The following is a 57,233-nucleotide window of genomic DNA, read 5'->3' on the forward strand; positions in this document are numbered from 1 at the left end:
ATCGGGCTACCTCACAAAGTCCATACAGTGCCGGTCGTGTCCGTCCGGCTTCGGGTAGCTCTCTATTTTGTGAATATTTTCCTTCAGGGCAACAAGTCATTTTGTATTACTCCACCACACAACAGAGCGATTTTTATACAGTGGCAAACAGTGACAATTGTTGACAATCTCTGATAACAAAATGGCAAACCGATAATTACTTTTATTTATATATTTATTATTTTTAATTGCTAAAAAGTCTAAGTAGCTGGCTGGCTGAACAAACTGAAGGGTGAACAGTGGTGAACAGACGGTGAACAGTCAGACCTTCAACTGTTCACCTCTTAACTAACTGTATTACTTATCTTTTTATTTAAGGTGAACAGTGGTGAATAGTTATAAGTAAAAAAACAAACGGTGAGTAAGGTTTTCCTGCGACCTTTCTCTGGCCAGCCTGATTTTAAGGTCTGTTTGTGCCAGCACTCTGACAACGGCAATGAATCGTGTTGTTGTGCAGGAGGCGTCAGAATCATTTCAGGTTGAACACACGGAGAGCCTGAACATGAAACCCGAACTCATTATCAAAGCCATGCAGACCGTTATCAGTAAACAGGATGAAGGCGCGGAACAACGTATTGCCGGTGCGCTGGCCGCACTTAATGAAGCAAAAGACGCACACACGGCCAGCATGGGTAAACTCAGCGACATTGAGGCTTCCATTCAGCGTTGTGAGCAGGAACGACAGACTGCCCTCAGTGAAAGCGCACAGGCCGAACAGGACTGGCGCAGCCGCTTTCGAACCCTGCGCGGCAACCTCACTCCTGAACTGAAAGCTGAACACAGTAAACGTATCGCCAGCCGAGAACTGGCTGATGAGTTCACCGGTCTGATTACCGAGCTGGAGAAAGACAAAGGCCTCGCCATGCTTGGCGCATGCTCCTCCGGTACGGCTTATATCAGCGCCCACGAAAAAGCATTCACCACTTACGCCAACAGCGAATGGAAGAAAGTGCTGGCCGGTATCAGCCCTGCACTGTTACGTGCCTTCCTGTTACGTATACGGTCGCTGGAAATGAGCGGAGAAACCTCGCCGCGTGCGACCGTGACCCGCGAGCTGGGCGATGCCCTGAATCTGCAGTCAGCCCTGTATCATTTCGATATGGAGCAGGAGCCGGTTCTGTCCGTAACGGGCATGAATCGCCCGGTCATAACCGGGGTTGATATGGCGCTGTTAAGAAGCCCGGCCAGACGGATGAAGCTTGCCGCTGAACTGGCCGCAAAAGACCACGAACAGGCAGAGGGCTGAATTATGTTTCACTGTCCGTTCTGCAAAAAGACCGCGCACGTCCGTACCAGCCGTTATCTGTCGGAAAACGTCAAACAACGTTATCACCAGTGTACCAATATCGAATGTTCGGCCACTTTCCGCACCATCGAGTCGGTTGACGGTGTGATACGTGCCGCCCCGGAGAAACCCGACCCCGCGCCGGTGGCGCCACCACCGCCGCGTAAGGTGCAGGGCTGCTACAGTTCGCCGTTCCGGCATTAATCAGGAGAGAAACACGTGACCACTGTGACCATACAGCAGGCCTTTGAGGCCTGTCAGACGAACAAAAACACCTGGCTGAAACGTAAAGCTGAACTGGCCGATCTTGAACGGGAATACCGTGAACAGCTCCTTGCCGGTGACGAACAAATCCCGCGCAGAATGCAGGATTTGCGCGACAATATCGACGTGAAAAGGTGGGAGATTAATCAGGCCGCCGGTCGCTATATCCGCTCACATGAGGAGGTGCAGCACATCAGCATCCGCAACCGGCTCCATGACTTTATGCAGCAGCACGGCGCGGAGCTGGCCGCCACGCTGGCACCTGAGCTGATGGGATATCACGAACAGCTTCCCGCAGTAAAACAGAGCGCCATGCAGCACTCGGTCGATTATCTGCGTGAAGCCCTGTCGGTGTGGCTGGCCGCAGGTGAAAAAATTAATTATTCCGTGCAGGACAACGATATTTTAACGGCCATCGGATTCAGGCCTGATGCGGCTTCGCGGGATGATAATCGCGAGAAATTCACCCCGGCACAGAACCTGATTTACACCCGCCGACGTGCAGAACTGGCCGCACGGTAGCACGCAAAAAAATCCCCGAAAATTCCGCTATTTTTCCCGAAAAAAGCCATGCATCCATAAGGTGCATGGTTTTGCATGCAAATCCCCGTATTTTTTATCCCACGCAACACCAGTACCGGCGCGGCCTGAGGCCGTTCATGCACCTGCATTAAAAGCGACCTCTTAAGCGGGCAGGCGTGGCGGGGAGAGCATTGCGCGCAAGATGCCACGCATTAAAAAGACACTTTAAAGCGATAAAAGCTATTGCGATGAAACATATCCATAAGATAGATATGGCATTACTGCTAAATATGTGTAAAAAATAGTGATACCGATGCAACCCTTTTCTCTGCTCTTTCAAGGACAAATCTCAGGTCAAGAGAGTCATAAGATGCTAAATCATATTTATGGAATTGTTGGTATAGTTGGCACACTAGTTACAATTGTGACGAGCTACATCAGAAATCAAGAATTGTCGCAATGGCTACTTGTATGTTCTGGTTGGCTTGCGGCTCTATTGATAGGTTGGTTCACGCATAGAACTATTAAAGTTCTAAGCAAAAATCACAAAGAAACCATCATTAGTAACGATGGTGTTAAGCAAACGCTCATAGAACGGAATGAAACATTAACCACACAACTTACACATGCATTAGAACAAAAAGAAAAAATGGAAGGAATCGCGGCTTATTTAGCCACTCAGAACCCACAAATTAACGCCATGCCTAGAGCCATCGCGCGACAAGAGAATACTGAGCCAGGAGGTAATTAAGATGAAAGTAAATTTTGATAGTTATTCATATTATCCTGCATTAAGGACTCGTGCTGCTGAAATTCTTGGGTTGAGTCAACTTGCTCATGATAAGAAAGAGAAAATACTTCCACTTATAACTTTAGGAAAATGGCCCCGCTCAGATGAAATTCAAGTTTCTCTTGATAAGAGTCTGGAAGCAATGAATAACTTGCCTTTTATACTGGATGTTACTCAAGAGAACAAGCATCATTGCGCATCAAGCTTTGACCTTCTATCTTCAGAAAATAATTTTTCAAACTGGATAGCTTTTTGCTCTAAAAATGAAAATATTATCCCGATAGTTCAAATGCCTGAATCTGCAAGATTAAGGGATATAGTACAGCAGGCAAGAACACTTGAAGAGAATAAAGGCTCCATTGCATTCCGCATAAAGAATCTTAACTCTGATATAAATAAAACAATAGCATCACTCGTGTCTCTCGACTCCCCTGAAAATGCAGTTATATTCATAGACTTAGGCTACATTCGCGGCCACGTCTCAGCAATGACGTCTGCTGCCATAAGTGCAATAAACCAAATAAGGACAGAAATTCCTGAGGCTATAATAAGTGTACTGTCGACTAGTTTCCCAAGTTCAGTCGCAAACTTTGCAGGAGAAAATGGTCAATCTGGTTATATTGATATTATGGAAAGAGAATTCCACCAAACTATCGGAGGGCGAGGAGTTTCTATATACGGAGATCATAGTTCAATTCACTCTGTTGTATATGATGATGTTGGTGGGCGTTATGTTCCAAGAATTGATATTGCATTAGATGATGCTTGGTTTTTTGAGAGAAGGCCAGGGCTTGATAGTAAAGGCTATATCGAAGCGGCAAGAGCGATTCTTAAAAGATACCCTAATTATCTTGAAGAGGAATCTTGGGGGGCGCAGATGATTAAAAACGCAGCATCAGGCGATATTGCTGGTATGGGGAGTCCTGCTAAATGGATTTCTGTGCGCGTGAACCTTCACATAACAAAGCAAATTGAGCTATCAGAAGCACTTAAAACAGATTACGATCCTGAAGAGGATTTCTTCTAAAAAATAAGGGAGGACTCCCTCCCTTATCGCACGACCCTTTTCAAAACCTTGATAGGAGTGATGCTCCCAACTTCGCCGTGCTTTCTCATAAACCCCTCAATATCAACCGTATAAAAATCATTTAATCTTTCTTCAGTATTATCTTCGAAATCTTTAAAGTGGTTATGTTCCCGCTTCTTTTTTGATTTACTTAACAAAGTCAAATCATTAGCACTCGATAATTCACTCCCTGCTAATTTCTTCATATAATCATCAGAAGTTTCTTTATAGCGCTGCTTAATTGCATTAAGGGCGAATTCTCTAATTCTAGATAAGGGGATTTGCTCAGCTATCCGCTCTAAAGCCTCACGACCAGACTCAAATAAAAACTTTTTCCCGTTTTCAACAAGAAGTAACTGCAACTCTTTTTTTAATAAGAAATTAATATATACCTTCTTATTCCCGAGAACTGCCGTACGCCCACGCTGAACTATTTTAAAACGAATGCCTTTACTAGTATTTAGGTATTCAATAACACCAACATCTGATGTTACTTTCTTCGCTATTTCATAGGTAAATTTTGGGGCACAAACAACCGTTACCTTTTCAAAACGAGATGTAAAGGTTTCTAACTGACCGTCCAATCTTTTAAGAGAATCAAAATCACTTTTTATTTCAAAAGCTTGCAAGTGACCATTAGCCACGGCCAAATCAGCGCGGCGACTCCAATTCGCCACAACCATTTCATTAATAATAGTTGCGTTATCCAACAAGCCCTTTCTAAAAAGCCAGTCAATAAATGCGACTTTTACATCTTGCTCTCTTAATAAAACTGACATAATCTCGCCACACTCTTAAAAATTATTAAATATTATAGCAAAAAAAACAAATTCTATCCATCAATCTATTTGAAATGATTTTTTTGATAAAGATCTAGATCTCATTTACTTTATTCCCACAGTCATAGGGCGATATATACTCCTTGTTATTCAATTCTAAATAATCAGCCCACCACTGAACCATTTTGCGCCTTTCATCTAAATGTTCTGATGTATGAATATAAGCAGCCCTAACGCCATTACGTTCTGTGTGACTCAACTGACGTTCTATCGCATCATCACTCCACAATCCTGACTCACCCAATGCACCACGCGCCATCGTCCTAAATCCATGCCCGCAGACCTCGGTTTTCGTGTCATATCCCATCGCACGCAATGCGCTGTTTACCGTGTTTTCACTCATAACCTTAGTTGAGTCATGATCACCCGGAAAAAGCAGCTCTTTATCACCACTAATCCGCTTTAACTGTTCTAACAAATTCATCGCCTGACGACTAAGCGGAACGATATGCTCCTCTTTCATTTTCATGCCGCGATACGAGTAACGCACCCCTTTGATTTCTTCTCGTTTAGCAGGCACGCGCCAAAGAGATTTATCGAAGTCGAACTCATCCCAGCGCGCGAAACGTAACTCACTGGAACGCACAAAAGTGAGTAAGGAAAGCTCGACCGCGATCCGTGTCATTACGCGGCCACGATATGCAGCAAGACGTGCAAGAAACTCAGGGAACCGGCTGGAGGGTAAGGCGGGGTAATGTCGCGCTTTGGTTGTTGATAGCGCACCGGCCATGTCACTGGCTGGATTAGAGTCAATGTAATCGTTCTGTACAGCATAACGCATAATAGCCGTGACACGCTGCTGAAGACGCTGCGCAACATCATGCTTACCACTGGCATCAACTTTTTTAATCGGGGCTAACAGGTGGCTAGTTTTGAGCTGGCGAATGTCGGACGAACCGATATGAGGGAAGATATAAAGCTCAAGATAGCGAAGAACGCGCGATCGATGGTCTTCACTCCAGCGCTTGTTACTGGCATGCCATTCACGAGCAATGGTTTCGAAAGTATATGCCCCCGAATTCTCGGCCTGAGCTTCTTTCTGTTCGGCTTTTGGATCAATGCCCTGCACTAACAGCTTTTTAGCTTCGTCGCGCTTCGCTCTTGCCTGAGCAAGCGTCACAGTCGGCCAAACGCCAAAAGCGAGGCGATCCTCTTTTTTGTCAGAGGGGCGTCGGTATTTCATGCGCCAGTATTTAGAACCCTTGGCCGAAACCTCGAGATACAAACCGCCGCCATCGGCCATTTTGTAAGTTTTGTCTTTTGGCTTTGCGGTCTCGACCTGTCTAGCGTTGAGCTTCATTTTGGGGGCACATTTCTAATCGAAGTTAAGATGCCCCCAATTATGCCCCCAATGACATCCGGATTTCAACGGACAACCTCGGACGACTCAGGACGTAAAAATCGCTGCAAGCATTGATTTTTAAGGGATAATTGGACTTTCTCGGATGGTCTTGGAAGTACTAATGGTGCCGAAGGCCGGACTCGAACCGGCACGTATTTCTACGGTTGATTTTGAATCAACTGCGTCTACCGATTTCGCCACTCCGGCACGGAAGGGATGCGGAAAACGTTGTGGATTATACCTGTCATGCGCCACCATGCAAGCGCCAGCGTGTGTCTGGCTCGCTAAGTGTTGAAAATTTCAGCATTACCTTTCTTACCTGTAACCATCATCACAGTTTGCCCCCTCCTTAATCCCCCCTTCTGCGAAGCGTCCCGTTTCCCCATGCTCTACACTTCCAGTTCAACACCATACTGAGGGAAACACGATGTCGATGATAAAAAGCTACGCTGCAAAAGCGGCGGGCAGCGAACTCGAACTCTATGAATATGATGCGGGCGAGCTTAAGCCGGAAGATGTCGAAGTCCAGGTCGATTACTGCGGTATCTGCCATTCCGATTTGTCGATGATAGACAACGAATGGGGATTCTCTCAGTATCCGCTGGTTGCCGGGCATGAGGTGATTGGTCGCGTGGCGGCGCTCGGCAGCGCGGCGCAGGATAAAGGTCTGAAGGTTGGTCAGCGCGTCGGCGTTGGCTGGACAGCGCGCAGCTGCGGGCACTGCGATGCCTGTATCAGCGGTAATCAGATTAACTGTCTGGAAGGGTCTGTTCCCACAATTCTTAATCGCGGCGGCTTTGCCGAGAAGCTGCGGGCCGACTGGCAGTGGGTGATCCCGCTGCCGGAGAGTATCGATCTGGCGGCCGCTGGCCCATTACTGTGCGGCGGCATCACGGTGTTCAAACCGCTGCTGATGCACCATATCACCGCCACCAGCCGCGTCGGGGTGATCGGCATCGGCGGCCTGGGGCATATCGCCATTAAGCTGTTACACGCGATGGGCTGCGAAGTGACCGCGTTCAGCTCCAATCCGGCGAAAGAGCAGGAAGTGCTGGCAATGGGGGCGGATAAAGTGGTCAATAGCCGCGATCCGGATGCGCTAAAAGCGCTGGCGGGCCAGTTCGATCTCATTATTAATACGGTTAACGTCGATCTCGACTGGCAGCCCTATTTTGAAGCGCTGGCCTACGGCGGTAACTTCCATACCGTCGGCGCGGTGCTGAAGCCGCTGCCGGTTCCGGCGTTCACCTTAATAGCCGGCGATCGCAGTATCTCCGGTTCGGCAACCGGTACGCCGTTCGAACTGCGCAAGCTGATGAAATTTGCCGGGCGCAGCAAGGTGTCGCCCACCACCGAACTGTACCCGATGTCGCAAATTAACGAAGCCATCCAGCACGTGCGTGACGGTAAGGCCCGCTACCGCGTAGTGCTTAAAGCAGACTTCTGATCGTCTTTGCCGGGTGGCGTAAGCTTCCCGGCTATTCTCCCCGCTATTCCAGACAGGTTAAATTCGCCTCACAATCTCCGCAATTTAGCGGTGAAGAGTGCGTCACGGTTGCCTATACTCCAGGCAGGATAAATGGAGGAAATCTCAATGAGCGCACCCCTGCTAATTGCCCGCACGCCGGACACCGAACTGTTTTTACTGCCAGGTATGGCCAACCGTCACGGGCTGATTACCGGCGCGACCGGGACCGGTAAAACCGTCACGCTACAGAAGCTGGCCGAATCGCTGTCCGAGATTGGCGTTCCGGTATTTATGGCCGATGTGAAAGGTGACTTAACCGGCGTGGCCGAGGAAGGACAAGCCTCTGAAAAGCTGCTCGCCCGCCTGAAAAATATCGGCATTACTGACTGGCAACCGCATGCTAATCCGGTCACGGTGTGGGATATCTTCGGCGAAAAAGGTCATCCCGTGCGGGCCACGGTATCAGACCTCGGGCCGCTGCTGCTGGCCCGTCTGCTGAACCTCAACGACGTGCAGTCCGGCGTGCTGGATATAATCTTCCGCATTGCCGATGACCAGGGTCTGTTGCTGCTCGATTTCAAAGACCTGCGGGCCATCACCCAGTACATTGGCGATAACGCTAAATCCTTCCAGAATCAGTACGGCAATATCAGTAGCGCCTCGGTCGGGGCTATCCAGCGCGGACTGCTGTCGCTGGAGCAGCAGGGAGCGGCACACTTCTTTGGCGAACCGATGCTGGACATCAAAGACTGGATGCGTACCGACGCCAGCGGCAAAGGGATGATTAATATCCTCAGCGCCGAGAAGCTCTACCAGATGCCCAAACTGTACGCCGCCAGCCTGCTGTGGATGCTCTCCGAGCTGTATGAACAGTTGCCGGAAGCGGGCGATCTGGAGAAACCAAAACTGGTTTTCTTCTTCGATGAAGCGCACCTGCTGTTCAACGATGCTCCGCAGGTGCTGCTGGATAAAATCGAACAGGTGATCCGCCTGATCCGCTCGAAAGGGATCGGCGTGTGGTTCGTCTCGCAAAACCCGTCGGATATTCCGGACAACGTGCTTGGTCAGTTGGGAAACCGCGTGCAGCACGCCTTGCGCGCGTTCACGCCGAAAGACCAGAAAGCGGTGAAAAGCGCGGCGCAAACCATGCGCGCCAACCCGGCATTTGATACCGAAAAAGCCATTCAGGAGCTGGGAACCGGTGAGGCGCTGGTGTCGTTTCTGGACGCCAAAGGCAGCCCGTCGGTGGTTGAACGAGCAATGGTGATTGCGCCATGCTCACGGATGGGACCGGTGACGGACGACGAGCGCAACGGGCTGATTAATCACTCTTCGTTGTACGGTAAATATGAAGAAGAGATCGACCGCGAGTCCGCCTATGAACGTTTACAGCAAGGCGTGCAGGCCAGTACCGAGCAGCAAAATACGCCTCCCGCCAACGGTAAAGCTGTCGATGTGGATGGCGGTATTCTCGGTGGGTTGAAGGATATTCTGTTTGGCAGCACCGGACCGCGCGGCGGTAAGCGCGATGGCGTAGTGCAGAGCGTGGCGAAAAGCGCGGCGCGACAGGTTACCAATCAGATAATTCGCGGCATGTTGGGGAGTTTGATGGGCGGGAGAAAACGCTAGCCCCGTGTTACGTTGCCGGATGGCGGCGGAAACGCCTTATCCGGCCTACGGGTCCGGAGTAGGCCTGAAAAGCACAATGCCATCAGGCCTACGATTACTGTGATTACGATTTACGCAGCATCAGCCACAGGCTTATCAGGAAGAAGCTGGCGCTTGGCAGCAGCGCACCGATAATCGGCGGAATGCCGTACACCAGCGTCAGCGGGCCAAAAATTTGGTCCAGCACATAGAACACAAAGCCAAAGCTAATCCCTGTCACCACGCGCACGCCCATCGGGACGCTACGCAGCGGACCAAAGATAAACGACAGCGCCATCAGCATCATGACCGCTACAGACAGCGGCTGGAAGACTTTGCTCCACATATTGAGCTGGTAGCGTCCGGCATCCTGGCCGCTCGACTTCAGGTACTTCACGTAGTTATGCAGACCGCTAATCGACAGCGCATCAGGATCCAACGCCACAACGCCGAGCTTGTCGGGTGTCAGGTTGGTTTTCCAGGTGCCGCTCACCGTTTGCGAGCCGGTGATTTGCTTCGGATCGGTCAGGTTGGATTCATCCACCTGCGACAAACGCCAGACCTTCTGCTCCGGGTCAAACGTCGCGCTCGCAGCGTAGCGTACAGACTGCAGACGGCGCTTGTCGTTAAACGAGTAGATGCTAATCCCGCCTAACTCGGCGTCGCCTTTCACCCGCTCGATGTAGACAAAGCTGTCACCGTCTTTCGCCCACAACCCCTGCTGGGTAGAGAGCAACGAGCCGCCGTACATCTGCTGCGCACGGTAGTTACGCGCCATCTGTTCGCCTTGTGGCGCGACCCATTCGCCGATAGCCATCGTCAGCAGCACCAGCGGAATCGCGGTTTTCATCACCGACAACGCCACCTGCATACGGGTAAAGCCAGAAGCCTGCATCACCACCAGTTCACTGCGCTGGGCCAGCATGCCCAACCCCAGCAATGCCCCCAGCAGTGCCGCCATCGGGAAGAAGATCTGGATATCTTTCGGCGCACTGAGCAGGGTATACAGCCCGGCGCCCATCGCATCGTAGCTCCCCTGCCCGGCTTTTTTCAGCTGGTCAACGAACTTGATGATCCCGGAGAGCGACACCAGCATGAACAGCGTCATCATGATGGTGGTGAAAATGGTTTTACCGATATAGCGGTCAAGTACACCAAAAGGCTGCATTATACCGCTCCTTTACGCATAAAACGGGCACGCAAGCGGCGCATCGGCACCGTATCCCAGAGGTTAAGCACAATCGCGAGCGCCAGATACGCCAGGTTAACCGTCCACATCCAGAACACCGGATCCAGCTTACCTTTACCGCCGTTCGACTTCAGCGACGTCTGAACCAGGAAGAACAGCAAATAGAGCAGCATTGCTGGCAGCATCGACAGCACGCGCCCCTGACGCGGGTTCACCACGCTCAGCGGTACGACCATCAGCGCCATCATAAATACGGTGAATACTAACGTGATACGCCAGGTTAGCTCCGCGCGGGCACGATCGGTGTCGGTCGTCCACAGCGTACGCATGTTCATCTGGTCGGTATCGTTTGGATCCAGTGCCACGGCCTGATGACCGATAATCGCCTGATAATCCTGGAAGTCGGTAATGCGGAAATCGCGCAGCAGCGCGGTACCTTCGAAGCGCGTCCCCTGGTTCAGCGTCACGACCTGAGAGCCATCACGCATCTGGGTAAGATGTCCGGAATCGGCTACGACGACCGAAGGACGAGCGTTGCCTTTCGGGCGGATTTGCGCGAGGAACACGTCTTTGAAGTTGCTGCCGTCAACGCTTTCTATAAACAGCACCGAACTGCCGTTGGTCGCCTGCTGGAATTGCCCCTGAGCAAGCGCCGCCATACCGGGGTTCGCTTTCGCCTCCGCCAGGACTTCGTCCTGATGTCTGGAGGACCACGGCCCGGCCCACATCACGTTGACCGCCGCAATAATACTGGTAAACAGCGCCAGCACCATCGCCGCTTTCACGAGCACTGCCTTGCTCAGCCCGCAGGCGTGCATGACCGTAATTTCACTTTCGGTATACAGTTTGCCCAGCGTCATCAACAGCCCGAGGAACAGGCTTAAGGGCAAGATAAGTTGCGCCATTTCTGGCACGCCCAGCCCCAGCAGCGAGAGCACCAGATTTGCCGGGATATCACCGTCAACCGCCGCACCAAGGATCCTGACCAACTTTTGACAAAAGAAGATCAAAAGCAGGATGAATAGGATCGCAAGTTGGCTTTTGAGCGTTTCCCGAACCAGATATCTTATGATTATCACTTTAAATACGCCCGTAAAAACCCGTCTTTTGCCGGAATTTAGCTTGTTTCATGGCTTAAACGTCATTTATTCTCTTGAGTCGTCGAAATCGTCGCTAAGATCATTATACTCAACGGATCCACCTCTCAGAAATTGTTCTGACGTGCCAATGCCGTAATAACGTTAAGATTAACACGAAGTCACCGCAACAGCGGGTATGAGTTACGAAAGCTTGCAATTCTATCCGTAGCCACCGCCGTTGTCTTTAAGATTCAGGAGCGTAGTGCATGGAGTTCAGTGTAAAAAGCGGTAGCCCGGAGAAACAGCGGAGTGCGTGCATCGTCGTGGGTGTCTTTGAACCACGCCGCCTCTCTCCGATTGCAGAGCAGCTCGACAAGATCAGCGACGGGTACATCAGCGCACTGCTGCGTCGCGGCGAACTGGAAGGCAAACCGGGTCAAACCCTGTTGCTGCACCATGTTCCTAACGTTCTGTCTGAGCGAATTCTCCTTATTGGGTGTGGCAAAGAGCGCGAACTTGATGAGCGCCAGTACAAGCAAGTCATTCAGAAAACCATCAATACCCTGAATGATACAGGCTCAATGGAAGCCGTCTGCTTTCTGACTGAGCTGCACGTCAAAGGGCGCAATAACTACTGGAAAGTGCGTCAGGCCGTTGAGACGGCACAGGAAACGCTGTACAGCTTTGATCAACTGAAGACCAACAAAAGCGAGCCACGTCGCCCGCTGCGTAAAATGGTCTTTAACGTGCCGACCCGCCGCGAACTGACCAGCGGTGAGCGTGCGATCCAACACGGTCTGGCGATCGCCGCCGGCATTAAAGCGGCAAAAGATCTTGGCAACATGCCGCCGAACATCTGTAACGCCGCCTATCTGGCCTCTCAGGCGCGCCAGCTGGCAGACAGCTACAGCAAAAATGTTGTGACCCGCGTAATCGGCGAGCAGCAGATGAAAGAGCTGGGCATGCACTCTTATCTGGCCGTCGGTCACGGCTCGCAGAACGAGTCGCTGATGTCGGTCATTGAGTACAAAGGCAATCCGTCCGAAGACGCGCGTCCGATTGTGCTGGTCGGTAAAGGGTTAACCTTTGACTCCGGCGGTATCTCCATCAAACCAGCCGAAGGCATGGATGAGATGAAGTACGACATGTGCGGCGCAGCAGCGGTATACGGCGTGATGCGCATGGTGGCCGAGCTTCAGCTCCCCATCAACGTTGTCGGCGTGCTGGCGGGCTGTGAAAACATGCCGGGTGGCCGCGCGTATCGCCCAGGCGACGTGCTGACCACGATGTCTGGACAGACCGTTGAAGTGCTCAATACGGATGCCGAAGGCCGTCTGGTGCTGTGCGACGTGTTAACCTACGTCGAGCGCTTTGAGCCAGAAGCGGTGATTGACGTCGCGACCCTGACCGGCGCGTGCGTGATTGCGCTGGGCCATCACATCACCGGCCTGATGTCGAACCACAACCCGCTGGCGCATGAGCTGATCGGTGCGTCCGAGCAGGCTGGTGACCGCGCGTGGCGTTTGCCGCTGGGTGATGAATACCAGGAGCAGTTAGAGTCCAACTTTGCGGATATGGCGAACATCGGCGGACGTCCTGGCGGTGCCATTACCGCGGGCTGCTTCTTGTCACGCTTTACCCGTAAGTACAACTGGGCGCACCTGGATATCGCCGGTACCGCATGGCGTTCAGGGAAAGCCAAAGGCGCAACCGGTCGTCCGGTCGCGTTGCTGTCGCAGTTCCTGCTCAATCGTGCCGGTTTTAACGGCGAAGAGTGATGTAAAACGCCGGGTGGCGGCTTCGCCTTACCCGGCCTACAACATCACTCAACCGTAGGCCGGGTAAGCGTAGCGCCACCCGGCTTTGCATTTAAATCCACAACAAGAAGCCCCATATCATGAGAAACGCAACGTTCTATATTCTGGACAATGACAACACCGTCGATGGCTTAAGCGCCGTTGAACAACTGGTGTGTGAAATTGCCGCAGAACGTTGGCGTGCTGGCAAGCGCGTGCTGATCGCCTGTGAAAACGAAAAGCAGGCTCTTCGACTGGATGAAGCTCTGTGGGCGAGACCGGCAGAAAGTTTTGTTCCGCATAATCTGGCGGGAGAAGGCCCCAGAGGTGGCGCGCCGGTAGAGATTGCCTGGCCGGAGAAACGCAATAGCAGCCCGCGCGACCTGCTCATCAGTTTGCGCGTTGGCTTTGCAGATTTTGCCACCGCTTTCACAGAAGTGATAGACTTCGTTCCTTACGAAGATTCTTTGAAACAATCGGCACGCGATCGCTACAAAGCTTACCGCGTGGCTGGTTTTAACCTGAATACGGCAACCTGGAAATAATGGAAAAGACATACAACCCACAAGATATCGAACAGCCGCTTTACGAGCACTGGGAAAAGCAGGGCTATTTCAAACCTAACGGCGATGAAAGCAAAGAGTCCTTCTGCATCATGATCCCGCCGCCGAACGTCACCGGCAGTTTGCATATGGGTCATGCTTTCCAGCAAACCATCATGGATACCATGATTCGCTACCAGCGCATGCAGGGTAAAAACACCCTGTGGCAGGCCGGTACCGACCACGCGGGTATCGCTACCCAGATGGTGGTTGAGCGTAAGATTGCCGCTGAAGAAGGTAAAACCCGTCACGACTACGGTCGCGAAGCGTTTATCGACAAAATTTGGCAGTGGAAAGCGGAATCCGGCGGCACCATTACCCGTCAGATGCGCCGTCTCGGCAACTCCGTTGACTGGGAGCGCGAGCGCTTCACTATGGACGAAGGTCTTTCCAATGCCGTGAAAGAAGTCTTTGTTCGCCTGTACAAAGAAGATCTGATCTACCGTGGCAAGCGTCTGGTCAACTGGGACCCGAAACTGCGCACCGCTATTTCTGATCTGGAAGTGGAAAACCGCGAGTCTAAAGGCTCCATGTGGCACATCCGCTATCCGCTGGCTGACGGCGCGAAAACCGCAGACGGTAAAGATTACCTGGTCGTCGCCACCACCCGTCCGGAAACCGTACTGGGTGATACCGGCGTAGCCGTTAACCCGGAAGATCCGCGCTACAAAGATCTGATCGGCAAATTCGTTGTCCTGCCGCTGGTTAACCGTCGCATTCCGATCGTCGGCGATGAACACGCCGACATGGAAAAAGGCACCGGCTGCGTGAAGATCACCCCGGCGCACGACTTTAACGACTACGAAGTCGGGAAACGTCACGGCCTGCCGATGATCAACATTCTGACCTTTGACGGCGACATCCGCGAAACCGCGGAAGTGTACGACACCAAAGGCGAAGAGTCCGACGTTTACTCCAATGAAATCCCGGCTGAGTTCCAGAAGCTGGAACGTTTTGCTGCGCGTAAAGCGGTGGTTGCCGCCGTTGATGCCCTGGGCCTGCTGGAAGAAATTAAACCGCACGACCTGACCGTACCTTACGGCGACCGTGGCGGCGTGGTTATCGAACCGATGCTGACCGACCAGTGGTACGTCCGTGCCGACGTGCTGGCAAAACCGGCGGTTGAAGCGGTTGAGAATGGCGACATCCAGTTCGTACCGAAGCAGTACGAAAACATGTACTTCTCCTGGATGCGTGATATTCAGGACTGGTGTATTTCCCGTCAGCTGTGGTGGGGTCACCGTATCCCGGCATGGTATGACAACGACGGCAATGTCTACGTTGGCCGTACCGAAGACGAAGTGCGTCAGGAAAACAACCTCGGCGCCGACGTTGCGCTGCGTCAGGACGAAGACGTTCTCGATACCTGGTTCTCTTCTGCACTGTGGACCTTCTCTACCCTGGGCTGGCCGGAAAATACCGACGCGCTGCGTCAGTTCCACCCAACCAGCGTGATGGTTTCCGGCTTCGACATTATCTTCTTCTGGATTGCCCGCATGATCATGATGACCATGCACTTCATCAAAGATGAAAACGGCAAGCCGCAGGTTCCGTTCAAGACCGTCTACATGACCGGTCTGATTCGTGACGACGAAGGCCAGAAGATGTCCAAATCCAAGGGTAACGTGATTGACCCGCTGGATATGGTCGACGGTATCTCTCTGGCAGAACTGCTGGAGAAACGTACCGGCAACATGATGCAGCCGCAGCTGGCTGAGAAAATTGCCAAGCGTACCGAGAAGCAGTTCCCGGACGGCATCGAGCCGCACGGCACCGACGCCCTGCGTTTCACCCTGGCAGCGCTGGCCTCTACCGGTCGCGATATCAACTGGGACATGAAGCGTCTGGAAGGTTACCGTAACTTCTGTAACAAGCTGTGGAACGCCAGCCGCTTCGTGCTGATGAACACCGAAGATCAGGATTGCGGCTTCAACGGCGGCGAAATGACCCTGTCTCTGGCGGACCGCTGGATCCTCGCTGAATTCAACCAGACCATCAAAGCGTACCGCGAAGCGCTGGATAACTTCCGCTTCGATATCGCCGCGGGCATTCTGTACGAGTTCACCTGGAACCAGTTCTGCGACTGGTATCTGGAGCTGACCAAGCCGGTCATGAACGGTGGTTCCGAATCTGAACTGCGCGGCACTCGCAATACGCTGGTTACCGTGCTGGAAGGTCTGCTGCGCCTGGCGCACCCAATCATTCCGTTCATCACCGAGACCATCTGGCAGCGCGTGAAAGTGATTTGTGGCAACACTGCAGATACCATCATGCTGCAGCCGTTCCCGGAATATAACGCAGCGCAGGTTGATGAAGCGGCGCTGGCTGATACCGAATGGCTGAAGCAGGCGATCGTTGCCGTACGTAACATCCGTGCGGAAATGAACATCGCCCCGGGCAAACCGCTGGAGCTGCTGCTGCGTGGTTGCAGCGTTGATGCGATGCGTCGTGTGAACGACAACCGCAGCTTCCTGCTGAACCTGGCACGTCTGGAAAGCATTACCGTGCTGCCAGCCGATGACAAAGGTCCGGTCTCCGTGACCAAAATCATCGACGGCGCCGAGCTGCTGATCCCGATGGCTGGCCTCATCAACAAAGAAGATGAGCTGGCGCGTCTGGCGAAAGAAGTGGCGAAAATCGAAGGTGAGATTGCCCGTATCGAAGGCAAACTTTCCAACGAAGGTTTCGTTGCCCGCGCACCGGAAGCAGTCATCGCCAAAGAGCGTGAGAAGCTGGATGGTTACGCAGAAGCCAAAGCGAAGCTGATTGAACAGCAGGCGGTCATCGCCGCGCTGTAATTGCCTATGCCGGATAGCGCTGCGCTTATCCGGCAAACGGGCACCGTCATCGTAGGTCGGATAATCGTAGCGCATCCGACACCACAGACGATAAAGCCTCTGACGCATATGCTCAGAGGCTTTTTATTGAATTATCCTCGCTTGCGCTTCCCCTCGCCGCAGTGGTATTAACTGCATATGTCTCACTTTTATGTCATGAGTTCGCTATGAGTGCCATTACCTCCGTCGCGGCAACGCTGCGCCGAATTTCTGCCGATGATAACGCCGCAATTGCCCGCGTTATCCGCAAAGTTTCCGCTGAATACGGGCTTACCGCCGATAAGGGCTATACCGTTGCCGACCCTAATCTGGACGAACTGTTCCAGGTTTACAGCCAGCCGGGCGCAGCCTACTGGGTGGTTGAGCAAAACGGTGAAGTCGTGGGCGGCGGTGGTGTTGCACCGTTAGGATGTAGTGAACCAGACATTTGCGAGCTGCAAAAGATGTACTTCCTGTCGAGCGCGCGCGGTCAGGGGCTGGCGAAAAAGCTGGCGCTGATGGCGCTCGAACATGCCCGCGAGCAGGGTTTTAAACAGTGCTATCTGGAGACCACGGCTTTTCTGACTGAGGCAATCCGCCTGTATGAACATTTAGGCTTTGAGCATATCAGCGAAGCGCTGGGCTGTACCGGGCACGTAGATTGTGAAGTGCGGATGTTAAAGCCCCTCTGACCTTACGCCGAGAGGCTTTAGCCACGTTACTGCATCTCGGCTGAGAGCATCAGTCGAATAACGCCAGCCGCGCGGGCGGTTGGCAGCTTCAGCACCTGTGACCAGAGATCCTGCACTATCTCACAGGCAATCTTCTCTTTGCCGATCGCTTTAGTCGGATCGGCCATGATCTGAATATCCGGCCCATAACGCTGTACTAGCCCAGGGCTTATTGCTTGCAGATCCTGCAACGCCAGCTGTTTCTCTTCTGCCGTGACCGTATGTTTGTTCGGACCATAGGCAGCACGCATCATACTCATATCACTCGCCATACGACGGTTCATGATCTCATGCGGAACCAGACGTGCCGGGTTAATCCCCCCTTTCACTGCCGGAAACAGAAAGCGGAAGCATTCGTCATCACCGATTTTGGCCACAGCAGCGATCTGCTCAAGGTTAATTTTCATATATTCAATGACATTGGCATCTGGCGCCTGCTGCAATCTTGCCATTTGCAACTGAAGAATTTGCGGCTGTATCGCGTCGATAACCTGCTGTTCGCTACTCCCTGCTTTCTTCATCTGCGCTGCCTGGCTGATAATTTTTTGTGTCAGCTCAGGTTCCTGCTCCTTAATCACCTGAAACGCCGGATTGGAGAGCATCGCCTTTTCAAATTGCTGCTCTTCGGTCAGACCATAATCCGGGCTTTCGCGTGGGATCAGGTAGTGCACATCAAACAGATTCCACGCGATGATCGCCACCACAAAAACCACCGCGCCGGAGATCTTGCCCAGCCAGCCTTTTTTGCGAAACATGCCGACGACGATAGCAATCACCGCCCCGATATAACCTGCCAACAAAACGTGTGCCCAGTTCATTAACCATCCTTATGCCAAATCATCTCTGTTACGGGGATATATTTCCCCTTCGTGTGTTTTGATTATTACGGCAGCAGCGAGCGATTTCCAGCCACCAGATTTTGCTAACAGAAACAGGAAGGATTAATCCGCGCGGCGATGGACACCGCGCGTCAAACAAAGGAACTAAGCTGGCACACCGCTGTGAAAACGGAATTCATCGTCAGGAGAGGTGATCAACGCGGCTTCTACTTCGCCAAAAAACCGCACCCGGCTACTGATATCATCGGCTGAAACCTGCTGGGCCAGCGCCAGGTAATCCTGATAGTGTCGGGCCTCGGATCGCAGCAGCGACAGATAAAACGCCTGCAAATCGTCATCCAGATACGGTGCCAGCGCGGCGAACCGTTCGCAGGAACGCGCCTCAATGTAAGCCCCGCAAATCAGTTTATCGATTAGCGTCAGCGGCTCGTGGGTGCGTACCTCTTTGAGCATGCCTTTGGCGTAACGGCTGGCGGTAATCTTGATATAGGGAATATTGCGGCTCATCATCGCCTCACGCACCTGCCAGAAATGATGCAGCTCTTCTTTGATCAGCAAAACCATGCTGTCGATAAGCTTGCGTCCCCACGGGTCGTCGGTTTGCGGCATCACGCTTTTGCTTATCTGTTTATTCAGCGCGATAAAATCCGGCTCATCCCCTTCTCTGAAAGCAAACGCTTCATAGGGTTTCAGCCAGTCCAACAGCGCCTGCGATCCCTGTTTATCCGCAACATACTTACGCACCATCAGCATCGCCGTTTGCGCCGCTTTCAGCTCACAGACGAGGTGATCGGTCAATAACAGAGGCAGATTCTCTGGGTCCCGCGCTTTATCAAGCCAGGCCTGGGGCGTTTTACAGTGCAGGAAGTTGTGGATCGGGGAGAGTATTTGCAGGTAATCCATACGTTGTCCTTGGCCTGCGGCAGCCTGGGCTACCGCAGGTCAGTTGATGACTTAGTGACGCACGCCGTCATCATCTTCGTCGACGAGGTCTTCATCGTCGCCGTCTTCACCTTCTTCGCCGTTCGGGTCTTCAAAATAGGTGCCCCAACCGTCGTATTCCACATCATATTTTTCGGCCAGGTTGATCAGTTGCTCAACCTGAGCATCGATCAACTCCGCATTCAGTGCACATTCGCTCAGAATGTCACAGCAAATAACCGTGTCGCCTTCTTCCACTTCCAGCTCTTCCGGCTCGGTCACTTCATAACCCAGCTTGAAGGCTTCTACTGCCGCTTTTTCCAGGGTTTCGAAGTCATCCGCGGAAAGGTGATGCTCGATGGTGTACAGCGCGTCTGGATCGCTGCCATCTTCGAGTAACTCTTCAATAATCAAGCGCGTTTCTTCACGCTGTTCTTCCAGTAGTTCCGGGTTTGCCATGGCTCGTTCCTCATAATGTCCTGCCGATACTCTTATTGTCACATACCGCTGTCATTGCCTCCACCTTTCCAGGAAAGATTTGTTAAACAAGGTTGCAAATGAATAAACATACATATAAATTGAATTTTAATTCAATAAATGGCCTAAGCCATGTGAGGGAACCATGTCTGCGTTTTATCAGAAACATTTTTTGAAACTGCTTGATTTCACCTCTGCTGAACTCACGTCACTGCTTCAGCTCGCCGCACAGCTGAAGGCGGATAAGAAAAACGGCACTGAAGTCGCAAAGCTCACCGGTAAAAACATCGCGCTCATCTTCGAAAAAGACTCAACCCGTACCCGTTGCTCTTTCGAAGTTGCCGCATACGATCAGGGCGCGCGCGTGACATATCTCGGGCCGAGCGGCAGCCAGATTGGCCATAAAGAGTCGATCAAAGACACCGCCCGCGTACTCGGCCGTATGTACGACGGTATTCAGTATCGGGGCCACGGTCAGGAGATTGTCGAGACGCTGGCGGAATATGCCGGAGTTCCGGTGTGGAACGGATTAACCAACGAGTTTCATCCCACCCAGCTGCTGGCGGATCTGTTAACTATGCATGAACACCTGCCGGGTAAAGCGTTTAATGAGATGACGCTGGTCTACACCGGTGATGCCCGCAACAATATGGGTAATTCCATGCTGGAAGCCGCCGCGTTAACCGGGCTGGATCTGCGTCTGATCGCACCGCAGGCCTGCTGGCCGGAAGAAAGTCTGGTTGCGGAGTGCAAAGCGCTGGCACAGAAAAACGGCGGCAATATTACGCTGACCGAAGATGTCGCCACGGGCGTGAAAGGCGCGGACTTCATCTATACCGACGTCTGGGTATCAATGGGCGAGGCAAAAGAGAAGTGGGCCGAACGTATTGCGCTGCTGCGTAAGTACCAGGTTAATAGCGCGATGATGGCGTTGACCGGCAATCCGCAGGTGAAATTCCTGCACTGCCTGCCCGCGTTTCATGACGATCAAACCACGCTTGGCAAACAAATGGCACAGGAATATGGTCTGCACGGTGGAATGGAAGTGACCGATGAGGTCTTTGAATCCCCCGCCAGTATTGTATTTGATCAGGCAGAAAACCGGATGCACACCATCAAAGCGGTGATGGTGGCGACGCTGGCGAAGTAAGAGCATGGATGAAAAGAATGCCGGATGGCGATGCTAAGCATCTTATCCGGCCTACAACCGCGCTCCCGTAGGCCGGGTAAGGCGAAGCCGCCCCCGGCAAATACGCTTATGCCACCCGCATTTTCACCACGGCTTTGCGTACCAGCGCTGGTGCACCGACCGCGCACAGCGGTTTATGCACTTCGCCCGGATAGAACACCACGAAATCACCTTCGTTCAGCACCACCGTTTTTTCCTGTACCCCTTCCGGCAGGAAGGCGATATCTTTATCCGCCAGCCAGTCAGTTTCCGGCACGCCCGCAGGCTGCGTGCTGAAGGTCATGCCTTCCTGACCTTTGAGCAGGATCTGAATATCCAGATAGCGCGCGTGATACTCAGCGCGGCGCTGTGCAAACGGCTCCGTCATATCTTCAGCAATCAGATAAAACAGACGATCGCCGTCGATGTCGTGCTTACCTTTTTCCGTCTCATCCGTCACATGCGCTTTAATGTGTTCAATCGCCTGACGCAGCTCTTCCGGCAGCCAGGCATCCAGGTTGTGAATATTGCCGACAATCATCTCAAACCCCTTAATTAAAACATCGTTTCATTTTAGTTGTTATACGAAAAAACGGTCTGCCATACTACTGCTATTTGCCGATATTTTGCGTCAACGCATGTTTATCTCATTGTTGCTGTTTGGCATTCAGGGTGAATGAATATTCATGAGAATCGTTTGCGATGAATAATTTGTGCATTTTTCGCTTGATCCCATAACGGAGCTGAGTATAATCGCGGACAATTTGCCGGGAGGATGTATGGTTCAGTGTGTACGACATTTTGTCTTACCGCGTCTGAAAAAGGACGCTGGCCTGCCGTTTTTCTTTCCGTTGATCACCCATTCCGAGCCCCTCAATTGAGGGGCTTTTTTTTTGCCCAGGCGTCAGGAGATAAACATGGCTAACCCGCTCTATCAAAAACACATCATTTCCATAAACGACCTCAGCCGCGATGACCTCAATCTGGTCCTCGCAACAGCGGCGAAATTAAAAGCTAACCCACAGCCGGAGCTGTTAAAGCATAAGGTTATCGCCAGCTGCTTCTTTGAAGCCTCAACCCGCACCCGTTTATCCTTTGAAACCTCCATGCACCGCCTGGGCGCCAGCGTGGTGGGTTTCTCTGACAGCAGCAACACCTCTCTGGGCAAAAAAGGTGAAACACTGGCCGACACTATTTCCGTCATCAGCACCTATGTCGACGCCATCGTAATGCGCCATCCGCAGGAAGGCGCCGCGCGCCTGGCTACGGAGTTCTCCGGTAACGTTCCGGTACTGAACGCAGGCGACGGCTCCAACCAACATCCCACCCAAACGCTGCTGGATCTGTTCACCATTCAGGAAACTCAGGGTCGCCTGGACAATCTGCACATCGCCATGGTGGGTGACCTGAAATATGGCCGCACCGTCCATTCCCTGACCCAGGCGCTGGCGAAGTTCGAAGGTAACCGTTTCTACTTCATCGCCCCGGACGCGTTGGCGATGCCGCAATACATTCTGGATATGTTGAATGAAAAAGGTATCGCCTGGAGCCTCCACGGCACTATTGAAGAGGTGATGGCGGAGGTCGATATCCTCTATATGACCCGCGTACAAAAAGAGCGTCTGGACCCGTCCGAATACGCCAACGTGAAAGCGCAGTTTGTTCTGCGCGCCAGCGATCTGAACGGCGCCAGAGCAAACATGAAGGTACTGCATCCGCTGCCGCGTATCGATGAGATCACCACCGACGTCGACAAGACGCCGCACGCCTGGTATTTCCAGCAGGCTGGCAACGGCATCTTCGCCCGCCAGGCGTTACTGGCACTGGTACTGAATAGCGAACTGGCACTGTAAGGGAGAAAAAGAGATGACACACGATAACAAACTGCAGGTTGAAGCCATCAAACGTGGCACCGTGATTGACCATATTCCCGCACAGGTTGGTTTTAAGCTGCTGACGCTGTTCAAACTGACGGAAACCGACCAGCGTATCACCATCGGTCTGAACCTGCCGTCAGGCGAGATGGGCCGTAAGGACCTGATTAAAATTGAAAACACTTTCCTGACCGACGAGCAGGTAAACCAGCTCTCCCTGTACGCCCCGCAGGCAACGGTAAACCGCATTGACGATTACGACGTGGTGGGTAAATCTCGTCCGAGCCTGCCTGAGCGTATCGACAATGTACTGGTTTGCCCTAACAGCAACTGTATCAGCCATGCTGAGCCGGTTTCCTCCAGTTTTGCAGTGAAAAAGCGTGCCGATGACATCGCACTCAAATGCAAATACTGTGAAAAAGAGTTTTCGCATTATGTGGTGCTGGCCAACTAATTGGGGTTGGTTATGAGATCCCGGCTCCCTATAATGAGCGGGAACATTCTACTACCGCTGTAATTCAGGAGAAATCATGAGCAAGACTATCGCGACGGAAAATGCACCAGCAGCAATCGGCCCATACGTTCAGGGCGTTGACCTGGGTAGCATGGTAATCACTTCCGGTCAGATCCCGGTCGATCCGAAAACCGGTGCCGTAGCGGAAGACGTGTCCGCTCAGGCACGTCAGTCGCTGGAAAACGTAAAAGCTATCGTTGAAGCAGCAGGCCTGAAAGTGGGCGATATCGTAAAAACGACCGTCTTCGTAAAAGACCTGAACGATTTCGCAACTGTAAACGCGACCTACGAAGCGTTCTTCACCGAACACAACGCGACCTTCCCTGCGCGTTCTTGCGTAGAAGTTGCCCGTCTGCCGAAAGACGTGAAAATCGAGATTGAAGCGATCGCCGTTCGTCGCTAAGTCTTATTAGAGAGCCCTGCTCTGGCAGGGTTCCTTAAGTATTGCAGCCTATAACTGAAAAAATCAATTCTCTTCCATTATTCTTTAAGGTGATGGTTTCATTTTCGATTATCCCCACTCCCCAATTATATAATTCCATTTCCCCTTTCTGCTGTAATTCTATATTCTCTGAGAAACAGGTTTGTCCTAAAACCCAGTTCAACCTTGAACTATAAACATTAATTTTAATATCATCATCACTATCATTTTTCATCTTTTCCAATGTATAAACTATCTTATTGTGAATTTTAAAATTAACAATATTGTTATATCTTTCAACTGAATTAATAGAAAAAACACAGATAAACATTATAATTAGTAAAAAAAATATTTTTAGAGTAGTTCGTCTTATAAAAGTGTTCATTGATCATGTCCCCATAAAAAAGAATAGCCAGATGAACCAATGAGCGCTTTATTTTTTTCCTGACACTTAATTATCCCCCATTTCTCTGCGACCAAGGATATATCATTTTCATGTGCAATTTTACGGTAAACGTACCGGTAAGGCTGAAATGGATCATGTAGAGGAGTGTTCATTTCCCTTACAATAATATTCCCAGACGATTTCTCCAAATAAACATATAAACCATGCCAAGATAAATTCTTTGCATAGTGGGTATTTGAATCATCGTTACGGCACCATTGTACAACCAGAAGATAGTGACTTTCACGCACGGGTAACCAGCAAACCGAAATAATATACAGCATATAACAAAAGGCACAAACTAAAGCGAAAGTGAGTATTTTTTCCATGTAAAATAAAGTGCTATGCCCAGTCATGCCATTTTACCTCTGACTCAATGGCACCAAAAATATTGTACTCTCTGGCCAGACACTCCTGATGAAACCTCCCCATAAAAGTATCACTCACAGGAACGACACTACCTAAACGAACGCCAGAATTTGCGACACTTACATTCCAGTTATACCTGTCAAAAAACTTAAACTGAAATGTCAAATTATAACTACATAATCTACTACCATTGCTCATCTTATTTTTATACTTATCTTCGGTAATTTGCACCCGACCTTTACCCCAGTATTGATAACCTCCTATAGCATAAAACAAGTCTGGATCGCTAGAAATAAAATCATCAATATTAACATGCGCAGAAGTAAACTCATGTTGACCTGGCGGTAATGTTTTACAAAAACTCTTTGCCTCATTCAATAATTGTACATAATTATCCCTTAACTGGGCTGATTTTCCCATCATATCAGTTAAGTTAATATGTATGTCTTCACCCGTATTTTGCAAATAATGCAGTAAATTTTCTCGTGAAAAAGGATAGCGATACTTTAAATATAAGCTCCCATCAATCAACTGCTCCAGGTAATATTTATAATAATAAAATTGATCTGAAAAATGCCCCGCACTGCACCATTCACCACTTCCAACATCAACACTATATTCAGGTTCCTCTCTCCCCAATATATAACCGATCATAATACTTCCTAAGAATAATTAACATGACAAGATGTTAACATTTATAATCTAGTATATTCTGTTGGAAGACACTGGCAATGCCATAATTCAGAAAATATTTAGCTGTATTGGGTGAAACACAAAAAAAACGGGCATGGAAGCCCGGAATGAATTTAGGTTGGCCCGGTAAGCGCGAGCACCACCGGGCATTTATCACATCACACCAAACAGTTTCGGCAGGAACAGCGAAATTGCCGGAATGTACGTCACGAGCATCAGCACCAGGAACAGTACCAGGTAGAACGGCAACATCGCCTTCACCACCTGCTCTATTTTCTGTTTACTCACCGCACTGGCCACAAACAGCACCGACCCTACCGGCGGCGTAATCAGTCCGATCCCTAAGTTCACCAGCATGATCATGCCAAAATGGACCGGATCAATGCCGAGCGCGTTGGTCACCGGCAGCAGAACCGGCGTCAGAATGAGGATCAGCGGTGCCATATCCATCAGCGTACCGATCAGCAGCAGCATGATGTTAATACACATCAGGATGACGTATTTGTTGTCAGAGATGCTGGTGAAGGCTTCAGTGATACGCATCGGCAACTGCATATAAGTCATGACAGCACCGAACGCGGCGGCAAACCCTATCAGGATCATGACGATAGTGACCGTTTTCACCGTGCGGAACATCAGCTTCGGCAGCTCAGACCATTTATAGTCACGATAGATAAACATGGTGACAAAGAAGGCCCACAGGCAGGCAATTGCCGCAGACTCCGTTGCGGTAAAGATACCTGACAGGATACCGCCCATGATGATCACAACGGTCATCAGGCCCCACAGCGTATCAACGAAAATCTTCAGCGCCTGGCGAAACGGTACACGTTCTCCTTTTGGATAACCGCGCTTGTGCGCGAACGCCACGCACATCACCATCAGGCTGAGGCTTAACAGCAGCCCCGGCAGGATCCCGGCGATGAACAGCGCGGCAATCGACACCGTGCCGCCGGTCGCCAGCGAGTAAATAACCGAGTTATGGCTGGGCGGCGTAAGAATCGCCTGTACCGAACCACTGGCCGTTACCGCTGCGGCAAAGTCACGCGGATAACCTTTTTTATCCATCTCCGGGATCATTACCGAACCGATGGACGCGGTATCAGCCACAGACGATCCGGAAATAGCGCCAAAAAAGGTTGATGCCACAATGTTTACCAGCGACAGTCCGCCGCGGATAAAACCAACAAAAATATAGGCAAAGTTCACCAGTCGCCGCGCAATTCCCCCTTCGGCCATGATTGCCCCAGCCAGAATAAAGAATGGGATCGCTAACAGAGAGAACTTGTTCACCCCGCTGGTCAGTTGGATCATTACCGCTTCCAGCGGAATATCAATATACCAGGCCCCAATGATGGCGCTAATGCCAACCGCGTACGCTACCGGTACCCCAATCGCCAGCATAATGCCGAGCGTAAAGACGAGAATAAATGCATCCATCTGCTTTCCTTTCTGAAATGGGGGCGGTAACTAGCTGGTCGATCCCAGCATGACAACGGGACGTTGGTACTGCGGACCACGGAAAATCTTTTCTGCGATAAACAGCAGCGTTATGGCAGAGCCAATCGGCAACGGAAGATAGTTTTGCCCGGCGCTTAAAAGCGGGAATTCCGCCACAGGCTGGTCCCACAGTTCAAGACAGAGATTGGTTCCGTACCACAGAATGAACAGACTTATCGCCACCAACATAACGTCAGCGATTACCGAGCAATAACGGCGGGAAGCATCCCCCAGACGGTCAATCACCATGCTCACCGCGATATGCGAGCCTGCACGATAGCTCACCGCCGCGCCAATAAAGGTGAATGTCACCATACAGAGAATAGCGACGGGTTCAGGCCATGACAGGGCGTTATTCAGAACATAACGCGCGAATATGCCAATGGGGATAATGGCGACCATGACCAATAATGCGATACCGGCAATCCACATTGACACCCGATAAAGAAAATCCATTACCGATGAATAGCATTCACCCATAATTATCACCTCGAATTAATCAAAAGATTCAGGCGGAGGGTTGATATCCTCCACCTGATGAATTACTTCACATCCTGAATACGTTTGATCAAATCCTGGTGGTCTTTACCATAATTATCCCGCACTGACTGCGTGGCTTTATAGAAATAATCCGTATCAATATCGTGGAACTGAACGCCGTTGGCTTTCATGGTCTCCAGTGATTTCGCATTATAATCCTGCCAAAGTTTTCGTTGCTCTATCTGTGCTTCCTTGGCGAGTTTAATAATGAGATCCTGATCTTCTTTTTTCAACTTATCCCATTTAGCTTTCGAAAACAGAAAAAGCTCAGGAATAATAAAGTGTTTGCTCCAGGTATAGTTTTTCACGACCGGCAAATAGTTATGCGCAACAAACGTTGGCGGGTTATTTTCCGTGCCATCAATAACGCCGGTCTGCATGCCGCTAAATACTTCACTGACGCCCATGACAACGGAGTTAGCGCCCATCGCTTTCAGGGTATCCAGCGCTACCGGACTTCCTTGAACGCGGATTTTCATACCGTGTAAATCTTCCGGTTTCACCACCGGATTTTTGGTGATCAGGTTACGCGTGCCGGCATCCATCCAGCCGAGAAACACCAGCCGCGATTTGGTATTAGCCGTCAGACGGTCGCCAATCTCCTGACCGATCATGCCGTCGAGAACCTTATGCAGATGGTCCTCATCGCGGAAAATATATGGCAGGGTAAACACGTTAATTTCAGGGAGAATGGCGGCAACAGGCGTCATTGAGACACGAATAATATCGATAGCGCCTAATTGCGCCTGTTCAATCATCTGTTTTTCATCGCCTAACACGCCACCAGGAAATGTTTTAATCTCCAGACGCCCGTCGGTCGCGGCGCTAAGTTTTTCCCCCATATGTTTCACTGCAACAACGTTCGGGTAATCAGCCGGATGCACATCTGCGGCGCGAAAAGTTTGTGCCAGCGTTGCATGACTCATCAGTAATACAGACGCGCCAATACACAGACTTAACAGGTTTTTTGTCAGTTTCATTTGTCCTTCTCCAGAAGTTCATAATATCCATTAACAGGAATAGCTTGCAGAGCAAATGACTGCCGGAATTAAAAACGGGCAGCGAGAAACTTTCATAACGACGTTACCTGCGCAGACTAACTGGTGTAACAATTTATTTCGATGACTGCGTTCACAAAAAATCGCAGATGCTTAAAATTTTTAGCACACTGTTTCATTTTTGCAATGCAGATCGTTTTATTGATAAAAAAACAACGCAAGGAAGGCGATTTGATACTAATAACACCCGTTAGCATTTCAATAAAAATAAAACACGAATGTTGTGAGGTAATATCTTCGAATGAAAATGAGGAATGCAGGATGGTATTAACACCATCCTGCTGAGGCGTTTTATGTTTACTGCCAGCCGTAGCGACGGCTATAAAAACCTTTCACTAATTGAGTCAATGTCATGTAACCCGCCAGAATCGCAATCAGCCACGGGAAGTAGCTCAGCGGTAATGCCTGCAATTGCAGATAGCTGGCCAGCGGCGAGAAGGGTAATGCAATGCCGACGACCATCACCACCAGCGTCATCAGCATCAGCGGCCACGCGGCGCGGCTCTGGATGAACGGCACGCGACGGGTACGAATCATATGCACAATCAACGTTTGCGACAGCAGGCCCACCACGAACCAGCCAGACTGGAACAACGTCTGATGTTCAGGCGTATTGGCATGGAAGACGAACCACATCAGGCAAAAGGTCAGAATGTCGAAGATCGAGCTGATCGGTCCAAAGAAGATCATAAAGCGGCCCAATTCGCTGGGATTCCAGCGCTGCGGCTTTTTGATCTGCTCTTCGTCGACGTTATCAAACGGAATCGCCACCTGGGATACATCGTACAGCAGGTTCTGAATCAGTAAGTGCAGCGGTAACATCGGCAGGAACGGTAAGAAGGCGCTCGCCACCAGCACGCTAAATACGTTACCAAAGTTTGAACTGGCCGTCATTTTGATGTACTTCAGCATGTTAGAGAAGGTACGGCGTCCTTCAATCACCCCTTCTTCCAGCACCATCAGGCTCTTTTCCAGCAGGATGATATCCGCCGCTTCACGCGCAATATCAACCGCGCCGTCAACGGAGATACCAATGTCCGCCGCACGCAGCGCCGGGGCATCGTTTATACCATCGCCGATAAAGCCGACCACATGGCCTTCGCGCTTGAGCAGCGTGACAATGCGCTCTTTGTGCATTGGCGTCAGACGGGCAAACAGCGTGGTGCGCTGAGCAAGCCGAGCCAGCTCATCATCGCTTAACCCTTCAATGCTGCTACCGATAACCACATCGCCCGCATCCAGGCCCACTTCATGACACACTTTTGCCGCCACCAATTCGCTATCGCCAGTGAGGATTTTCACCGTAATGCCGCTGGCTTTCAGCGCTTTAAGCGCAGGTGCGGTGGTCTCTTTCGGCGGATCGAGGAACGCAATATAGCCTTCGAGGATCAGATCTGATTCATCAATACGCTGGTAATCACCTTCACGCGCTGGCAGGTATTTCGTCGCCACCGCCACCACACGCAGTCCCTGGCGGTTCAGCGTGTCCGTAACGCGTTTCACCCGACGCAGCATGTTGTCATCTAACGGGACTATCTCACCGTTGTGACGCACCTGGGTACACACGCTGAGGATCTCCTGTAGCGCCCCTTTACAGACCAACTGGTGCACATCGGTTTCTTCTGCCACCACTACCGACATGCGGCGACGTTCAAAATCAAACGGGATCTCATCGATTTTCTGCCAGCGAGTCGAGAGCTGGCGGGCTGATTCTTCGTCCACACCTTCCAGCACCGCCGTATCCAGCAGATTCTTCAGCCCGGTCTGATAATGGCTGTTCAGCCACGCAGAATGCAGGACATGTTCGCTGGGCTTTCCAGAGATATCCGTATGATTCTCAAGTACAATTTTATCCTGAGTCAGGGTGCCGGTTTTATCGGTGCACAGGATATCCATCGCGCCAAAGTTCTGGATAGCGTCGAGGTGTTTAACGATAACCTTTTGTTTTGACAGCTTCACCGCCCCACGCGCCAGCGTTGAGGTGACGATCATCGGCAGCATTTCTGGAGTCAGTCCCACCGCCACAGACAGGGCAAACAGCGCCGCTTCCCACCAGTCACCTTTGGTGTAACCGTTGATAATAAGCACGATGGGCGCCATCACCAGCATAAAGCGGATCAGCAGCATGCTGACGCGGCTGATCCCTTTCTGGAAGGCATTCTGCTCGCTTTCCTGCTCGCTGACGCGACCCGCCAGTTGCCCGAACCAGGTATTGGCTCCGGTTGAAATCACGATGGCCTGCGCCGTGCCGCTCACCACGTTGGTGCCCATAAAGCACAGGCTATCGCATTCCAGCGGGTTGCTTTGCTGCGGATCGCGACTGGTTGCCACTTTCTCCACCGGCAGCGATTCACCGGTCAGCGAAGCCTGGGCGACGAACAGGTCACGAGCCTGCACCACGCGCAGATCGGCCGGGATCATATCCCCTGCCGCCAGCTTGATGACATCGCCGGGAACCAACTGGTCGATCGGCAGTTCAACCCAGCCGTTCTCCCCTTTCTCGTTGATAACGCGCAGCACCGTGGCGGTGTTGCTGACCATCGCTTTCAGCGCATCAGCCGCTTTGGTGGAGCGCGCCTCTTGCACAAAATTCAGCAGCGTAGAGATGACGACCATCAGGGCGATGACGCCAGCGGCAAACAGATCTTCGGTGGCATAGGAAATCGCCCCGAGAATGGTCAGCAGTATATTAAACGGATTGCGGTAGCAGACCCACAGATGCACCCACCAGGGCGACGGCTTCTGCGCCGGCAACTGGTTCTCGCCATGTATTTCGCGGGCGTTTTCGACTTCTGCGGCGTTTAAGCCTTCCGGATGAGCGCCGAACGTTTTCCACAGCGCGTCTTCGTCCATCAGCGCCATTTTCAGGCAATGTTCGCTTAGCGATGGCGGGATCGGCGTGCTGGCAACGGTCTGAGCATTCGGCAATGGATCACGATGCACCAGACGATGCGGTAAATGGCGGTTTAGCCGGGCAAACAGCTGGCGGGTCATATTTTTGAACATAGGCAGTCCCTCTGCACCTGTATAAACAGGCGCAGTAAATCCTTCAGGCGTGGCAAAGCCTTGCCTGGTGGCAATATTAAAATCACAACAGGGACGTCAGAACGTCACTGTCTTACTGCTCCGGTAAGACAGTGAAAGACAGGCTTACCGGAAAGGGTTGTTTCTCCATCTCGGGAGAGGGGTGGGATCGGGATCCATATAGCCTCCGGTAAGTGAATGATTTGCGTCGCGGATTATACGCAGAAAACCATAAGGTTTGTGGCAATTATGGCGGTATGATAAACCATGGAAACTAAACCAAACGTATACCAGACTTTGCCCATTGCGCCGCGCTTGAGTAAAGTTATTCTCTATTTGGCATAACTTCACACGCAACACGGGAAAACAGGATGCAAAATCGGCTGACCATTAAAGACATCGCCCGCTTAAGCGGTGTGGGAAAATCAACCGTTTCCCGTGTGCTCAACAATGAAAGCGGCGTGAGTGAACGCACCCGCGAACGCGTTGAGGCGGTGATGAATCAGCACGGTTTTTCCCCTTCCCGCTCCGCACGCGCCATGCGCGGACAAAGCGACAAGGTGGTGGCGATTATCGTCACGCGCCTGGATTCTCTTTCAGAAAATCTCGCCGTGCAGACCATGCTGCCCGCCTTTTATGAACAGGGCTACGATCCGATCATGATGGAAAGCCAGTTCTCGCCCGAGCTGGTTGAAGAACATCTCGGCATGCTCAGACGCCGCAACATTGATGGCGTGGTGCTGTTTGGTTTTACCGGCATTACTGAAGCCATGCTCGCCTCCTGGCAGGATTCTCTGGTGCTTCTGGCAAGAGATGCCAAAGGCTTTGCCTCCGTCTGCTATGACGATGAGGGTGCCATTCGTACCCTGATGCAGCGTTTATACGAACGCGAGCATCGCCATATTAGCTTTCTTGGTGTTCCGCATAGCGATGTGACCACTGGTAAACGCCGCCATGAGGCCTACCTGGCATTCTGTAAAAAACACAAACTGCATCCTGTGGCCGCGCTGCCGGGTCTGGCCATGAAGCAGGGCTATGAGCTGGCCGCCAACGTCATCACCCCGGAAACCACTGCCTTAGTCTGTGCGACGGATACCCTTGCCCTTGGCGTCAGCAAATATCTGCAGGAGCAGCGGATTGAGAACCTGCAGTTGGCAAGCGTGGGCAGCACGCCGCTGATGAAATTCCTCCATCCGGAAATTATCACCGTCGATCCAGGATACGCCGAAGCCGGGCGACAAGCGGCCTCGCAGCTGATCGAACAGATCAACGGCCGCAGCGAACCACGACAAATCGTTATTCCTTCCACCCTCTCCTGATCGCTTTCTGAGCATTAATTTGTGATCTTCGCTGCGTTTCGGGAACGTTCCCATTTTTAAATATTCATCGAAGATATACTCTGGCGCCAACAACGAGAGAGTTGCCGAATGACGACGCAACAGCGTCTTTTCCGGTCTACGGGGAACACACACCATCATGAGCAAAATAAAACAAGCAGACATCGACCGGCTGATTGAGCTGGTTGGCGGGCGCGACAATATCGCTACGGTGAGTCACTGCATTACTCGCCTGCGTTTTGTGCTGAATCAGCCTGCAAACGCCAGACCGAAAGAGATCGAATTGTTGCCAATGGTCAAAGGCTGCTTCACCAACGCCGGGCAGTTTCAGGTGGTAATTGGCACCGAGGTAGGCGATTACTACAAAGCGCTGTTGGCGACCACCGGACAAGCCAGTGCCGACAAAGAGCAGGCAAAGAAAGCGGCGCGGCAGAACATGAAATGGCATGAACAGCTGATCTCTCACTTCGCGGAGATCTTCTTCCCGCTGCTGCCAGCGCTGATTAGCGGCGGCCTGATCTTAGGTTTCCGTAACGTGATCGGCGATCTGCCCATGAGTAACGGGCAGACGCTGGCGCAGATGCATCCTTCGCTGAAAACCCTCTATGACTTCCTGTGGCTGATTGGCGAAGCGATCTTCTTCTATTTGCCGGTCGGGATTTGTTGGTCGGCAGTCAAGAAAATGGGCGGTACGCCGATCCTCGGTATTGTGCTGGGCGTGACCCTGGTTTCTCCGCAACTGATGAACGCCTATTTGCTCGGTCAGCAGGTGCCGGACGTGTGGAACTTCGGCCTGTTCAGTATTGAGAAAGTGGGCTACCAGGCGCAGGTCATACCGGCACTGTTGGCCGGGCTGGCGCTCGGGTTTATTGAAACACGCATGAAGCGCATCGTTCCGGATTACCTGTATCTGGTGATCGTCCCGGTGTGCTCGCTGATCCTTGCGGTATTCCTTGCACATGCCTTTATCGGTCCATTTGGCCGCATGATTGGCGACGGTGTCGCGTATGCGGTCCGTCATCTGCTGACCGGCAGTTTTGCTCCGATTGGCGCGGCGTTGTTCGGCTTCCTGTATGCCCCGCTGGTGATCACCGGTGTGCATCAGACCACGCTGGCTATCGACATGCAGATGATTCAGAGCATGGGCGGTACGCCGGTATGGCCACTGATCGCACTGTCGAATATCGCTCAGGCCTCTGCGGTGGTCGGGATCATTATCTCCAGTCGCAAACACAACGAACGTGAAATTTCCGTTCCTGCCGCGATCTCCGCCTATCTCGGGGTAACCGAACCAGCAATGTACGGGATCAACCTGAAATACCGCTTCCCAATGCTGTGCGCGATGATCGGCTCCGGTCTCGCCGGACTGCTGTGCGGCCTGAACGGTGTGCTGGCGAACGGGATTGGCGTCGGCGGTTTGCCGGGCATCCTCTCCATCCAGCCGACTTACTGGCAGGTCTTTGGCATGGCGATGGTCATTGCGATTGTCATCCCAATGATACTGACCTCATTCGTTTACCAGCGTAAACACCGTCTGGGCACATTACAGATTGTCTAACTTTTCTTCGGGGCGCAGTTGCGCCCCAGCGTATTTCCAGGAAACAACCATGAATATTCCCCACTGGTGGCAAAACGGCGTTATCTATCAGGTTTACCCCAAGAGTTTTCAGGACACCACCGGCAGCGGCACCGGAGATTTACGCGGCGTGACGCAGCGCCTCGACTATTTGCAAAAGCTGGGCGTTGATGCCATCTGGCTGACGCCGTTCTATATTTCGCCGCAGGTTGATAACGGTTACGACGTCGCAGACTACACATCTGTCGATCCGGCCTACGGCACGCTGGAAGACTTTGACGAACTGGTGGCGCAGGCGAAAGCGCGCGGCATCCGTATTATTCTCGACATGGTGTTTAACCACACCTCAACCCAGCACGCCTGGTTTCGTGAAGCGCTGGATAAAGACAGCCCGTATCGTCAGTTTTATTTCTGGCGCGATGGCACGCCAGACTGCCCGCCAAATAACTGGCGCTCCAAGTTTGGCGGCAACGCCTGGGGCTGGCACGCCGAAAGCGAGCAGTACTATCTGCACCTCTTTGCTCCGGAGCAAGCCGACCTGAACTGGGAAAACCCGGCGGTACGCGCCGAGCTAAAGAAAGTATGCGAGTTTTGGGCCGATCGCGGCGTGGACGGACTGCGCCTCGACGTGGTGAATCTTATCTCTAAAGATCAGGACTTCCCGAACGATCCCGACGGCGATGGACGGCGTTTTTATACCGACGGCCCACGCGCGCATGAATTTTTGCGTGAGATGAACCGCGATGTTTTTACTCCACGCAACCTGATGACGGTCGGCGAAATGTCTTCCACTACGCTTGAACATTGCCAGCAGTACGCCGCACAAGATGGTAGTGAACTGTCGATGACCTTTAACTTCCACCACCTGAAAGTGGATTACCCCAACGGTGAGAAGTGGACGTTAGCAAAACCCGATTATGTGGCGCTAAAAACCCTGTTCCACCACTGGCAGCAGGGCATGCACAATCAGGCATGGAACGCGCTGTTCTGGTGTAACCACGATCAGCCGCGCATCGTGTCGCGTTTTGGCGATGAAGGTAAATACCGCGTTCCGTCGGCCAAAATGCTGGCGATGGTGCTGCATGGCATGCAGGGCACCCCCTACATCTACCAGGGTGAAGAGATTGGCATGACCAACCCGCATTTCCGCCAGATTACCGATTATCGCGATGTGGAAAGCCATAACATGTTTGCCGAGTTGAACGGCCAGGGACGCGATGCGCAAGAACTGCTGGCGATCCTCGCCAGTAAATCACGCGATAACAGCCGCACGCCGATGCAATGGGATAACAGCAAACACGCGGGCTTCACCTACGGCGAGCCGTGGATCAATCTGTGTGACAACGCAGCAGACATTAACGTGACGGCAGCACTGAACGATACCGACTCGGTGTTCTACACCTATCAGAAACTGATCGCCTTGCGCAAAGCGGAGCCGGTTATCACCTGGGGCGACTACCAGGATCTGCTACCGGACAGCCCGCATCTGTGGTGCTATCAACGAGAGTGGCAAGGGCAGCGGCTGCTGGTCATTGCCAATCTGAGCGATACCTTCCAGAGCTGGCAGCCAGCCCAGACCGACGGAAACTGGCAGGTGCTGATGCACAACTATGCCGAGGTTGCCAGCCAACCTGGGGGCATGACACTGCGTCCTTTTGAGGCCGTCTGGTGGTTGCAAAAATAGCTTGCAATTATGTTCAGGCCCGGTACGCATAGCGCTACCGGGCGTTGCTATATACGCTTAGCTTAGCTTCCTGTTTTTGTTGAATAATTAATCAGAATTTTCTGCCCACAATTTACAATCGCTGTACTGCCCGTCATCTGTACGCTCCGATTTTTACTTTGCGCTACATCAAATAAATCGTAAACATCCTTGATGCAAATCACTACATATAGAACTTAAAATGCACGCCGACCCAATATGTTGTATTAATCGACTACAATTGCTACAACTACAGTGCACCGTTTAACGGTGGAATTGTGGATAAAGTGGGTCAGGATTGCGGGAAGTCATTGGCAATAGAGATGAATAAAGCCATGACCGCTTCCCCAACCTCTGTGGATAACCTGTTCTTATAAATATGGAGTGATCATGACACCGCATGTGATGAAACGAGATGGCTGTAAAGTGCCGTTTAAATCAGAGCGCATCAAAGAAGCCATTCTGCGTGCAGCTAAAGCAGCGGGAGTCGATGACGCAGATTACTGTGCCACCGTCGCAGAAGTCGTTAGTAGCCAGATGAATGAGCGCAGCCAGGTCGATATCAACGAGATCCAGACAGCGGTAGAAAACCAGCTGATGTCTGGTCCGTACAAGCAACTCGCCCGTGCGTACATCGAATATCGCCACGACCGTGATATACAGCGTGAAAAACGTGGCCGTCTGAACCAGGAAATTCGTGGTCTGGTTGAGCAAACCAACTCTGCTCTGCTGAACGAAAACGCCAACAAAGACAGCAAAGTGATCCCGACCCAGCGCGACCTGCTGGCCGGTATCGTCGCCAAACACTATGCGCGTCAACACCTGTTGCCGCGTGATGTCGTCCAGGCGCACGAGCGTGGTGATATTCACTATCACGATCTCGACTACTCTCCGTTCTTCCCAATGTTTAACTGCATGCTGATCGACCTGAAAGGTATGCTGACGCAGGGCTTTAAGATGGGTAACGCGGAGATTGAGCCGCCAAAATCCATCTCCACCGCGACGGCCGTCACCGCGCAAATTATCGCGCAGGTTGCCAGTCATATTTATGGCGGTACCACCATTAACCGTATTGACGAAGTTCTCGCACCGTTCGTGACCGAGAGCTTTAATAAGCATCGCAGAACCGCTGAAGAGTGGCAGATCCCAGATGCCGACGGTTATGCGCATTCCCGTACCGAGAAAGAGTGCTACGACGCATTCCAGTCCCTTGAGTATGAAGTGAATACCCTGCATACCGCCAACGGTCAGACGCCGTTCGTTACCTTCGGTTTCGGCCTGGGAACCAGCTGGGAATCGCGTTTGATCCAGCAGTCCATTCTGCGTAACCGCATTGCTGGCCTGGGTAAAAATCGTAAAACCGCCGTGTTCCCGAAACTGGTGTTTGCGATTCGTGACGGTCTGAACCACAAGTTTGGCGATCCGAACTATGACATCAAGCAGCTGGCGCTGGAGTGCGCGAGCAAGCGTATGTATCCGGACATCCTGAACTACGATCAGGTGGTTAAAGTGACCGGCTCGTTCAAAACGCCAATGGGCTGCCGCAGCTTCCTGGGCGTATGGGAAAACGAGAACGGCGAACAGGTTCACGATGGCCGTAACAACCTCGGCGTTATCAGCCTTAACCTGCCGCGTATCGCGCTGGAAGCTCATGGCGATGAAGCCACCTTCTGGAAACTGCTCGACGACCGTCTGATCCTGGCGCGTAAAGCGCTGATGACCCGCATTGCGCGTCTGGAAGGCGTGAAGGCCCGCGTTGCACCGATCCTGTATATGGAAGGGGCCTGCGGCGTACGCCTGAAAGCAGATGATGACGTGTCTGAAATCTTTAAAAACGGCCGCGCATCGATTTCTCTGGGTTACATCGGCATTCACGAAACCATCAACGCGCTGTTTGGCGACAAACACTTGTACGACAGCGAGCAGCTTCGCGCTAAAGCTATCGCCATTGTGGAACGTCTGCGTCAGGCGGTCGATCAGTGGAAAGACGAAACCGGCTACGGCTTTAGTCTGTACAGTACACCAAGTGAAAACCTGTGCGATCGTTTCTGCCGTCTGGATACCGCCGAGTTTGGCGTGGTGCCGGGTGTTACCGACAAAGGTTACTACACCAATAGCTTCCACCTCGACGTGGAGAAAAAGGTTAACCCGTACGACAAGATCGATTTCGAAGCGCCGTACCCGCCGCTGGCGAACGGAGGTTTCATTTGCTACGGCGAGTATCCGAACATTCAGCACAACCTGAAAGCACTGGAAGACGTCTGGGATTACAGCTATCAGCACGTGCCGTATTACGGGACCAACACGCCAATCGATGAATGCTACGAGTGCGGCTTTACCGGTGAGTTCGAGTGCACCAGCAAAGGCTTTACCTGCCCGAAATGTGGTAACCACGACGCCGCGCGCGTGTCGGTCACCCGCCGCGTATGCGGTTATTTAGGCAGCCCGGACGCTCGTCCGTTTAACGCCGGTAAGCAGGAAGAAGTGAAGCGCCGCGTTAAGCATTTAGGTAATGGGCAGATAGGTTAATTTCGACAGTATTATTGCCTGGCGATGAGACGCTTTTCGCAAAGCAATTGGCGCCAGGACAAGGCGGCAAGCAAGCGAATCCCGGGGAGCTTACATAAGTAAGTGACCCGGGTGAGCGAGCGCAGACAACGCAGTAATGGCGTCAATTGAGAAGCGAAAATGCGATACCATCAATACTATCCTGTCGATATCGTCAACGGCCCAGGAACCCGCTGCACCCTGTTTGTGTCGGGATGCGTGCATGAATGCCCTGGCTGCTATAACAAAAGCACCTGGCGACTCAATTCCGGCCAGCCGTTTACCAAAGAGATGGAAGACAAGATCATTGCTGATCTGAACGACACGCGAATCCCTCGCCAGGGTATTTCGCTATCCGGCGGCGATCCGCTGCATCCGCAAAACGTGCCGGATATCCTGCAACTGGTACAGCGTATTCACGCTGAGTGTCCAGGGAAAGATATCTGGGTGTGGACTGGCTACAAGCTTGATGAACTCAACGCCGCGCAAATGCAGGTGGTGGATCTCATCAACGTGCTGGTCGATGGTAAATTTGTGCAGGATCTTAAAGACCCGGCGCTGATCTGGCGCGGTAGCAGCAACCAGGTTGTACATCATTTGCGTTAATTTCCAGGCGGTAAATATTCTGTTTTCCGCCTCTCAAAAACGGCTCACGCACTCCATCGCGACCGTTTTGAAGTCGGTGAAATTCCGGCAAGCGCAGAGCCGCGTCATCGCGCGTTCGCGCAGGAAGGTGACGAAGATATCGTAGATAGCCATCGCCTCTTCGTATTCACTCTTGCTGATGGCGAGCAAGAAGATCACGTGGGCCGTTTCATCGCCCCAGGCGATACCCTGCGGGGCGAGGATGGTGTAGACCACCGTTTTCTTTGCCAGCAGACCAAGGGCGTGCGGCAAGGCAATGCTGTCACCCAGCATGGTGCTGACGATGGCCTCACGCTCAACCACCGAATCAAGAAACTCCGCGTCGACAAAACCTTCATCCTGCAACTGACGGCATAAGGTTTTGAACAACGTTTGTTGATCCATTGGCTCGTCAATCACACGAAAATGGGCGGCATCGAAGAATTTGTTCAACATCCACGGACGGGTTCTGTCTACCAGCACCAGTTTGCCAATCTGCTCCAGCTGATAATCGGTAGGGAACGGCGCAATCATCACCACCGGCTTATCTTTTTCACCAATCCGCGCGGTAGAGATGACAAAATCTTCGCTGATGCTTTCCCTCTGTTCGTAGTCGCGAAGCGTTACGGTATCGACGATCTCTATCTGCGGATACTTACGCGCCAGTACCGCTTCAATCATCCGCGCCATCGCATTTCCGGCATCGCATACCAGCAGAACCTTCGGCTGTCTCTGGTAACCGATGTTGTAACTACGCTCCAGCCCGACGCCAATATGCAGCACGAGGAAGCCAATCTCATTTTCACTGATGGTGTACGGCGTATATTTTCCCCATCCCGAGACGGCGGCCAGCGTCATGTCCCACGCCATGGGGTAGTGCTGTTTAATATTTTCCAACAGCGGATTGGGGATCATTATCTGGTAACGCACCCGGGTGATCATCGTCTTAATATGCGTCAGCAGGTCAGCATGCAACTGTTTGTCATTCAACAGGTTGTAGTTGTACTGGGTGTTGATAAAACGCAGGATGTAATTGACCAACGCTTCGTCATCATCCGCATTGATAGCACTGGGCGCGATATCCTGAACCTGGCGGGCAGCAATATGCACCTGTAGCCAGTTTTCTTCGGAAACGGAAAGCGGTTTGTCTGCCAGGCGGTGCAGTACCGCCGCGATTTCCCGCGTGGCCAGGCACACCGATTGATCGGCCTCTTCTGCGGCAAAATCCGGGAGTGGATATCCTTCGCTAATCCGCCGTACCGCCACCGCGCAGTACAAGCGTAAAAACAGCTCGCCCTCATCGGTCAGACGAATATGGAAACGGGCAAAAATGTCCTGCAAAACGGGTTGCAACTGTTCAGGAAGCCCCGCATTCAGCGCTTCTTGCGTCACTAACGGATGCTGCGGATCCTGCTGCGCCAGCGTCCACAGCAGATCGGTCAAACAGGCGCGGATCGCCATTTCGCTGCCGAACAGCTTCATGCCGTGACGGGGACGCGTTTCCAGCGTCAGATGATAACGTTGCAGATGCTCGCGCACCTCAGCCATATCGTTTTGCAGCGTCGCGCGGCTGATAAACCATTCATCAGCCAAATCTTCCAGCTTCAGCGAGAAAGCCGACGTCAGAAAACGCACCACCAGCCAGTGTATCCGTTCCTGGCTGGTGCGTGGGATGCGCAGCAACGTATTGGGCTGCTGCGTTTGCAGGGTGTGAAAGCTTGCCGGGTCGTCAATTTTGAGCTGATAACCATTACCCCGGCTGAGGACAAACTGTGCGCCGTACTGGGTGAGCAGCGCGTTTAGCGCGGTGATATCCGCCCGTACGGTGCGTGTGGAAACCGACAACCGCTGCGCCAGCTCGTCCTGTGGAAGCGCTTCGTTTTGCAACATGTCAAACAGCTGTGCTAAACGTTGGTTGGGGAATCGCACGTCAGTTTCCTCATCAGTCAGTTAGCCTACGCAGGCCCGGGTCATCGCCATCAGCTGGCGTACGTTGTCCGGACGAGTGTTACCACTCACCTTATCAATAATCGAACTATAGATGTGAGGAATGATTTTACTCACTCCGGCATCGAGGGCAATTTGCAGGATTTCAGTGAAATTATCCAGATCGATACCGCCGGTTGGCTCCAGCCAGAAGTCATGACGGGCGCAGGCCTGCGCGACCGCAATGTACTCGTCACGGCATTTCAGGCCGCCCATCGGGAAGTATTTAATTGAGCTACCGCCCATGTCTTTGAGCAGCGCAATCGCGGTTTCTATCGGTACAATACCGTCCGGCGACTGGCTGCTTAGCGGACCAGTGGAGATTTTCACCCTGCCCGGCGTGCCGGTTGGCGAGACCAGACCATTGACCACTGTCTCCTGCTGGCCCAGCAGCGCGCGACTGGTGGCCACGCCGGTAAAGACCTGATTGACATGCTGTGGCTGCACCTGACGGGAGATTTCACTGACCATCGCCGACTGGTTAGGATCGCCCGCCCCCAGCCCCACGGAGAGCGCATTGTCGATAAGGGCCGCGTATTCACGCATATCCGCTACCGCGCTTGCGACATCCGGGTAATTTTTTGACAACACGCCAACCAGCACGTGTCCTTCCGCCGCCGCATAAATATCCCGGGCATTTTCTTTGGAGCCTGCCAGCACGTTCAGGCAGACGCGGTCGCGATAAAAGTTAGGGGTCAGTTTCATGCGTTTTTCTCCTGCGAAATCACTTCACCAATTCGACGGGCCACAATCTCCAGCTGCGCGCGATCGACGCTGCGCACATCGGCTTCGATAATGCCTTCATTGGCTTTGTAACCACGGAAGTAAATCGCGTACTCCCCCTGTTTCAGCGCGTCGACCAGTTCCCCCGTGGCGATCCCGGTTACCGCTTCATCAAACTTAATTTCCGTGCGTGCGATGTCGCGCCCTGCACTATCCCACACCACGCGGGCGCTCACGCCGTTAAGCTGGTTCAACGCATTAATGAACGGCGTCATTTTCTCGACCATCTCCGCGCCGCTCTCTTTCTGCGCGTTCAGATACAGTTCGATGGCGCAGGTCAGTCCAAGAATTCCCTCTTTGCCCACCTTCATCGCCCGGCCAATCCCCGCCGTCTGGCGCTTCACCCACTCAACATATTGGGTTTTACCAATCACCAGACCGCTGGTTGGTCCTTCTATCGCCTTGGCGCCGCTATAAATCACCAGATCTGCACCAACCCGGTAGTAGCACTGCAAATCCTCTTCCGCCGCCGCGTCCACTATCAGCGGCAGATTATGCGTACGCGCCACCACCGCTGCCTGCTCCACGCTGAGCATACTTTTCTGGACGCAGTGGTGAGATTTGATATACAGAATGGCTGCCGTACGCGGTGTAATGGCCGCCGCCAACTGCGCCGCGGAACATTCATTGGCATAACCGGCTTCCACTAACTTGCCGCCGCCAAGCGCTACCATGGTGCCCACCGGTGCGCCAAAGTTGACGTTGTGACCTCTGGGCAACACGATTTCGTTGTTCTCGATGGGCGTGACGTGCAGGTTCTCCAGCAGCCAGTCGCTGTCTTTAACCAATACGCCAGCCACCGACAGGGCGATCCCGGCCGAGGCGCAAGAGACAACCGTTGCCCCCTCCACTTCCAGTAATTTCGCGATGTAGTCGCCGGTTTTATTGACCAGGTCTTTCATCTCGAAATATTGGTTCATCCCCGCCATCGCGGCTTCAACCACTTCTGGTCGCGGCGTGGAAACGCCGAGCGCCGTCATGCGGCCGGAGGTATTAATCACCTGTTTTAAATCGTATTTCTCAAAAATCGAAGGCATGTTCCGCGCTCCCTTGTTCGGTCATATAGCCCTTGCCCGCACGTATTGCGGCAAGCGGCACCAGCAGTTGTTCAGCCTGCAGGCTGTCGTTTTCTGCATCTACCAGCACGGTTGGCTGGCGCTTAAGCGTAAAGAGGGTTAAATCGGCATCCAGACCGATCTGCAGCCGCCCCTTCTGTTTCAGGCGCAGACCATCGGCGGCATTGGCGGTAACGCATTCAATGACCTGCGGAAGCGACATCCCAATGGCGAGGAATTTCGACATCACATTCGCCAGGGAATGCACCGGGCCGCTGATACGGTTACGACAGTAAATATCGGAGCTGATGGTGTGCGGCAAAATACCCAGTTCGATAGCGCGTTTTGCCACCGCAAAGCTCAGGCTGGCGGTGCCATGCCCAACGTCCAGACGCACGCCGCGTGAAATTGCCCGCATCACTGACGCCCGCAGCTCGCCTTGCGGCGTCAGAATGCGATTCGGCTTACCGTTGTAACAGTGGGTAATGATGTCACCCGCGCTCAGGCGCTCGGCGATCTCATCCAGGTCCGGCGGGTTGTTGCCGATGTGCACCATCAGCGGCAGGTCACCGTTCTGCGCTTGCATCGCTTTGGCGCGATCCAGCGGCGTGATGCCATTTTCACCGACTACGCTGCTGCTCATACGTGCCTTCAGACCGACGATAAAATCAGGGTGGCGTTTCACCGCCTCTCGCACCGCATCAGCGTCAATATTGACCATGTTGGCCAGCTCGTTCTGGGCAATAAGCCCAACGCGGGAGATATTCAGCAACGCGTACACTTCGGTGGCAGCTTCCCGAGTCAGGGTGTAAAAATCGTCGATGTCATCCGCCCCGGTACTGCCCGCATCCACCACCGTGGTAACGCCGGTCGCAATACCAACGCTATCCGGCTGGTCGTGGTAAATCGGGGATTTCGGGTAGCAATGAACGTGGGAGTCAATCCAGCCTGCGCTGACGTAGCACTCACCGCCCAGCTCAATGGTTTTCAGCGCCGGACCATCAACGTCACCCAACGCCGCGATCTTGCCGTCTTTGAGCGCAATATCGCTCACCGTATCGTCAACGAGGCGCGCACGGCGCAGGAGTAAATCAAACATGTCTCTCTCCTGTTGAAATGGGGGCGATCGTGTAGGCCTGATAAGCGCAGCCGCCATCAGGCCTACAACGACACACCATCAACTAATGGCAATCGGGAAAATAGACCCGAGGATCATTGCGCCGAGGATCGCCCCGCCGGTAATCGGTTTTTGCCACAGGTAAAACAGCAGCGCACCCGCCAGAGAACCGATTCCGATAGGAATAGAAGCCGTCATCGCGCTGAGGATAATCAACGGTCCGAGGAAGCGTCCGGAGGCGTTACCGGCCCCCATCATGACGTCCGCACCGTAGGTCGAGTCGCTCTGGTTGATGGTGAACTTACGCGCCAGAATGATGATGTAGCCAATCGCCAGACCAATCACCAGACCGGTGACCAGCGAGGCGGCGAAGTTGGCGACAGGGAAGATAATGCCCGCACCCAGCAGCAGCGCCGGAACACCTAACCCAACCCCGGTTTGAATCGCCCCGCCGATATCCAAAATCCCCACCAGCGAACCTTCAATGATGCGGGCAAACAGGAAGCTTGCGCCAAATGCCGCCACCGCTCCGTAGGAGCCGGTATCCATTCCCGCCTTCAGCATCGCCACAAAAGCCACTTCGTTAAATGCGCCAATACCGTACAGGTAGTACATGTGTGTTCCGGCAAACACGCCAGAGGAGAGCAGGCCCACGAAGATCGGGAACGACCAGTCAGCGAACCAAAAACCTTTATTCTGTTCCATGATGACCTCCATTATTTGCCGCTGAGCGAGTTGTGGATAAGTTCGAGCCAGTTAGGCACGGTCAGATGGAAGGATTCGATCATCTTCATGTCGAAGCCACGGAAGAAGCCGCTCAGGACAAACAGCGCGACGATAGCCACCATCATCACTTTAGTGACGTGGTTCCAGCCGCTCTCTTCAACACCTTTGCCGATCAGAATGCCGAGAACCAGACCCGGAACGGCGTTACCCATGATCAGCTGCGCCGCGCCGCCAAAAACGGTGGCCCAGAAGCCAGATTTCTTACCGGCATCGATCGCCGCCAGCCAGAAGATTACTGGCATCACGGTGTTAACCAGCAGGTTAGCCGCGGGCACCAGCACCTTGACGGCGGTAACCTGCAACGCTTCCGGTACGGATGATGCGGTGAGGTTCAGGAAGGTCACCACGATCATCCCGATAACGCCGCAGGCAATTGCCATGCGTTTGGGGTCGTGCAGCGTTTCACCGACGTTGCGATTTTTAATCATCAGCGCGGCGGCGCCCCAGTTGGGAATGATGCGATGGTCGACGTCCTGCGTGAACGCCCCCGCCGCAACAGAGGAAGCCCAGGCGTTAAAGAAGAAGCCCAGGCCGAACGAGAAGTGAGAAGCCGGATCCCCTTCGCAGGAATTCAGTTCTCCCAGAGTACGAAACGCGCCCATCCCTTGAGTGGTAGGCGCATGAAACATGCGTGCAGCCCCAGCGCCGACACCAACGCCAACCAACGCGCCGATGATGAGCGATTTTATTAATATTATCAGGAACATAATTATGCCTTTTAATAGAAAAATCAGCGTTGCGTAACGAAATCCACCTTGTCGAGATTGATGGCAGTCACGTTGACGGTCACGTCCAGCTCCACGCTGAAAGTGCGTCTTTCCCGTCGCAAAAAGAGGAATAAAAACGCCTCTTTACACACCGATTCACGCGCTTGAACAACCTGCACATCCTGTGGCTCAATACGCAGTAAGATATGCGGCGACGCTTTCATCACCGCAGCCTGAACGTGGTTCAGGGCATCGGCAAAGGCGCGAGCTTTGGTCTCGCCCTTACCCGTGACTCTCACCGTGGTGGTGAATTGCTCTTTCATGCTTAAGCGCCGTGTTTCTTTTGCCACGCCTGCACCAGGCGCTCGCCGAGCTCTTCTTTGTCCATAAAGCCGAATCCCAGTACGTTGCACCCTTCGTTGATGGCGGTTACCCCTTCATCGACCGAGCGCATGCCGTATTTCGCCTTGTAGCCGTATTTGGTCTGCGCGGTAATCGCACCCGCACCACCGCTGCCGCAAAACGAGATACCAAAGGTGGCGTTTTCCGCTTTCATCACGTCACCCAGCTTCATATCTGCTGCAACGCCCGGCACCACAACGGCACGGCCACCCGCTTTCTCTACGCCTGCCGCCACTTTCTGGCCTTTACCCAGACGATCGCCAATAACTACGGTAATCTGTTCCATCTTTTGCTCCTTAAAGGTTGTCTTTCGCGACTTCGAAGTGCACCGACAGCAGCCAGGCCTCTTCCTCAGGAAGATTGCCAAACTCGGCGACCACGTCGCGGGCAAGCGCCATTGATTCGGCAGATATTTCATCAAACAAGCTGGCATCGACCTCTGGTAAGGGTTCACCCGTTACCGAGCGGTGCGCCATGGCGCGAACATGCGACGTCAGCATCTGTTCCTGTACGGCGTTGGGAATAATGTTGCGTTCACGCAGCAAGGCATACACCTGCGCCAGCATGCGGTCGGCCAGTTCCACCGATTCCCCCATGTCATTCATTACAGCTCCGTTATTCACTCGTCTTACCCCGTTAATGTCTCTGAGGGTAAATTAGCGACGGAGGTTATGAGTTTGTAGCGAGTTGTTTTCCACTTCGAAGTGGAAAGGTGTGCAGCGATAGTGATCTGTGCCGCAAAAAGAGCTGGAACCACGATTTATCACTGGAAGAATGTGATTGAGATCGCAATAGCGAGCAGAAAAATGGAAGGAAGTGCGAACAATGAACGGGCGATAAAAATGAAAAAATGTGATGGGGATAGCGTTTACTTATGGGACGTGCAGTAGCGGGGGGTTTTATCCGACCTACGGGTATGCAGGCCGGATAGCGCAGATTAGCGGAACTTCTTGTGGTTTTCGTTGCGCGTGGTTTTCAGCTCTTCCGCAACAGCTTTCGCCTCTTTAACTTTACCTTCGTTCGCCAGCTTCAGCGCGCCGTCAATCTGGCCGATCAGCGTGTCAAAACCGTGGCGGAAATCCTTCATCTCCGGGCTGTCCGGGGATTTGTTTTCCAGCTTCGGCGGCGTTCCCTTTTGCGCGTCCAGCGCAGCTGCACGCATTTTGGTTAACGCATCTTTCAGTTCAGTCGCATTATCCGTTTTTTCGACGATTTTCAGGTTGTCGTTGAGGATCCCCATATCGTCTTCAAGATCGGCTGCAAACGCAGAAGAACCAAGAACCAGCGTTGAAGCTGCGACGATCGCTAACAGGTGTTTACGCATTGCTCACTTCCTTTTTTATTATTCAAAAATAAACAAACGCCAGATACCCTCAATAATTCACGCCACAGCTTGAAGTATGACGGGTATTATTGCCCGGCGATCTTCATCTCCGGCAACAGGACCGAACCACACTGAATATTACTGCGCGTTTCAATATCGTTGCCGACGGTGACGATATTACGCCACATCTCTTTTAAGTTACCGGCGATGGTAATTTCACTCACCGGGTACTGAATTTCGCCGTTTTCGACCCAGAAGCCCGCCGCGCCGCGCGAGTAATCGCCGGTAATGCCGCTTACGCCCTGTCCCATCAGCTCGGTAACCACAAGACCTGTGCCCATCTCTTTGAGCAACTGCTCGAAGCTTAGACCCTGTCCCGGAATTCGCCAGTTGTGGATCCCGCCTGCATGTCCGGTGCTCTTAAGCCCCAGCTTACGTGCAGAATAATTGGTCAGCAGCCACTGAGTCAGCACACCGTCTTTAATAATGTCGCGGCGTTCGGTCCGTACGCCTTCGCTGTCGAACGGTGAAGACGCCAGCCCTTTCAGCAGGTGCGGATGTTCTTCAATGGTCAGCCATTCCGGCAGAATTTGCTTGCCCAGCGAGTCGAGCAGGAAGGTGGATTTGCGGTACACCGAGCCGCCCGCAATGGCGCCAACCAGGTGTCCGAACAGTCCGGTCGCCACTTCATTGGCGAAAATCACCGGCGCTTTCATGGTGGAAAGCTTTCGCGGAGACAGGCGAGATAAGGTACGGCGAGCGCAGTCTGCCCCCACCCACTCCGGCGTTTGCAGATCGCCCATCGCCCGGCCAATGGTGTAAGCGTAATCACGCTCCATATCACCATTTTCTTCTGCGATTACGCAGCTGGAAAGGGAATGGCGCGTGGAGCAGTAGCCCTGCAGCATACCGTGGCTGTTGCCAAACACTTTGATACCATAGTGGCTGTTAAAGCTGCCGCCTTCGGTGTTGGTGATGCGTTTGTCGGCCTGCAACGCCGCCTGTTCAGCGCGGGCAGCCAGTTCGATAGCTTCGTCAGGGGAAACTTCCGCCGGGTGGAACAGGTCCAGATCGGGCGCATCAAAGGCCAGCAGTTCTTTATCTGCCACGCCCGCACACGGATCCGGCGAAGTGTAACGTGCAATGTCCAGCGCGGCCTGCACGGTGCGTGCAATCGCCTGCGGGCTTAAATCGGTGGACGATGCGCTGCCCTTACGGTTCTGGTGGTAAACCGTAATCCCCAGTGCACCATCGCTATTGAATTCGACGTTCTCCACTTCACCATAACGGGTGCTGACGCTAATACCCGTGGTCTTGCTCACAGCGACTTCCGCGCCATCCGACTTACCTGATGCTAATTCCAGTGCCGTCGAGACTGCTTCTTCCAGAATCTTACGCTGCGCTTCAACTTGTGAGATTACTTTCATCGCAAATGCCATAATGTAGAGAGAGTTTCTCTGAAGTCTAACAGAGAACCGTTTTTCAGTGCGCATCTTAACTGGTAACATTAGCCTCTTTTTTTAAGGAGCCTGACATGACTAAGCAGCCCGAAGACTGGCTCGACGACGTTCCCGGTGATGACATCGAAGACGAAGACGATGAAATTATCTGGGTCAGTAAAAGTGAAATAAAACGTGACGCCGAGGAGTTAAAACACCTGGGTGTGGAACTGGTAAAACTGGGGAAAAACGCGCTGGATAAAATCCCGCTCGATGCGGATTTACGTGCCGCGATTGAGCTGGCCCAGCGTATTAAGATGGAAGGTCGCCGTCGTCAGCTGCAGCTGATTGGCAAAATGTTGCGCCAGCGCGATGTTGATCCTATCCGTCAGGCGTTGGACAAGCTGAAAAACCGTCACAACCAACAGGTCGTTGTCTTCCATAAGCTGGAGCAACTGCGTGACCGTATGGTTGACGGTAGCGATGAAGCTATCGAAGAAGTGATGAACCTGTGGCCTGACGCCGACCGTCAGCAACTGCGTTCGCTGGTGCGTAACGCCAGGAAAGAAAAAGCGGGCAACAAGCCGCCAAAATCTTCCCGCCAGATCTTCCAGTATCTGCGTGAACTGGCGGAAAACGAGGCGTAACCTCTTCGTCCGCCGAAAGTGCCGGATGGCGGTGCAAATACCTTATCCGGCCTACGATCCGTTGTAGGCCCGGTAAGCGTAGCGCCACCGGGCATTTTTTTACTCTTCTTCTGCCTGAGCTTTCTTCGCCAGACCATCCAGCAGTTTTTGATGAATACCGCCAAACCCGCCGTTGCTCATCACCAGAATGTGATCGCCAGGCTGTGCGGTTTTCACTACCATATCTGCCAGTGCATCCACATCGCCGCTCCAGTGTGCCGGCTGAACGCAGGCTTCAGCGACTTCTGCTACCTGCCACGGAATGTGCGGAGGTTGCAGCAGGAACACTTCGTCTGCACGCCCTAACGACGGCGCCAGGTCATCTTTGCACAGGCCCATTTTCATGGTGTTCGAGCGAGGTTCCAGCACCGCGATGATGCGCGCCGTACCACCCACTTTACCGCGCAGTGCCGCAAGCGTTGCCAGAATGGCCGTCGGGTGATGGGCAAAATCGTCATACACCGTCACGCCATTGGCTTCACCGCGCAGCTCAAGACGGCGACGGGCGTTGATGAACGAGCCCAATGCATTGGCCGCATCCGCAGGCACGACGCCAACATGACGCGCGGCTGCAATCGCCATCAGGCCGTTGTGCATGTTGTGCTCGCCCACCAGGCCCCACTTCACTTCGCCGACTTTTTCACCGTCCAGCCACACTTCCCACTCGGAGGCATCGGTGGTCAGCTTTTTCGCCTGCCAGTGACCTTGTTCGCCCACCAGCTCTTGTTCGCTCCAGCAGCCCATCGCCATCGTCTGTTTCAGATTGATGTCGTTTTCCGGGTAGATGATGCGTCCCTGGCCCGGCACGATACGCACCAGATGGTGGAACTGTTTCTGAATAGCTTTAAGATCGTCAAAGATATCCGCGTGATCGAACTCAAGATTATTGAGGATCAGCGTGCGCGGGCAGTAATGTACGAATTTAGAACGCTTGTCGAAGAACGCACAGTCGTACTCATCCGCTTCAATCACGAAGAAGTCGCTCTCGCCGAGGCGCGCGGAAACCTCAAAGTTGCCCGGAACGCCGCCGATCACAAAGCCAGGTTTATAGCCGCAGGCTTCGAGGATCCAGGTCGCCATCCCGGCGGTGGTGGTTTTACCGTGCGTACCCGCAACCGCCAGTACCCAGCGATCGCGCAAGACAAAGTCATGCAGCCACTGCGGGCCAGACATGTACGGAATGTTCTTTTCCAGCACCGCTTCCACGCACGGATTACCACGGGTCATGGCATTGCCAATGATCACCAGGTCCGGCTGTGGGTCGAGCTGACTGGCATCGTAACCCTGAATCAGATCAATGCCTTGCTTCTCAAGTAAGGTACTCATCGGCGGATACACATTGGCGTCCGAACCGGTTACTTCATGACCGAGCGAGCGCGCCAGCATCGCCAGACCGCCCATGAAAGTGCCACAAATTCCCAAAATATGAATGCGCATACGTCACTATCCTTTTTTAATCTGGGGGCCATTTTACGCACATGTCCGGCAAGTGAGAAACGCATTTCAGGATATTCCGCAGTTTGCTGGCGCGATTCACCTAAGCGCAGCAATGGAAATATTTGTTAATATTGTTGCGGTCGCTTTACTCCACATAAATTGCAGGGAAAGTGTTATGAAAACGTTAGGTGAATTTATTGTCGAAAAGCAGCACGAGTTTTCTCATGCTACCGGTGAACTCACTGCTTTGTTGTCGGCAATAAAGCTGGGCGCCAAGATCATCCACCGCGATATCAATAAGGCCGGTCTGGTCGATATCCTGGGTGCCAGCGGTGCTGAGAACGTGCAGGGAGAGGTTCAACAAAAACTCGATCTGTTCGCGAACGAAAAACTGAAAGCTGCACTGAAGGCGCGCGACATTGTGGCGGGCATTGCCTCAGAAGAAGAAGATGAAATCGTCGTCTTTGAAGGCTGTGAACACGCTAAATACGTTGTGCTAATGGATCCGCTGGATGGCTCATCCAACATCGATGTTAACGTCTCTGTCGGTACGATTTTCTCTATTTACCGCCGCGTAACCCCAGTCGGCACACCGGTCACGGAAGAGGATTTCCTGCAACCGGGCAACAAGCAGGTTGCTGCAGGTTACGTTGTTTATGGTTCTTCCACCATGCTGGTGTATACCACCGGCTGTGGCGTACATGCCTTCACCTACGATCCTTCTCTGGGCGTATTCTGCCTCAGCCAGGAACGTATGCGCTTCCCGGCGAAAGGCAGCACGTACTCCATTAACGAAGGTAACTACATCAAATTCCCGAACGGCGTGAAGAAGTACATTAAATTCTGCCAGGAAGAAGATAAGCCAACCCAGCGCCCGTATACCTCGCGCTACATTGGCTCTCTGGTTGCAGATTTCCATCGCAATCTGCTGAAAGGCGGGATCTACCTGTACCCAAGCACCGCCAGCCACCCGCAAGGGAAACTGCGTCTGCTGTATGAATGCAACCCGATGGCCTTCCTGGCCGAGCAGGCGGGCGGCAAAGCCAGCGATGGTAAAGAACGCATTCTGGATATCACCCCAGAAAGCCTGCACCAGCGCCGCTCCTTCTTCGTGGGTAACGACCATATGGTTGAAGATGTAGAACGCTTTATCCGCGAGTTCCCGGACGCGTAAGTATCATTCATCGCACGGACGTAGGCCGGATAAAACGCGTAGCGTTGCCATCCGGCCTACAAAATCCATCGTCTGCTTACGCTTTCTGTAGCTTAAATACGGCCATTGCTTCGATTAGCGCTGAAGACTGCTCTTCCAGCGAGCGGGTAGCCGCTGAAGACTGCTGTACCAGCGCCGCGTTTTGCTGCGCCGTTTCATCCATCTGAATTACCGCGATATTCACCTGCTCTATGCCGCGACTCTGTTCCTGGGACGCACTGGCAATTTCACGCATCAGTTTGGTCATACGCATAACCTCGGTCGCGATTTCATCCATGGTTTCGCCCGCCTGCTGCGCCAGTTCACTGCCTTCCCCCACATGGGTGTGCGAATCGCTGATTAGCGTACGGATCTCTTTGGCCGCCTCGGCGCTGCGGCTGGCCAGATTACGCACTTCACCTGCCACAACCGCAAAGCCCCGCCCCTGCTCACCAGCCCGCGCCGCTTCAACGGAAGCATTGAGCGCCAGAATATTGGTCTGGAAAGCAATGCCGTCAATCACGCTGAGGATATCGGCGATTCGGCTGGAACTGCCGGAAATATCGCGCATTTTCTCGATCACATAGCACACCATTTCGCTACCGCGATCGGCAGTATCCGACACCGATTTTGCCAGCTGGTGCGCCTGTTCCGCGTTCTGCGCATTCTGTTTCACCGTCGCCGTGAGTTCTTCCATGCTGGCGGCGGTCTGCTCCAGCGAAGTGGCTGTCGATTCAGTGCGTTGCGCCAGATGCTGGTTACCGGCCGTCAGTTCACGACTGCCAATATCAATTTGCGAGCTGGCATCGCGTACGCGCTGTACCGAGTCGCCCAGCGCATGGCGCATGTCATCCATTGCTGCGTTCAGGCGGTTGAATTCGGCGCTGGCCGACAACGCGTTAACCGGCGACAAATCCCCCGTTGCCAGACGTTCCAGTTGCTCAACCATGTTATCCAACGGTTTGAGAAACTTATTTCGCAGCATAAACCAAATGACCGCCAGCAATGCGATAGCAACCAACATTGCAGCGCTCATAATACCGTGATAAATCAACGAGGTAATGACACGGGTAGACGCATATAGCCCCATGCCACCGGTCAGTAACAGCAGGAACGTCAGCAGAGACAATAACACCAACAAACTTGATCGAATTGAAAGGGATTTTGGCATCGTTATATTTCCGGTTGTAGGGTTAAAACAGACCTGTACAGAACCTATCGACTACAACCGGAAAAAGTTTAGGTATTTAAATGTTTTGTGCAAAATCAGGATGTTACTTTGGTGTTGCCGCCGTACCCACTCGGGTAACCGGCGAGCTTTGACGATTTTCCCAAAGCACCGTCAGACCGCGTTGTAACGCTATAAAAATAAACAATAAAATGCCAATCGCGATCTTCGTCCACCAGGAACTTAATGTGCCGTCAAAATTAATGTAGGTCTGGATCAGCCCCTGAATAGCGACGCCAAACAACGTCCCTAACACTGTACCGACCCCACCGCTGAGCAGCGTTCCGCCAATCACGACTGAAGCAATCGCATCCAGTTCGACGCCAACGCCCGCCAGCGCATAGCCCGCCTGGGTGTAAATGGAAAAGACAATGCCGGCAAGCGTCGCAAGCCCGGTAGACAGCATATAAATGCGGATGGTGGTGCTGCGGGTTGAGATGCCCATCAGGTTGGCAGAGGTGGCGTTGCCGCCAATCGCGTAAACCTGATTACCAAAGCGCGTACGGTGCGCCAGGAATATGCCGATGACGACAACCGCCAGCATCAGCAATCCCATCGCGCTCAGGCGACCACCGCCGGGAATTTTCCATGCCAGGCTTGAGAGCGTGTCATAAACCGGATGGTTAATTGGGATGGATTCTTCTGAGACCAGATAGCTGACGCCGCGCAGGAAGAACATTCCCGCCAGGGTGATAATAAATGCCGGGATCTTCAGCGCATCAATCAGTAACCCCATAAACGCACCAAACGCGCAGCCCATCAGCAAAACCAAAGGGAACGCCAGCAGCGGGGAAATGCCCCAATAGCCAATGGCCTTTGCCAGAAATACGCCGGTAAAGGCGATCACCGAGCCAACGGAAAGGTCGATCCCGCCAGAGAGGATTACGAAGGTCATGCCTACGGCAATGATGCCCAGAAAGGCGTTATCGGTCAGGATATTGCAAATGACCCGGGTGGAAGCAAAAGCGGGAAACTGCGTCAGGCAGTAGAGATAACCCAGCACAAACACGCCGAGGGTGATCATCAGCGGTAAATTACGTTTTATCATGACCACGCACTCCTTTTATCAGGCTGATAAAGCGTTGCGACTGCACGACCAGCACACACAACACCACCACGGCTTTGACCACCTGATTTAGTTCCGGCTGGAAGCCCGATAGCAAAATCCCGGTGTTCATGCCCTGAATAATCAATGCGCCTACCACCGACAGCAGCAGGTTAAAGCGCCCGCCCATCAGCGACCCGCCGCCGATAACCACCGCCAGGATGGCATCCAGCTCCAGCCATAATCCGGCGTTATTGGCATCTGCCCCGCGAATGTCCGCCGTGACGATAATGCCAGCGATAGCCGCGCACAGGCCGCTCAGCACATAGGTGAGCATCACGATAATGCGGGTATTCACCCCGGCGTTTTTTGCCGCACGAATGTTGATACCCACCGCTTCGATAAACATACCCAGCGCCGTTTTCCGCGTCAGCAGCCAGAACACCACCAGCGTGAGCAGTGCAATAATTACCGGCGTGGGGAATAGTAAGAGCGAGCCGCTGCCAAACCATGACAGTTCGGGCGAGTTAAAGGTGACGATCTGCCCGGAGGTGATAAGCTGCGCCACCCCGCGCCCGGCCACCATCAGGATTAGCGTGGCGACAAACGGTTGGATCTTGAGGATGGCCACCAGAATCCCATTCCACAGCCCAGCCAGAATGCCGGAGCCTAAGGCGGCAAGCAGCACTACCGGCAGACTGTGCCCGGCTACCGTCATCGCCGCGGTAGTGGCGCCAGCAATAGCCATGACGGCCCCCACGGAAAGGTCGATGCCGCCGGTAGCAATCACCAGCGTCATACCAATCGCCAACAGCGCCACGGGCGCGGCACGGTTGAGAATATCAATCGGGCTACCGAACAGCCGACCATCCTGCAAAATCACCTGGTAGAAATGCGGAGCGACCAGGCTATCCACCAGCAGCACCAGCAGTAACGCCACCAGCTGTGGCATCCCCTTTGGCCAACGGAACCGCCGTTTAGACGGATTGGATTGAGGGAGAGATTGAGGCATCACCATAGTCTCCTTAGGCCGCAATGGCGTTCATGATCGCCGGTACGGACAGTTCAGCCAGGGGGATCTCGGCCACCTGTTTGCGATCGCGCATAATAATGACCCGATCGGCATAGCCCACTAACTCTTCCAGTTCGGATGAAATGACCAGCAGCGCCAGACCATCCGCGCACAGCGTTTCGATCAGACGGATGATCTCCGCATGCGCGCCAACGTCGATCCCACGCGTGGGTTCATCGAGGATCAGGAACTGCGGTTTGGTCAGTAACCAACGCGAGAGCAATACTTTTTGCTGATTGCCGCCGGAGAGAAATTCGATCGGCTGCTCAGCGTTCGGAGTACGAATACCAAGCTGGCGGATAAAACGCTCGGCAATCTCGTTTTGCTCTTTCCGGGGAATAGGCCGCAGCCAGCCGCGCTGCGCCTGCAATGCCAGAATGATGTTTTCCCGCACCGAAGCGGCAGCAATAATGCCATCCGTTTTGCGATCCTCCGGACAGAAACCGATCCCCAGACACGAAGCCTGATGTGGCGATCGCAAGGTCTGCGGTTTGCCTTTAATCAGCGCACTTCCGCTGTCGGCGGGTTTAATACCGAAGATCACCTCCGCCGTTTCCGTTCGCCCAGACCCCAGTAGTCCGGCGAGGCCGACGATCTCACCGGGACGCACCTGTAGATCAAATGGCGCGATGGTGCCTTTTTTGCCAAAGCCGCTGAATGCCGCCACCGGTTTATCACTCAGCAACGTGCGGCCCGCACGCTGTAGTGCATGGGTATCCAGTTCACGGCCCAGCATCATTTTGACCAGTTCGATCTGAGGCAGTTCTCGGGTTTCACGGCAGCCAACGAAGCCGCCGTTACGCAGGACGGTAATGCGATCGCTGACCCGATAAACCTGATCGAGAAAGTGGGTGACGAAGATCAGACTGACGCCCCGATCGCGCAGATGTCGCATCAGGCCAAACAGCATTTCAACTTCCTGGGTATCGAGGCTGGCGGTGGGTTCATCGAGGATCAGCACTTTCGCGGAGAGATCGATCGCCCGACAGATGGCGACGATTTGTTGCATCGCCACGGAAAAGCGGTTCAGCGGCTCGCGCACGTCAAGGGAAAAACCGTATGACGCCATCAGTTCCGTCGCGCGTTTTTCCATCTGCTTGCGCTGAAGCAGGCCAAAACGCCGCGGTTCACGACCAATAAATAAGTTATCGGCAACCGACATATTGGGCAGCAGGTTCACTTCCTGGTACACGGTGCCAATCCCCAGTTGTTGGGCATGGGCGGTGTTTTTGGGGGTGATCGGTTGGCCTTCGAGCCAGATAGTGCCGCGATCGGCATGGTAAACGCCGGTCAGCGCCTTGATGAGCGTCGATTTGCCAGCTCCGTTTTCTCCCAGCAGCGCCATAATCTCGCCACGACGCAAGCTGAAATCCACGTTATCCAACGCTTTGACGCCGGGAAAGAATTTGCTTAATCCTTCGGTGCGGAGGATTTCCTGATGTTGGTCGATGGTCATGGTTCCCCCTGCATCACGCCGGATGGCGCTACGCTTATCCGGCCTACAAAAGAGCGTAATGTAGGCCGGGCAAGCGCAGCGCCCCCGGCATTTTCATGAAGGCTTAGTAGCCCATGTTTTTCTTCTTCTCTAACTCTTCTTTTGCCGTATCCGGCAGATAGAGGATCGACTTGGTAATGGTCAGCTTCTCAGGCATCGTGCCGTCTTTTTTGAATTTCTCCAGTGCGTCGAATGCCGGGCCGGCCATATTCGGCGTCAGTTCGACGCTGGCGTTGGCTTCACCGTCAATCATCGCTTTGTAGATATCCGGTACGCCATCGATAGAACCGGTGAGAATATCTTTGCCAGGTTTCAGGCCCGCTTCTTTGATCGCCTGAATCGCACCGATCACCATGTCATCGTTGTGGGCGTAAA

Annotated in this window: 58 protein-coding genes and 1 tRNA gene (1 of these 59 running past the window's edge); 24 read left to right on the plus strand and 35 right to left on the minus strand. The window is 52.9% G+C overall.

What is annotated here, in order from left to right; all coding sequences use genetic code 11:
* Positions 1-541 precede the first annotated feature (541 nt).
* The 5 genes from sid to OGY09_RS01915 all read left to right on the plus strand — a co-directional run bounded on the left by sid (position 542) and on the right by OGY09_RS01915 (position 3,927).
* Positions 542-1,285 (plus strand): capsid size-determining scaffold Sid, encoded by a 744-nt coding sequence (sid, locus tag OGY09_RS01895; protein ID WP_024154759.1) that lies wholly within the window; start codon positions 542-544, stop codon positions 1,283-1,285.
* Positions 1,286-1,288: 3 nt separating this feature from the next.
* Positions 1,289-1,528, plus strand: a complete 240-nt coding sequence (locus OGY09_RS01900) for an STY4826 family bacteriophage gene regulatory protein (RefSeq protein WP_000468229.1) — start codon at positions 1,289-1,291, stop codon at positions 1,526-1,528.
* A 15-nt stretch (positions 1,529-1,543) separates the two neighbouring features.
* A complete protein-coding gene (locus OGY09_RS01905; protein WP_080087556.1) occupies positions 1,544-2,110 on the plus strand; it encodes a phage polarity suppression protein in 567 nt (188 codons plus the stop codon).
* A gap of 313 nt (positions 2,111-2,423) precedes the next feature.
* The gene (locus OGY09_RS01910) at positions 2,424-2,861 is read left to right on the plus strand and encodes a protein gop (protein ID WP_286589877.1); all 438 of its coding nucleotides are present in this window, start codon (positions 2,424-2,426) and stop codon (positions 2,859-2,861) included.
* 1 nt (position 2,862) lies between these two features.
* A complete protein-coding gene (locus tag OGY09_RS01915; RefSeq protein ID WP_116311780.1) occupies positions 2,863-3,927 on the plus strand; it encodes a beta family protein in 1,065 nt (354 codons plus the stop codon).
* 23 nt (positions 3,928-3,950) lie between these two features.
* Here OGY09_RS01915 and OGY09_RS01920 read toward each other — a convergent pair whose 3' ends face one another.
* The 3 genes from OGY09_RS01920 to OGY09_RS01930 form a co-directional block, all read right to left on the minus strand.
* On the minus strand, positions 3,951-4,745 hold the full coding sequence (locus tag OGY09_RS01920; protein ID WP_116311781.1) for a sce7726 family protein: 795 nt from the start codon (positions 4,743-4,745) through the stop codon (positions 3,951-3,953).
* 94 nt (positions 4,746-4,839) lie between these two features.
* Positions 4,840-6,105: a tyrosine-type recombinase/integrase gene (locus OGY09_RS01925; protein ID WP_116311782.1), complete on the minus strand. Its 1,266-nt coding sequence runs from the start codon at positions 6,103-6,105 to the stop codon at positions 4,840-4,842.
* A gap of 164 nt (positions 6,106-6,269) precedes the next feature.
* A tRNA-Leu gene (locus OGY09_RS01930) sits at positions 6,270-6,354 on the minus strand.
* A 220-nt stretch (positions 6,355-6,574) separates the two neighbouring features.
* Between OGY09_RS01930 and ahr the strand changes: the two genes are divergently transcribed.
* Both ahr and OGY09_RS01940 read left to right on the plus strand, forming a co-directional pair.
* On the plus strand, positions 6,575-7,594 hold the full coding sequence (gene ahr, locus OGY09_RS01935; RefSeq protein ID WP_048236253.1) for an NADPH-dependent aldehyde reductase Ahr: 1,020 nt from the start codon (positions 6,575-6,577) through the stop codon (positions 7,592-7,594).
* A 147-nt stretch (positions 7,595-7,741) separates the two neighbouring features.
* Positions 7,742-9,244, plus strand: a complete 1,503-nt coding sequence (locus tag OGY09_RS01940; RefSeq protein WP_275399053.1) for a helicase HerA-like C-terminal domain-containing protein — start codon at positions 7,742-7,744, stop codon at positions 9,242-9,244.
* 103 nt (positions 9,245-9,347) lie between these two features.
* Here OGY09_RS01940 and lptG read toward each other — a convergent pair whose 3' ends face one another.
* From lptG to OGY09_RS01955, 3 genes are all read right to left on the minus strand, one after another.
* Complete coding sequence (gene lptG, locus OGY09_RS01945) at positions 9,348-10,430, minus strand: LPS export ABC transporter permease LptG (protein WP_008786067.1); 1,083 nt, start codon at positions 10,428-10,430, stop codon at positions 9,348-9,350.
* Entirely contained in the window at positions 10,430-11,530 is a 1,101-nt protein-coding gene (gene lptF / locus OGY09_RS01950; RefSeq protein WP_032942200.1) for an LPS export ABC transporter permease LptF, read from the minus strand. The genes lptG and lptF overlap by 1 nt, the downstream gene beginning before the upstream one ends.
* Positions 11,531-11,592: 62 nt before the next feature.
* Complete coding sequence (locus OGY09_RS01955; RefSeq protein WP_212723231.1) at positions 11,593-11,643, minus strand: hypothetical protein; 51 nt, start codon at positions 11,641-11,643, stop codon at positions 11,593-11,595.
* 153 nt (positions 11,644-11,796) lie between these two features.
* Between OGY09_RS01955 and pepA the strand changes: the two genes are divergently transcribed.
* From pepA to OGY09_RS01975, 4 genes are all read left to right on the plus strand, one after another.
* Complete coding sequence (gene pepA, locus OGY09_RS01960) at positions 11,797-13,308, plus strand: leucyl aminopeptidase (RefSeq protein ID WP_003025870.1); 1,512 nt, start codon at positions 11,797-11,799, stop codon at positions 13,306-13,308.
* 119 nt (positions 13,309-13,427) lie between these two features.
* The gene (gene holC, locus OGY09_RS01965; RefSeq protein WP_003830256.1) at positions 13,428-13,871 is read left to right on the plus strand and encodes a DNA polymerase III subunit chi; all 444 of its coding nucleotides are present in this window, start codon (positions 13,428-13,430) and stop codon (positions 13,869-13,871) included.
* A complete protein-coding gene (locus OGY09_RS01970) occupies positions 13,871-16,726 on the plus strand; it encodes a valine--tRNA ligase (RefSeq protein WP_153687690.1) in 2,856 nt (951 codons plus the stop codon). Before holC ends, OGY09_RS01970 begins: the two co-directional genes overlap by 1 nt.
* A 206-nt stretch (positions 16,727-16,932) precedes the next feature.
* On the plus strand, positions 16,933-17,436 hold the full coding sequence (locus OGY09_RS01975; RefSeq protein WP_003025856.1) for a GNAT family N-acetyltransferase: 504 nt from the start codon (positions 16,933-16,935) through the stop codon (positions 17,434-17,436).
* 26 nt (positions 17,437-17,462) lie between these two features.
* Here OGY09_RS01975 and OGY09_RS01980 read toward each other — a convergent pair whose 3' ends face one another.
* The 3 genes from OGY09_RS01980 to rraB all read right to left on the minus strand — a co-directional run bounded on the left by OGY09_RS01980 (position 17,463) and on the right by rraB (position 19,694).
* Complete coding sequence (locus tag OGY09_RS01980) at positions 17,463-18,293, minus strand: hypothetical protein (protein WP_032942198.1); 831 nt, start codon at positions 18,291-18,293, stop codon at positions 17,463-17,465.
* A 165-nt stretch (positions 18,294-18,458) separates the two neighbouring features.
* Positions 18,459-19,217 carry a tRNA isopentenyl-2-thiomethyl-A-37 hydroxylase MiaE gene (gene miaE / locus OGY09_RS01985; protein WP_275399052.1) on the minus strand — a complete coding sequence of 253 codons (759 nt, stop codon included), beginning with the start codon at positions 19,215-19,217 and terminating at the stop codon, positions 18,459-18,461.
* A gap of 51 nt (positions 19,218-19,268) precedes the next feature.
* Positions 19,269-19,694 (minus strand): ribonuclease E inhibitor RraB, encoded by a 426-nt coding sequence (gene rraB / locus OGY09_RS01990; RefSeq protein ID WP_060682821.1) that lies wholly within the window; start codon positions 19,692-19,694, stop codon positions 19,269-19,271.
* 98 nt (positions 19,695-19,792) lie between these two features.
* Between rraB and argL the strand changes: the two genes are divergently transcribed.
* Positions 19,793-19,888, plus strand: coding sequence for a putative translational regulatory protein ArgL (argL, locus tag OGY09_RS25360; protein WP_373371225.1), 96 nt, complete (start codon positions 19,793-19,795; stop codon positions 19,886-19,888).
* Complete coding sequence (argF, locus tag OGY09_RS01995; protein ID WP_275399051.1) at positions 19,858-20,862, plus strand: ornithine carbamoyltransferase; 1,005 nt, start codon at positions 19,858-19,860, stop codon at positions 20,860-20,862. The genes argL and argF overlap by 31 nt, the downstream gene beginning before the upstream one ends.
* 106 nt (positions 20,863-20,968) lie before the next feature.
* Here argF and OGY09_RS02000 read toward each other — a convergent pair whose 3' ends face one another.
* Positions 20,969-21,421: a YhcH/YjgK/YiaL family protein gene (locus OGY09_RS02000; protein ID WP_275399050.1), complete on the minus strand. Its 453-nt coding sequence runs from the start codon at positions 21,419-21,421 to the stop codon at positions 20,969-20,971.
* Positions 21,422-21,659: 238 nt separating this feature from the next.
* On the opposite strand from OGY09_RS02000, the gene pyrL reads away from it, so the two are divergent.
* From pyrL to ridA, 4 genes are all read left to right on the plus strand, one after another.
* Positions 21,660-21,761: a pyr operon leader peptide gene (gene pyrL / locus OGY09_RS02005; RefSeq protein WP_003025819.1), complete on the plus strand. Its 102-nt coding sequence runs from the start codon at positions 21,660-21,662 to the stop codon at positions 21,759-21,761.
* 36 nt (positions 21,762-21,797) lie between these two features.
* On the plus strand, positions 21,798-22,733 hold the full coding sequence (gene pyrB, locus OGY09_RS02010) for an aspartate carbamoyltransferase (protein WP_003025818.1): 936 nt from the start codon (positions 21,798-21,800) through the stop codon (positions 22,731-22,733).
* 13 nt (positions 22,734-22,746) lie between these two features.
* The gene (gene pyrI, locus OGY09_RS02015) at positions 22,747-23,208 is read left to right on the plus strand and encodes an aspartate carbamoyltransferase regulatory subunit (protein ID WP_003025816.1); all 462 of its coding nucleotides are present in this window, start codon (positions 22,747-22,749) and stop codon (positions 23,206-23,208) included.
* A 76-nt stretch (positions 23,209-23,284) separates the two neighbouring features.
* A complete protein-coding gene (gene ridA / locus OGY09_RS02020; protein ID WP_000047544.1) occupies positions 23,285-23,671 on the plus strand; it encodes a 2-iminobutanoate/2-iminopropanoate deaminase in 387 nt (128 codons plus the stop codon).
* 34 nt (positions 23,672-23,705) lie between these two features.
* Here ridA and OGY09_RS02025 read toward each other — a convergent pair whose 3' ends face one another.
* The 8 genes from OGY09_RS02025 to mgtL all read right to left on the minus strand — a co-directional run bounded on the left by OGY09_RS02025 (position 23,706) and on the right by mgtL (position 31,498).
* Positions 23,706-24,074: a hypothetical protein gene (locus tag OGY09_RS02025; RefSeq protein WP_275399049.1), complete on the minus strand. Its 369-nt coding sequence runs from the start codon at positions 24,072-24,074 to the stop codon at positions 23,706-23,708.
* On the minus strand, positions 24,071-24,490 hold the full coding sequence (locus OGY09_RS02030; protein ID WP_275399048.1) for a hypothetical protein: 420 nt from the start codon (positions 24,488-24,490) through the stop codon (positions 24,071-24,073). Before OGY09_RS02030 ends, OGY09_RS02025 begins: the two co-directional genes overlap by 4 nt.
* Entirely contained in the window at positions 24,477-25,157 is a 681-nt protein-coding gene (locus tag OGY09_RS02035; RefSeq protein WP_275399047.1) for a hypothetical protein, read from the minus strand. Before OGY09_RS02035 ends, OGY09_RS02030 begins: the two co-directional genes overlap by 14 nt.
* A 192-nt stretch (positions 25,158-25,349) precedes the next feature.
* Positions 25,350-26,636 carry a TRAP transporter large permease gene (locus OGY09_RS02040; RefSeq protein WP_003830349.1) on the minus strand — a complete coding sequence of 429 codons (1,287 nt, stop codon included), beginning with the start codon at positions 26,634-26,636 and terminating at the stop codon, positions 25,350-25,352.
* 30 nt (positions 26,637-26,666) lie between these two features.
* Positions 26,667-27,176: a TRAP transporter small permease gene (locus OGY09_RS02045; protein WP_020996255.1), complete on the minus strand. Its 510-nt coding sequence runs from the start codon at positions 27,174-27,176 to the stop codon at positions 26,667-26,669.
* A gap of 62 nt (positions 27,177-27,238) precedes the next feature.
* Entirely contained in the window at positions 27,239-28,216 is a 978-nt protein-coding gene (locus OGY09_RS02050; protein ID WP_275399046.1) for a TRAP transporter substrate-binding protein, read from the minus strand.
* Positions 28,217-28,591: 375 nt separating this feature from the next.
* Complete coding sequence (mgtA, locus tag OGY09_RS02055; protein WP_406584999.1) at positions 28,592-31,300, minus strand: magnesium-translocating P-type ATPase; 2,709 nt, start codon at positions 31,298-31,300, stop codon at positions 28,592-28,594.
* A gap of 144 nt (positions 31,301-31,444) precedes the next feature.
* On the minus strand, positions 31,445-31,498 hold the full coding sequence (gene mgtL, locus OGY09_RS25235) for a mgtA regulatory leader peptide MgtL (protein WP_223240846.1): 54 nt from the start codon (positions 31,496-31,498) through the stop codon (positions 31,445-31,447).
* A 191-nt stretch (positions 31,499-31,689) separates the two neighbouring features.
* On the opposite strand from mgtL, the gene treR reads away from it, so the two are divergent.
* The 5 genes from treR (at position 31,690) to nrdG (ending at position 39,086) form a co-directional block, all read left to right on the plus strand.
* On the plus strand, positions 31,690-32,637 hold the full coding sequence (gene treR / locus OGY09_RS02060) for a trehalose operon repressor TreR (protein ID WP_060682825.1): 948 nt from the start codon (positions 31,690-31,692) through the stop codon (positions 32,635-32,637).
* A gap of 157 nt (positions 32,638-32,794) precedes the next feature.
* Positions 32,795-34,213 carry a PTS trehalose transporter subunit IIBC gene (gene treB / locus OGY09_RS02065; RefSeq protein WP_275399045.1) on the plus strand — a complete coding sequence of 473 codons (1,419 nt, stop codon included), beginning with the start codon at positions 32,795-32,797 and terminating at the stop codon, positions 34,211-34,213.
* A 49-nt stretch (positions 34,214-34,262) separates the two neighbouring features.
* Positions 34,263-35,915: an alpha,alpha-phosphotrehalase gene (treC, locus tag OGY09_RS02070; RefSeq protein WP_275399044.1), complete on the plus strand. Its 1,653-nt coding sequence runs from the start codon at positions 34,263-34,265 to the stop codon at positions 35,913-35,915.
* A gap of 408 nt (positions 35,916-36,323) precedes the next feature.
* Positions 36,324-38,462, plus strand: coding sequence for an anaerobic ribonucleoside-triphosphate reductase (nrdD, locus tag OGY09_RS02075; protein ID WP_275399043.1), 2,139 nt, complete (start codon positions 36,324-36,326; stop codon positions 38,460-38,462).
* A 159-nt stretch (positions 38,463-38,621) separates the two neighbouring features.
* Positions 38,622-39,086, plus strand: a complete 465-nt coding sequence (gene nrdG / locus OGY09_RS02080) for an anaerobic ribonucleoside-triphosphate reductase-activating protein (RefSeq protein ID WP_048227187.1) — start codon at positions 38,622-38,624, stop codon at positions 39,084-39,086.
* A 33-nt stretch (positions 39,087-39,119) separates the two neighbouring features.
* Here nrdG and OGY09_RS02085 read toward each other — a convergent pair whose 3' ends face one another.
* The 11 genes from OGY09_RS02085 to pmbA all read right to left on the minus strand — a co-directional run bounded on the left by OGY09_RS02085 (position 39,120) and on the right by pmbA (position 48,703).
* Entirely contained in the window at positions 39,120-41,033 is a 1,914-nt protein-coding gene (locus OGY09_RS02085; protein WP_270423395.1) for a BglG family transcription antiterminator, read from the minus strand.
* A gap of 21 nt (positions 41,034-41,054) precedes the next feature.
* Positions 41,055-41,795 carry a 2-dehydro-3-deoxy-phosphogluconate aldolase gene (dagF, locus tag OGY09_RS02090; protein WP_275399042.1) on the minus strand — a complete coding sequence of 247 codons (741 nt, stop codon included), beginning with the start codon at positions 41,793-41,795 and terminating at the stop codon, positions 41,055-41,057.
* The gene (locus OGY09_RS02095) at positions 41,792-42,910 is read right to left on the minus strand and encodes a DgaE family pyridoxal phosphate-dependent ammonia lyase (RefSeq protein ID WP_032942188.1); all 1,119 of its coding nucleotides are present in this window, start codon (positions 42,908-42,910) and stop codon (positions 41,792-41,794) included. The genes dagF and OGY09_RS02095 overlap by 4 nt, the downstream gene beginning before the upstream one ends.
* Positions 42,894-44,027, minus strand: coding sequence for an amidohydrolase/deacetylase family metallohydrolase (locus tag OGY09_RS02100; protein ID WP_057066557.1), 1,134 nt, complete (start codon positions 44,025-44,027; stop codon positions 42,894-42,896). The genes OGY09_RS02095 and OGY09_RS02100 overlap by 17 nt, the downstream gene beginning before the upstream one ends.
* A gap of 78 nt (positions 44,028-44,105) precedes the next feature.
* Positions 44,106-44,750, minus strand: a complete 645-nt coding sequence (locus OGY09_RS02105) for a DUF4310 family protein (protein WP_003830379.1) — start codon at positions 44,748-44,750, stop codon at positions 44,106-44,108.
* An 11-nt stretch (positions 44,751-44,761) separates the two neighbouring features.
* A complete protein-coding gene (locus OGY09_RS02110) occupies positions 44,762-45,538 on the minus strand; it encodes a DUF4311 domain-containing protein (protein WP_003025764.1) in 777 nt (258 codons plus the stop codon).
* A 23-nt stretch (positions 45,539-45,561) separates the two neighbouring features.
* Positions 45,562-45,861, minus strand: coding sequence for a DUF4312 family protein (locus OGY09_RS02115; protein WP_032942186.1), 300 nt, complete (start codon positions 45,859-45,861; stop codon positions 45,562-45,564).
* A 2-nt stretch (positions 45,862-45,863) separates the two neighbouring features.
* A complete protein-coding gene (locus tag OGY09_RS02120; protein ID WP_003830384.1) occupies positions 45,864-46,226 on the minus strand; it encodes an SFCGS family glycine-rich protein in 363 nt (120 codons plus the stop codon).
* A gap of 10 nt (positions 46,227-46,236) precedes the next feature.
* A complete protein-coding gene (locus OGY09_RS02125) occupies positions 46,237-46,545 on the minus strand; it encodes a glycine dehydrogenase (RefSeq protein WP_003025758.1) in 309 nt (102 codons plus the stop codon).
* Positions 46,546-46,877: 332 nt separating this feature from the next.
* Positions 46,878-47,264, minus strand: a complete 387-nt coding sequence (gene cybC / locus OGY09_RS02130) for a cytochrome b562 (RefSeq protein ID WP_003025756.1) — start codon at positions 47,262-47,264, stop codon at positions 46,878-46,880.
* An 86-nt stretch (positions 47,265-47,350) separates the two neighbouring features.
* The gene (gene pmbA, locus OGY09_RS02135; protein ID WP_003830385.1) at positions 47,351-48,703 is read right to left on the minus strand and encodes a metalloprotease PmbA; all 1,353 of its coding nucleotides are present in this window, start codon (positions 48,701-48,703) and stop codon (positions 47,351-47,353) included.
* A gap of 95 nt (positions 48,704-48,798) precedes the next feature.
* Between pmbA and yjgA the strand changes: the two genes are divergently transcribed.
* Complete coding sequence (gene yjgA, locus OGY09_RS02140; protein ID WP_008786039.1) at positions 48,799-49,350, plus strand: ribosome biogenesis factor YjgA; 552 nt, start codon at positions 48,799-48,801, stop codon at positions 49,348-49,350.
* Positions 49,351-49,449: 99 nt separating this feature from the next.
* Here yjgA and mpl read toward each other — a convergent pair whose 3' ends face one another.
* Entirely contained in the window at positions 49,450-50,826 is a 1,377-nt protein-coding gene (gene mpl / locus OGY09_RS02145; protein WP_003830388.1) for a UDP-N-acetylmuramate:L-alanyl-gamma-D-glutamyl-meso-diaminopimelate ligase, read from the minus strand.
* A 175-nt stretch (positions 50,827-51,001) separates the two neighbouring features.
* Between mpl and fbp the strand changes: the two genes are divergently transcribed.
* Complete coding sequence (gene fbp / locus OGY09_RS02150; protein ID WP_003830390.1) at positions 51,002-52,000, plus strand: class 1 fructose-bisphosphatase; 999 nt, start codon at positions 51,002-51,004, stop codon at positions 51,998-52,000.
* 76 nt (positions 52,001-52,076) lie between these two features.
* On the opposite strand, the gene OGY09_RS02155 is transcribed toward fbp, so the two are convergent.
* The 5 genes from OGY09_RS02155 to ytfQ form a co-directional block, all read right to left on the minus strand.
* Positions 52,077-53,189: a methyl-accepting chemotaxis protein gene (locus OGY09_RS02155; RefSeq protein ID WP_080685908.1), complete on the minus strand. Its 1,113-nt coding sequence runs from the start codon at positions 53,187-53,189 to the stop codon at positions 52,077-52,079.
* 103 nt (positions 53,190-53,292) lie between these two features.
* Entirely contained in the window at positions 53,293-54,294 is a 1,002-nt protein-coding gene (gene yjfF / locus OGY09_RS02160; protein ID WP_008786036.1) for a galactofuranose ABC transporter, permease protein YjfF, read from the minus strand.
* Positions 54,281-55,303 carry a galactofuranose ABC transporter, ATP-binding protein YtfT gene (gene ytfT / locus OGY09_RS02165; protein WP_003830397.1) on the minus strand — a complete coding sequence of 341 codons (1,023 nt, stop codon included), beginning with the start codon at positions 55,301-55,303 and terminating at the stop codon, positions 54,281-54,283. The genes yjfF and ytfT overlap by 14 nt, the downstream gene beginning before the upstream one ends.
* 13 nt (positions 55,304-55,316) lie before the next feature.
* Positions 55,317-56,819, minus strand: a complete 1,503-nt coding sequence (gene ytfR, locus OGY09_RS02170) for a galactofuranose ABC transporter, ATP-binding protein YtfR (RefSeq protein ID WP_032942185.1) — start codon at positions 56,817-56,819, stop codon at positions 55,317-55,319.
* A gap of 103 nt (positions 56,820-56,922) precedes the next feature.
* Positions 56,923-57,233: the final stretch of a galactofuranose ABC transporter substrate-binding protein YtfQ gene (gene ytfQ, locus OGY09_RS02175; protein ID WP_008786033.1), read on the minus strand. Its footprint extends 646 nt past the window's final position; 311 of the gene's 957 nt are visible here — the last part of the coding sequence; its start codon lies off the right edge, out of view; it ends in the stop codon at positions 56,923-56,925.

It is taken from the genome of Citrobacter sp. Cpo071, from assembly GCF_030332765.1.
GTDB lineage: Bacteria > Pseudomonadota > Gammaproteobacteria > Enterobacterales > Enterobacteriaceae > Citrobacter > Citrobacter portucalensis.

Excerpts from the sequence above, each read along its gene's own strand:
- OGY09_RS02025 (WP_275399049.1), bottom strand. The coding sequence starts at position 24,074 with ATGAACACTTTTATAAGACGAACTACTCTAAAAATATTTTTTTTACTA.
- miaE (WP_275399052.1), bottom strand. The coding sequence starts at position 19,217 with ATGGATTACCTGCAAATACTCTCCCCGATCCACAACTTCCTGCACTGT.
- OGY09_RS01920 (WP_116311781.1), bottom strand. The coding sequence starts at position 4,745 with ATGTCAGTTTTATTAAGAGAGCAAGATGTAAAAGTCGCATTTATTGAC.
- OGY09_RS02045 (WP_020996255.1), bottom strand. The coding sequence starts at position 27,176 with ATGGGTGAATGCTATTCATCGGTAATGGATTTTCTTTATCGGGTGTCA.
- OGY09_RS02100 (WP_057066557.1), bottom strand. The coding sequence starts at position 44,027 with ATGTTTGATTTACTCCTGCGCCGTGCGCGCCTCGTTGACGATACGGTG.
- nrdG (WP_048227187.1), top strand. The coding sequence starts at position 38,622 with ATGCGATACCATCAATACTATCCTGTCGATATCGTCAACGGCCCAGGA.
- holC (WP_003830256.1), top strand. The coding sequence starts at position 13,428 with ATGAGAAACGCAACGTTCTATATTCTGGACAATGACAACACCGTCGAT.
- treB (WP_275399045.1), top strand. The coding sequence starts at position 32,795 with ATGAGCAAAATAAAACAAGCAGACATCGACCGGCTGATTGAGCTGGTT.
- OGY09_RS02105 (WP_003830379.1), bottom strand. The coding sequence starts at position 44,750 with ATGGAACAGAATAAAGGTTTTTGGTTCGCTGACTGGTCGTTCCCGATC.
- OGY09_RS02050 (WP_275399046.1), bottom strand. The coding sequence starts at position 28,216 with ATGAAACTGACAAAAAACCTGTTAAGTCTGTGTATTGGCGCGTCTGTA.
- yjfF (WP_008786036.1), bottom strand. The coding sequence starts at position 54,294 with ATGATAAAACGTAATTTACCGCTGATGATCACCCTCGGCGTGTTTGTG.
- OGY09_RS02095 (WP_032942188.1), bottom strand. The coding sequence starts at position 42,910 with ATGCCTTCGATTTTTGAGAAATACGATTTAAAACAGGTGATTAATACC.
- ridA (WP_000047544.1), top strand. The coding sequence starts at position 23,285 with ATGAGCAAGACTATCGCGACGGAAAATGCACCAGCAGCAATCGGCCCA.
- OGY09_RS01915 (WP_116311780.1), top strand. The coding sequence starts at position 2,863 with ATGAAAGTAAATTTTGATAGTTATTCATATTATCCTGCATTAAGGACT.
- OGY09_RS02000 (WP_275399050.1), bottom strand. The coding sequence starts at position 21,421 with ATGATTGTCGGCAATATTCACAACCTGGATGCCTGGCTGCCGGAAGAG.
- nrdD (WP_275399043.1), top strand. The coding sequence starts at position 36,324 with ATGACACCGCATGTGATGAAACGAGATGGCTGTAAAGTGCCGTTTAAA.
- ahr (WP_048236253.1), top strand. The coding sequence starts at position 6,575 with ATGTCGATGATAAAAAGCTACGCTGCAAAAGCGGCGGGCAGCGAACTC.
- OGY09_RS01980 (WP_032942198.1), bottom strand. The coding sequence starts at position 18,293 with ATGAACTGGGCACACGTTTTGTTGGCAGGTTATATCGGGGCGGTGATT.
- OGY09_RS01970 (WP_153687690.1), top strand. The coding sequence starts at position 13,871 with ATGGAAAAGACATACAACCCACAAGATATCGAACAGCCGCTTTACGAG.
- pyrL (WP_003025819.1), top strand. The coding sequence starts at position 21,660 with ATGGTTCAGTGTGTACGACATTTTGTCTTACCGCGTCTGAAAAAGGAC.
- OGY09_RS01900 (WP_000468229.1), top strand. The coding sequence starts at position 1,289 with ATGTTTCACTGTCCGTTCTGCAAAAAGACCGCGCACGTCCGTACCAGC.
- argL (WP_373371225.1), top strand. The coding sequence starts at position 19,793 with ATGAATAAACATACATATAAATTGAATTTTAATTCAATAAATGGCCTA.
- ytfT (WP_003830397.1), bottom strand. The coding sequence starts at position 55,303 with ATGCCTCAATCTCTCCCTCAATCCAATCCGTCTAAACGGCGGTTCCGT.
- OGY09_RS01940 (WP_275399053.1), top strand. The coding sequence starts at position 7,742 with ATGAGCGCACCCCTGCTAATTGCCCGCACGCCGGACACCGAACTGTTT.
- dagF (WP_275399042.1), bottom strand. The coding sequence starts at position 41,795 with ATGAAACTGACCCCTAACTTTTATCGCGACCGCGTCTGCCTGAACGTG.
- rraB (WP_060682821.1), bottom strand. The coding sequence starts at position 19,694 with ATGGCAAACCCGGAACTACTGGAAGAACAGCGTGAAGAAACGCGCTTG.
- OGY09_RS02035 (WP_275399047.1), bottom strand. The coding sequence starts at position 25,157 with ATGATCGGTTATATATTGGGGAGAGAGGAACCTGAATATAGTGTTGAT.
- ytfR (WP_032942185.1), bottom strand. The coding sequence starts at position 56,819 with ATGACCATCGACCAACATCAGGAAATCCTCCGCACCGAAGGATTAAGC.
- OGY09_RS01975 (WP_003025856.1), top strand. The coding sequence starts at position 16,933 with ATGAGTGCCATTACCTCCGTCGCGGCAACGCTGCGCCGAATTTCTGCC.
- cybC (WP_003025756.1), bottom strand. The coding sequence starts at position 47,264 with ATGCGTAAACACCTGTTAGCGATCGTCGCAGCTTCAACGCTGGTTCTT.
- OGY09_RS02030 (WP_275399048.1), bottom strand. The coding sequence starts at position 24,490 with ATGACTGGGCATAGCACTTTATTTTACATGGAAAAAATACTCACTTTC.
- OGY09_RS02040 (WP_003830349.1), bottom strand. The coding sequence starts at position 26,636 with ATGGATGCATTTATTCTCGTCTTTACGCTCGGCATTATGCTGGCGATT.
- lptG (WP_008786067.1), bottom strand. The coding sequence starts at position 10,430 with ATGCAGCCTTTTGGTGTACTTGACCGCTATATCGGTAAAACCATTTTC.
- fbp (WP_003830390.1), top strand. The coding sequence starts at position 51,002 with ATGAAAACGTTAGGTGAATTTATTGTCGAAAAGCAGCACGAGTTTTCT.
- treC (WP_275399044.1), top strand. The coding sequence starts at position 34,263 with ATGAATATTCCCCACTGGTGGCAAAACGGCGTTATCTATCAGGTTTAC.
- argF (WP_275399051.1), top strand. The coding sequence starts at position 19,858 with ATGTCTGCGTTTTATCAGAAACATTTTTTGAAACTGCTTGATTTCACC.
- pepA (WP_003025870.1), top strand. The coding sequence starts at position 11,797 with ATGGAGTTCAGTGTAAAAAGCGGTAGCCCGGAGAAACAGCGGAGTGCG.
- mgtA (WP_406584999.1), bottom strand. The coding sequence starts at position 31,300 with ATGTTCAAAAATATGACCCGCCAGCTGTTTGCCCGGCTAAACCGCCAT.
- OGY09_RS02125 (WP_003025758.1), bottom strand. The coding sequence starts at position 46,545 with ATGAATGACATGGGGGAATCGGTGGAACTGGCCGACCGCATGCTGGCG.
- pyrI (WP_003025816.1), top strand. The coding sequence starts at position 22,747 with ATGACACACGATAACAAACTGCAGGTTGAAGCCATCAAACGTGGCACC.
- mpl (WP_003830388.1), bottom strand. The coding sequence starts at position 50,826 with ATGCGCATTCATATTTTGGGAATTTGTGGCACTTTCATGGGCGGTCTG.
- sid (WP_024154759.1), top strand. The coding sequence starts at position 542 with ATGAAACCCGAACTCATTATCAAAGCCATGCAGACCGTTATCAGTAAA.
- yjgA (WP_008786039.1), top strand. The coding sequence starts at position 48,799 with ATGACTAAGCAGCCCGAAGACTGGCTCGACGACGTTCCCGGTGATGAC.
- OGY09_RS02155 (WP_080685908.1), bottom strand. The coding sequence starts at position 53,189 with ATGCCAAAATCCCTTTCAATTCGATCAAGTTTGTTGGTGTTATTGTCT.
- OGY09_RS02120 (WP_003830384.1), bottom strand. The coding sequence starts at position 46,226 with ATGGAACAGATTACCGTAGTTATTGGCGATCGTCTGGGTAAAGGCCAG.
- OGY09_RS01910 (WP_286589877.1), top strand. The coding sequence starts at position 2,424 with ATGCAACCCTTTTCTCTGCTCTTTCAAGGACAAATCTCAGGTCAAGAG.
- treR (WP_060682825.1), top strand. The coding sequence starts at position 31,690 with ATGCAAAATCGGCTGACCATTAAAGACATCGCCCGCTTAAGCGGTGTG.
- OGY09_RS01925 (WP_116311782.1), bottom strand. The coding sequence starts at position 6,105 with ATGAAGCTCAACGCTAGACAGGTCGAGACCGCAAAGCCAAAAGACAAA.
- pyrB (WP_003025818.1), top strand. The coding sequence starts at position 21,798 with ATGGCTAACCCGCTCTATCAAAAACACATCATTTCCATAAACGACCTC.
- OGY09_RS02110 (WP_003025764.1), bottom strand. The coding sequence starts at position 45,538 with ATGTTCCTGATAATATTAATAAAATCGCTCATCATCGGCGCGTTGGTT.
- pmbA (WP_003830385.1), bottom strand. The coding sequence starts at position 48,703 with ATGGCATTTGCGATGAAAGTAATCTCACAAGTTGAAGCGCAGCGTAAG.
- OGY09_RS02115 (WP_032942186.1), bottom strand. The coding sequence starts at position 45,861 with ATGAAAGAGCAATTCACCACCACGGTGAGAGTCACGGGTAAGGGCGAG.